52 protein-coding genes and 1 pseudogene (2 of these 53 running past the window's edge) are annotated in these 57,671 nt (G+C 39.9%); 28 read left to right on the top strand and 25 right to left on the bottom strand.

Going from position 1 to position 57,671, the window contains the following annotated elements; translation table 11 throughout:
• On the bottom strand, nt 1-1,044 hold the 5' portion of the coding sequence (locus SOI76_RS16520) for a long-chain-acyl-CoA synthetase (protein WP_104080614.1). 798 nt of this gene lie to the left of the window's left edge; the window shows 1,044 of its 1,842 coding nt (coding positions 1-1,044); it begins with the start codon at nt 1,042-1,044; its stop codon lies off the left edge, out of view.
• A 191-nt stretch (nt 1,045-1,235) separates the two neighbouring features.
• A complete protein-coding gene (rne, locus tag SOI76_RS16515; RefSeq protein WP_104080613.1) occupies nt 1,236-4,559 on the bottom strand; it encodes an Rne/Rng family ribonuclease in 3,324 nt (1,107 codons plus the stop codon).
• A gap of 721 nt (nt 4,560-5,280) precedes the next feature.
• Here rne and SOI76_RS16510 point away from each other — a divergent pair.
• The 4 genes from SOI76_RS16510 to SOI76_RS16495 all read left to right on the top strand — a co-directional run bounded on the left by SOI76_RS16510 (nt 5,281) and on the right by SOI76_RS16495 (nt 8,309).
• Nucleotides 5,281-6,213, top strand: coding sequence for an RluA family pseudouridine synthase (locus SOI76_RS16510; RefSeq protein WP_104080612.1), 933 nt, complete (start codon nt 5,281-5,283; stop codon nt 6,211-6,213).
• On the top strand, nt 6,210-6,884 hold the full coding sequence (ppaX, locus tag SOI76_RS16505; RefSeq protein WP_086393951.1) for an HAD-IA family hydrolase: 675 nt from the start codon (nt 6,210-6,212) through the stop codon (nt 6,882-6,884). The genes SOI76_RS16510 and ppaX overlap by 4 nt, the downstream gene beginning before the upstream one ends.
• Nucleotides 6,885-6,958: 74 nt before the next feature.
• On the top strand, nt 6,959-7,654 hold the full coding sequence (locus SOI76_RS16500; protein WP_104080611.1) for a helix-turn-helix transcriptional regulator: 696 nt from the start codon (nt 6,959-6,961) through the stop codon (nt 7,652-7,654).
• Between the two features lie 49 nt (nt 7,655-7,703).
• Nucleotides 7,704-8,309, top strand: coding sequence for a glutathione S-transferase family protein (locus SOI76_RS16495; protein ID WP_104080610.1), 606 nt, complete (start codon nt 7,704-7,706; stop codon nt 8,307-8,309).
• A 59-nt stretch (nt 8,310-8,368) separates the two neighbouring features.
• On the opposite strand, the gene SOI76_RS16490 is transcribed toward SOI76_RS16495, so the two are convergent.
• On the bottom strand, nt 8,369-9,046 hold the full coding sequence (locus tag SOI76_RS16490) for a DUF1345 domain-containing protein (RefSeq protein ID WP_104080609.1): 678 nt from the start codon (nt 9,044-9,046) through the stop codon (nt 8,369-8,371).
• Nucleotides 9,047-9,303: 257 nt separating this feature from the next.
• Nucleotides 9,304-10,209, bottom strand: a complete 906-nt coding sequence (hcaR, locus tag SOI76_RS16485; protein WP_104080608.1) for a DNA-binding transcriptional regulator HcaR — start codon at nt 10,207-10,209, stop codon at nt 9,304-9,306.
• Nucleotides 10,210-10,863: 654 nt separating this feature from the next.
• Here hcaR and SOI76_RS16480 point away from each other — a divergent pair.
• A complete protein-coding gene (locus SOI76_RS16480) occupies nt 10,864-11,916 on the top strand; it encodes an MBL fold metallo-hydrolase (protein ID WP_104080607.1) in 1,053 nt (350 codons plus the stop codon).
• Between the two features lie 65 nt (nt 11,917-11,981).
• On the opposite strand, the gene katG is transcribed toward SOI76_RS16480, so the two are convergent.
• From katG to nudH, 3 genes are all read right to left on the bottom strand, one after another.
• On the bottom strand, nt 11,982-14,138 hold the full coding sequence (gene katG, locus SOI76_RS16475) for a catalase/peroxidase HPI (RefSeq protein WP_104080606.1): 2,157 nt from the start codon (nt 14,136-14,138) through the stop codon (nt 11,982-11,984).
• A gap of 525 nt (nt 14,139-14,663) precedes the next feature.
• Complete coding sequence (gene ptsP / locus SOI76_RS16470) at nt 14,664-16,958, bottom strand: phosphoenolpyruvate--protein phosphotransferase (RefSeq protein ID WP_005066019.1); 2,295 nt, start codon at nt 16,956-16,958, stop codon at nt 14,664-14,666.
• 85 nt (nt 16,959-17,043) lie between these two features.
• A complete protein-coding gene (gene nudH, locus SOI76_RS16465) occupies nt 17,044-17,529 on the bottom strand; it encodes an RNA pyrophosphohydrolase (RefSeq protein ID WP_000567255.1) in 486 nt (161 codons plus the stop codon).
• Between the two features lie 182 nt (nt 17,530-17,711).
• Here nudH and SOI76_RS16460 point away from each other — a divergent pair, with 182 nt between their 5' ends.
• Nucleotides 17,712-18,362: an HAD family hydrolase gene (locus tag SOI76_RS16460; RefSeq protein WP_104080605.1), complete on the top strand. Its 651-nt coding sequence runs from the start codon at nt 17,712-17,714 to the stop codon at nt 18,360-18,362.
• Nucleotides 18,363-18,366: 4 nt separating this feature from the next.
• Here the strand turns inward: SOI76_RS16460 and SOI76_RS16455 are convergent, their stop codons facing one another.
• Together SOI76_RS16455 and SOI76_RS16450 are read right to left on the bottom strand one after the other, a co-directional pair.
• The gene (locus tag SOI76_RS16455; protein ID WP_104080604.1) at nt 18,367-19,227 is read right to left on the bottom strand and encodes a LysR family transcriptional regulator; all 861 of its coding nucleotides are present in this window, start codon (nt 19,225-19,227) and stop codon (nt 18,367-18,369) included.
• A 115-nt stretch (nt 19,228-19,342) separates the two neighbouring features.
• The gene (locus tag SOI76_RS16450; protein WP_171293238.1) at nt 19,343-19,597 is read right to left on the bottom strand and encodes a DUF2061 domain-containing protein; all 255 of its coding nucleotides are present in this window, start codon (nt 19,595-19,597) and stop codon (nt 19,343-19,345) included.
• A 237-nt stretch (nt 19,598-19,834) separates the two neighbouring features.
• Here SOI76_RS16450 and leuC point away from each other — a divergent pair, with 237 nt between their 5' ends.
• The 4 genes from leuC (at nt 19,835) to leuB (ending at nt 23,734) form a co-directional block, all read left to right on the top strand.
• Nucleotides 19,835-21,253 (top strand): 3-isopropylmalate dehydratase large subunit, encoded by a 1,419-nt coding sequence (leuC, locus tag SOI76_RS16445; RefSeq protein ID WP_205668474.1) that lies wholly within the window; start codon nt 19,835-19,837, stop codon nt 21,251-21,253.
• Between the two features lie 18 nt (nt 21,254-21,271).
• Nucleotides 21,272-21,919 (top strand): 3-isopropylmalate dehydratase small subunit, encoded by a 648-nt coding sequence (gene leuD / locus SOI76_RS16440; RefSeq protein WP_104080315.1) that lies wholly within the window; start codon nt 21,272-21,274, stop codon nt 21,917-21,919.
• Nucleotides 21,920-22,031: 112 nt separating this feature from the next.
• On the top strand, nt 22,032-22,616 hold the full coding sequence (locus SOI76_RS16435; protein ID WP_104080316.1) for a hypothetical protein: 585 nt from the start codon (nt 22,032-22,034) through the stop codon (nt 22,614-22,616).
• A gap of 38 nt (nt 22,617-22,654) precedes the next feature.
• On the top strand, nt 22,655-23,734 hold the full coding sequence (gene leuB / locus SOI76_RS16430) for a 3-isopropylmalate dehydrogenase (protein ID WP_002114882.1): 1,080 nt from the start codon (nt 22,655-22,657) through the stop codon (nt 23,732-23,734).
• 52 nt (nt 23,735-23,786) lie between these two features.
• On the opposite strand, the gene SOI76_RS16425 is transcribed toward leuB, so the two are convergent.
• Nucleotides 23,787-24,194, bottom strand: coding sequence for a hypothetical protein (locus SOI76_RS16425; protein ID WP_104080317.1), 408 nt, complete (start codon nt 24,192-24,194; stop codon nt 23,787-23,789).
• Between the two features lie 175 nt (nt 24,195-24,369).
• Between SOI76_RS16425 and SOI76_RS16420 the strand changes: the two genes are divergently transcribed.
• On the top strand, nt 24,370-24,741 hold the full coding sequence (locus SOI76_RS16420) for a lysozyme inhibitor LprI family protein (RefSeq protein ID WP_032054336.1): 372 nt from the start codon (nt 24,370-24,372) through the stop codon (nt 24,739-24,741).
• 51 nt (nt 24,742-24,792) lie between these two features.
• Here SOI76_RS16420 and infA read toward each other — a convergent pair whose 3' ends face one another.
• Nucleotides 24,793-25,014, bottom strand: a complete 222-nt coding sequence (gene infA / locus SOI76_RS16415; protein ID WP_001284370.1) for a translation initiation factor IF-1 — start codon at nt 25,012-25,014, stop codon at nt 24,793-24,795.
• A 263-nt stretch (nt 25,015-25,277) separates the two neighbouring features.
• On the opposite strand from infA, the gene SOI76_RS16410 reads away from it, so the two are divergent.
• Nucleotides 25,278-26,288, top strand: coding sequence for an AraC family transcriptional regulator (locus SOI76_RS16410; protein WP_016142299.1), 1,011 nt, complete (start codon nt 25,278-25,280; stop codon nt 26,286-26,288).
• A 242-nt stretch (nt 26,289-26,530) separates the two neighbouring features.
• Here the strand turns inward: SOI76_RS16410 and truA are convergent, their stop codons facing one another.
• The 5 genes from truA to asd all read right to left on the bottom strand — a co-directional run bounded on the left by truA (nt 26,531) and on the right by asd (nt 32,326).
• Nucleotides 26,531-27,328, bottom strand: coding sequence for a tRNA pseudouridine(38-40) synthase TruA (gene truA, locus SOI76_RS16405; protein ID WP_104080318.1), 798 nt, complete (start codon nt 27,326-27,328; stop codon nt 26,531-26,533).
• 20 nt (nt 27,329-27,348) lie between these two features.
• Nucleotides 27,349-28,314, bottom strand: a complete 966-nt coding sequence (gene ansA / locus SOI76_RS16400; protein WP_104080319.1) for an asparaginase — start codon at nt 28,312-28,314, stop codon at nt 27,349-27,351.
• Nucleotides 28,315-28,372: 58 nt separating this feature from the next.
• Entirely contained in the window at nt 28,373-29,638 is a 1,266-nt protein-coding gene (locus tag SOI76_RS16395) for a hypothetical protein (protein ID WP_205668461.1), read from the bottom strand.
• 59 nt (nt 29,639-29,697) lie between these two features.
• The gene (locus SOI76_RS16390) at nt 29,698-31,059 is read right to left on the bottom strand and encodes a FimV family protein (RefSeq protein ID WP_104080320.1); all 1,362 of its coding nucleotides are present in this window, start codon (nt 31,057-31,059) and stop codon (nt 29,698-29,700) included.
• A gap of 148 nt (nt 31,060-31,207) precedes the next feature.
• A complete protein-coding gene (asd, locus tag SOI76_RS16385; RefSeq protein WP_032054342.1) occupies nt 31,208-32,326 on the bottom strand; it encodes an aspartate-semialdehyde dehydrogenase in 1,119 nt (372 codons plus the stop codon).
• Nucleotides 32,327-32,513: 187 nt separating this feature from the next.
• On the opposite strand from asd, the gene SOI76_RS16380 reads away from it, so the two are divergent.
• The gene (locus SOI76_RS16380; protein WP_104080321.1) at nt 32,514-33,623 is read left to right on the top strand and encodes an endonuclease/exonuclease/phosphatase family protein; all 1,110 of its coding nucleotides are present in this window, start codon (nt 32,514-32,516) and stop codon (nt 33,621-33,623) included.
• Nucleotides 33,624-34,320: 697 nt separating this feature from the next.
• The gene (gltP, locus tag SOI76_RS16375) at nt 34,321-35,607 is read left to right on the top strand and encodes a glutamate/aspartate:proton symporter GltP (RefSeq protein ID WP_032054344.1); all 1,287 of its coding nucleotides are present in this window, start codon (nt 34,321-34,323) and stop codon (nt 35,605-35,607) included.
• 58 nt (nt 35,608-35,665) lie between these two features.
• Here gltP and lpsB read toward each other — a convergent pair whose 3' ends face one another.
• From lpsB to uup, 4 genes are all read right to left on the bottom strand, one after another.
• Nucleotides 35,666-36,766, bottom strand: coding sequence for a glycosyltransferase family 4 protein (lpsB, locus tag SOI76_RS16370; protein WP_104080322.1), 1,101 nt, complete (start codon nt 36,764-36,766; stop codon nt 35,666-35,668).
• Between the two features lie 265 nt (nt 36,767-37,031).
• Entirely contained in the window at nt 37,032-37,967 is a 936-nt protein-coding gene (gene lpxL / locus SOI76_RS16365) for an LpxL/LpxP family Kdo(2)-lipid IV(A) lauroyl/palmitoleoyl acyltransferase (RefSeq protein ID WP_104080323.1), read from the bottom strand.
• 110 nt (nt 37,968-38,077) lie between these two features.
• Nucleotides 38,078-38,710: a LysE family translocator gene (yahN, locus tag SOI76_RS16360; protein WP_032054347.1), complete on the bottom strand. Its 633-nt coding sequence runs from the start codon at nt 38,708-38,710 to the stop codon at nt 38,078-38,080.
• A gap of 222 nt (nt 38,711-38,932) precedes the next feature.
• A complete protein-coding gene (gene uup, locus SOI76_RS16355; protein WP_002114959.1) occupies nt 38,933-40,843 on the bottom strand; it encodes an ATP-binding cassette domain-containing protein in 1,911 nt (636 codons plus the stop codon).
• A 32-nt stretch (nt 40,844-40,875) separates the two neighbouring features.
• Here uup and SOI76_RS16350 point away from each other — a divergent pair, with 32 nt between their 5' ends.
• Nucleotides 40,876-41,121 (top strand): SlyX family protein, encoded by a 246-nt coding sequence (locus SOI76_RS16350; RefSeq protein WP_002115104.1) that lies wholly within the window; start codon nt 40,876-40,878, stop codon nt 41,119-41,121.
• A 54-nt stretch (nt 41,122-41,175) separates the two neighbouring features.
• Here the strand turns inward: SOI76_RS16350 and SOI76_RS16345 are convergent, their stop codons facing one another.
• The gene (locus SOI76_RS16345) at nt 41,176-42,186 is read right to left on the bottom strand and encodes a zinc-binding alcohol dehydrogenase family protein (RefSeq protein ID WP_104080324.1); all 1,011 of its coding nucleotides are present in this window, start codon (nt 42,184-42,186) and stop codon (nt 41,176-41,178) included.
• 99 nt (nt 42,187-42,285) lie between these two features.
• Here SOI76_RS16345 and SOI76_RS16340 point away from each other — a divergent pair, with 99 nt between their 5' ends.
• The 10 genes and pseudogenes from SOI76_RS16340 (at nt 42,286) to SOI76_RS16295 (ending at nt 51,245) form a co-directional block, all read left to right on the top strand.
• On the top strand, nt 42,286-42,663 hold the full coding sequence (locus SOI76_RS16340; RefSeq protein ID WP_032035382.1) for a winged helix-turn-helix transcriptional regulator: 378 nt from the start codon (nt 42,286-42,288) through the stop codon (nt 42,661-42,663).
• 150 nt (nt 42,664-42,813) lie between these two features.
• Nucleotides 42,814-43,263, top strand: coding sequence for a hypothetical protein (locus SOI76_RS16335; protein WP_002114763.1), 450 nt, complete (start codon nt 42,814-42,816; stop codon nt 43,261-43,263).
• A 35-nt stretch (nt 43,264-43,298) separates the two neighbouring features.
• Nucleotides 43,299-45,935, top strand: a complete 2,637-nt coding sequence (gene topA / locus SOI76_RS16330; protein ID WP_078224414.1) for a type I DNA topoisomerase — start codon at nt 43,299-43,301, stop codon at nt 45,933-45,935.
• A gap of 88 nt (nt 45,936-46,023) precedes the next feature.
• On the top strand, nt 46,024-46,782 hold the full coding sequence (locus SOI76_RS16325) for a hypothetical protein (RefSeq protein WP_104080325.1): 759 nt from the start codon (nt 46,024-46,026) through the stop codon (nt 46,780-46,782).
• Nucleotides 46,783-46,908: 126 nt separating this feature from the next.
• Nucleotides 46,909-47,490: an HdeD family acid-resistance protein gene (locus SOI76_RS16320; RefSeq protein ID WP_104080326.1), complete on the top strand. Its 582-nt coding sequence runs from the start codon at nt 46,909-46,911 to the stop codon at nt 47,488-47,490.
• 115 nt (nt 47,491-47,605) lie between these two features.
• Nucleotides 47,606-49,585 (top strand): ATP-dependent helicase, encoded by a 1,980-nt coding sequence (gene pcrA / locus SOI76_RS16315; RefSeq protein ID WP_104080327.1) that lies wholly within the window; start codon nt 47,606-47,608, stop codon nt 49,583-49,585.
• Between the two features lie 73 nt (nt 49,586-49,658).
• A complete protein-coding gene (gene rbpD / locus SOI76_RS16310; protein ID WP_002115113.1) occupies nt 49,659-49,898 on the top strand; it encodes an RNA recognition motif domain-containing protein in 240 nt (79 codons plus the stop codon).
• Nucleotides 49,899-49,907: 9 nt separating this feature from the next.
• Nucleotides 49,908-50,270, top strand: a pseudogene (locus SOI76_RS16305) (ASCH domain-containing protein).
• Nucleotides 50,271-50,350: 80 nt separating this feature from the next.
• Complete coding sequence (locus SOI76_RS16300; protein ID WP_016142283.1) at nt 50,351-50,854, top strand: DUF6586 family protein; 504 nt, start codon at nt 50,351-50,353, stop codon at nt 50,852-50,854.
• A gap of 112 nt (nt 50,855-50,966) precedes the next feature.
• Nucleotides 50,967-51,245, top strand: a complete 279-nt coding sequence (locus SOI76_RS16295) for a hypothetical protein (protein WP_002114792.1) — start codon at nt 50,967-50,969, stop codon at nt 51,243-51,245.
• 35 nt (nt 51,246-51,280) lie between these two features.
• Here the strand turns inward: SOI76_RS16295 and ybaL are convergent, their stop codons facing one another.
• The 4 genes from ybaL to calB form a co-directional block, all read right to left on the bottom strand.
• Complete coding sequence (gene ybaL, locus SOI76_RS16290; protein ID WP_032054356.1) at nt 51,281-52,990, bottom strand: cation:proton antiporter; 1,710 nt, start codon at nt 52,988-52,990, stop codon at nt 51,281-51,283.
• 147 nt (nt 52,991-53,137) lie between these two features.
• Nucleotides 53,138-53,293, bottom strand: a complete 156-nt coding sequence (gene rpmG / locus SOI76_RS16285) for a 50S ribosomal protein L33 (protein ID WP_001205031.1) — start codon at nt 53,291-53,293, stop codon at nt 53,138-53,140.
• A 12-nt stretch (nt 53,294-53,305) separates the two neighbouring features.
• Nucleotides 53,306-53,542, bottom strand: coding sequence for a 50S ribosomal protein L28 (gene rpmB, locus SOI76_RS16280; protein ID WP_000048256.1), 237 nt, complete (start codon nt 53,540-53,542; stop codon nt 53,306-53,308).
• Nucleotides 53,543-53,709: 167 nt separating this feature from the next.
• The gene (gene calB / locus SOI76_RS16275) at nt 53,710-55,158 is read right to left on the bottom strand and encodes a coniferyl aldehyde dehydrogenase (RefSeq protein WP_032054357.1); all 1,449 of its coding nucleotides are present in this window, start codon (nt 55,156-55,158) and stop codon (nt 53,710-53,712) included.
• 112 nt (nt 55,159-55,270) lie between these two features.
• Here calB and SOI76_RS16270 point away from each other — a divergent pair, with 112 nt between their 5' ends.
• The 3 genes from SOI76_RS16270 to SOI76_RS16260 all read left to right on the top strand — a co-directional run.
• Nucleotides 55,271-55,963 carry a TetR/AcrR family transcriptional regulator gene (locus SOI76_RS16270; protein WP_032054358.1) on the top strand — a complete coding sequence of 231 codons (693 nt, stop codon included), beginning with the start codon at nt 55,271-55,273 and terminating at the stop codon, nt 55,961-55,963.
• A gap of 74 nt (nt 55,964-56,037) precedes the next feature.
• Nucleotides 56,038-56,901: a formyltetrahydrofolate deformylase gene (purU, locus tag SOI76_RS16265; protein ID WP_016144263.1), complete on the top strand. Its 864-nt coding sequence runs from the start codon at nt 56,038-56,040 to the stop codon at nt 56,899-56,901.
• A gap of 379 nt (nt 56,902-57,280) precedes the next feature.
• Nucleotides 57,281-57,671, top strand: partial view of an energy transducer TonB gene (locus tag SOI76_RS16260; protein WP_032054359.1) — the 5' portion only. It continues 365 nt past the right edge of the window; only the first 391 of its 756 coding nucleotides appear in the window; its start codon is at nt 57,281-57,283; its stop codon lies beyond the right edge, outside the window.

Here is a 57,671-nt window from a genome sequence, read left to right as displayed (position 1 = left end):
CTGTTTGAATTTATCCCAGATGTTTGGACGCATGCCGTTACCAATCATTTTGGTTACGCGGTGGGCACGGTCGAGTTCTGTAGTTGGGGCATCCATTAAGTAACGGCAAAGTTCACCTACGTAGCCGATTGCAGACGCATTAAACTTCTGTACATCTTTCCAGAATGCACTGGTTGAATATTTACGTCGGATGGCAAGGGTAGCGCTTCCTGCAATCACACCACACCAGCAAACAACTACGCCTGTTGCATGATAGAGCGGCAAAGTGACATACATCACATCATCTGGGCCAAGGTTTAAAATGTGGCCGTAAGTACCATAGGCCAGTGTCCAGCGACTATGTTTAAAAATAACTGCTTTTGGTAAGCCTGTTGTTCCCGAAGTATAAATATAAAACAGACCATCATTTCCATGAACAGAATGTGTGGTTGATGGATTGAATTTCGGGAATTGATCAATTTCTATTGCAAGATTGGCATAACCTTGAGGTGCTGTTCCTGCATCTTGACGAGTAGCCTGATCTGCAAACCAGTGGAAACGGTCTTTAGGAACGTTTAAGTCTTGACGAATTTCATCGATTGCAGCACGGACCTCTTCGCCCGCAATGACTGCAATTGGTTTTACAAGATTGATACTATGAGCGAGAACTTTACCGACTTGAGATGTATTTACAAGCGCAATAGTTACCCCAATTTTAGCTAAGCCCACAATAGTGGCAATAAGCTCAGAACGGTTCTCAACCATTACGGCAATCACATCGCCTTTACGTGCGCCGAGAGATAAATAATAGTGAGAAATCTGGTTAGCCCATTCATTTAAAGCTTCGTATGAGTAACTTTGATCTTCAAATAATAAAGCAGTACCTTTTGGATTTCGCTTAACAGCTTTCTCAAAAGCTACCCCTAATCCAGTTGGTGTATTTGCTGTTCTTAAATAAGCCTGTTTAAGACCATTCAGGATATGGGGTACTTTGGGAATAAAGCTAGGAAGTCTAGTGGCAACATCCCCAAGCGTAATGATATCGGTCTGTGTTGTCTGGCTCATATCAATCCTATTTATTTTTCGATCAATCCAAAAAAGGTTGCGTTGGCAAAAGTACAGTATTTTTCATGGTTCACCATGCTTTTAAAACTTTTCTTCTAGTGCAATCAACCTAATTGGTTAAAAATAACAAAAAAAACCTAGTCATCGAAATGACTAGGTTTATTTAAATTAGCTGCAATTGAGCAAATGATTTACTCAGCTACAGGATTTGCTTTCTTTGGTGGACGGCCACGAGGGCGACGAGGACGACTTGGTTTGTCCTTATCAGCTTTAGAATCTTCTGATTCACTCTCGGCAGGAGCTTCAGTTGGCTCTACAGCCTGTTCTGTAGCTGCTTTTGCTTTTGCAGCTGCCTTTGGCTGTTTCGCAACCGGAGCTTCAACTACAGTTGTCGCTGGTGTCTCTTCTACATTAGCTACTACTTCAACTTGCTGATCAAGCTCAAGCGGTTGTTGTTTTGATTCAACAGGTGCTTGTGTTTCAGCAGTAGGAGCAACAACGGTATCTTCTACAGTCGTCGCTACAGGAGCAGCTTCTTCTGGTGCAGAATGTTGTTGTTTAACTTGCTCAAAAGCTTGTTCAGCTGCAAGTTTCGCTAAACGACGGCGTTCACGCGGATCATTAGCAACACGTGGTGTCGCTTCTTTTGGTGGCGTCAACGGAAGTACTGGCGCAGGTTCTGCTTCTTGTGAAGGCTTGTTGCTTGGAAGCTCAGCATCACGAGTAACAGGTTTTTTGTCTTCAGCTTCAGCTGCGACTTCAGTTACTAGAGTACTTGCGTATTGCTCTGCAAATTTCTGCAATGCACGATTGAATGTTGGAACTAAACCAAACTGTTCAATCAGTACTGTGCAGTCTTCACCATAAACATGACGGATCAAGCTACCAATTGTATATTGCGCCAACGTTGGAATTTGCGATGGGGCAATTGATGGTGCAGCAGCTTTAGCACGTTTTGCATTGCGTTGTTCACGGCGACGCATACGAGGATCATTACTTGCACGTTGAACTTGCGGTTGAGTTTTCTCAGCCTTTGGTTGAGGAGCTTCTGCTTCAGCAGTTACCGTCTCTTCGACCGCCACAACTGGTGCTGGAGCTGGTTCTTGAGTAGCTTCAACAACAGGTGCTTTTTCAGTACGTTCAACATGTTGCTCAGGCGTTAAAGCAATAATTTCGCTTTGTGCTTGATCAACATTGATGACTAAGGCTGTATTCATGACTTCATGCTGTGGAGCATCAATCAAATCAACCTTAATTTGTTTTTCATCAACAACTGCTGGTGCCGGCGTATTTTGATTTTCATTTAATACGCTTGGATCGCGGTGGCGATTCGGGCGGTTTGGACGTTGTTGATTATTACGGTCACGACGTGGTACAGCATGTTCAGCTTGTTGCCCATCATTTTGATGTTGCGCATGCGGCTGATCTTGTTGTTGACGTTTTTGTTGACGTTTTAATTCACGTTGCTCTTGGCGTGATAACTGTACAACCTCTTCATGAACCTGTTGTTGCTGTGGTTCTTGATTGTGGTGATGTTGATGTTGTTCACGTTGCTCTTTGTGCTTACGTTTTTTGTTGTTTGGACGCTGCTGTTGTACTTTATCGTCTTTCTCAACATTCTCACGTGTTTCCTGCTTAACAGGAGATTGAGAAATATAAGCATTGTTAGATGGAGCCGAAGTAACTTCAGCAACAGCTGGTGCTACAACTTGGCCAAACTGTCCACGGCTAACAGCGCCTGTATTCACCATTTGTTCAATTGCGGCAGCAGCATTTTGTGCTGAGCGAGATTGATCAACTGTTTGAGCTTGTTTTTGAACAAAAAGATTTTCTAACCATGCACATGGGCTTGCTGCTTTTTGAGCGCTTGCCTGAGCAGCAGGTTGAGCTGCTTGATTTACTTTCTTTTGGTTAGCTGCGGTGTTGGCAGCAGGGGCTGCATGAGTATGGCCATGATCAGCTTCTTCTAAATGCCATTCAGAAGATTCATAACCTAACTCTTTTTCACTTGAACGAGTTGCTTCAGTACGTTCGTAGCTAGATGGTGCAAATCCATCTGGATTGTACTGAATTTCGTAGTGAGGTGTTTCTAAGTGCGGGTGAGGTAAAACAGTCACACGAACACTAGAAGTTTGTTCTAAATAAACAAGACTATGACGTTTTTCATTGAGCAAGAAAGCTGCAATTTCAACAGGTACTTCTACTTGTACTTCACCATGACGTTCACGAAGCGCGATCTCTTCTACTTTACGCATAATAGAAAGCGAAAGTGAGCGTAAGTCACGAACCATGCCTGTACCATGACAGCGTGGGCACACATAACCTGTTGCTTCTTCAAGAGATGGACGTAAGCGTTGACGGCTCATTTCCATTAAGCCAAAACGAGAAAGTTGGCCAAACTGAATACGTGCGCGATCGCTTTGAGTTGCTTCACGAAGTTTTGCTTCAACCATGCGTTGGTTGCGCTCTTTAGTCATATCGATGAAGTCGATTACAACTAAACCACCAATGTCACGAAGACGAAGTTGGCGAGCAATTTCTTCTGCTGCTTCTAAATTAGTATTCAGCGCAGTTTCTTCAACGTCATGTCCACGAGTCGATTTCGCAGAGTTAATATCGATTGAAACTAAAGCTTCAGTCTGGTCAATCACAATTGAACCGCCAGAAGGAAGTTTTACTTCACGTTCATAAGCAGTTTGAATTTGGCTTTCAATACCAAAATGAGCAAACAATGGCTCGTTTAAAGTATAAGTTTTGAGTTTGTCTAATTGACGAGGCATCACTGCTTTAACAAAGTTATAAGCTTCGTTATAAGCCTGTTCGCTATCAATTAAAATTTCTGCAACATCATCACGTAAATAATCGCGGATAGCACGAGTAACAACACCAGCTTCTTGATGAACCAGCATTGGAGAAGGACCAGAGCTCGCTGTACCTTGGATTTGAGCCCAAAGGTCAAGCAAATGCTGTAAGTCTAACTGTAATTCTTCTTGGGTACGGCCAATACCAGCGGTACGTACAATAACGCTCATACCACGTGGTAAATTTAAAGAAGCTAAAATTTCTTTTAATTCTTCACGTACAGAACCTGAAATTTGACGACTAATACCGCCACCTTTCGGGTTGTTTGGCATAAGAACCAAATAACGTCCTGCAAGTGAAATAAAGGTAGAAAGGGCTGCACCTTTATTGCCACGTTCTTCTTTTTCGACTTGAACAAGTAATTCAGTACCTTCAGTGATAAGTTCACGAATGTTTGAAGTTTGTCGTGGGTCTGCTTGGAAATAACTGTTAGCAATTTCGCGCATAGACAAGAAGCCTTGACGGCCTGCGCCGTATTCAACAAAAACAGCTTCTAAAGATGGTTCTACGCGGGTTACATGGCCTTTATAGATATTGGATTTTTTCTGTTCTCGGGTACGATTCTCTAAATCAAAATCGTAAAGACGATTACCAGTGATAAGTGCAACGCGGACTTCTTCTGCGTGAGTTGCATTAATCAACATACGTTTCATGGGTGTGACACCTAATAGTGACCCACACAAACATATCGCACAAACTTAAAGGTTCTGAACGAACATCGAACATGACGGATCATTTCCCAGATCTCAAAATATTTGTGGTCTGAGTCATCTGTTACCGGCTACATTTAGCCTTAGCTTCGATTCTCGTCTGTGATGTAGGCAATACTGCTTCAACCTTTAAATCGGACTTCCTTAGTGCTTCACTGGCGGGTGAGCGGTGCATTGGTTAATGACTTTCACTGTCATTGGGCGCGAAGTGACTTCTTTTTGGAAGTTTGATACGGAATGCTCATCGTATCGGTGCTTTCGGCAGTTCCAATGCATCAACGCTTTAGCCTGAAGGCAACATTAAGGAGCGATTTGTCTGATGTGTATCAGTTTACGTTCCATAACCAACTAGAGTTGGTAACATATTTTTTTGAACAAACTGAATTAAACGCAACAGTTTGTCATTTTGCCGATATAATAAGCCTTCGGCGTCGGCATAATTCTTTAGGACCAATCCGAGCTGGTGATGAAAGCATCATTTTGATTGAGGTTTCAATCAGGGAAATTCCCTATTAGATGTTCACTTACGGCGGTATCCGTGCGCTGACTATATCAAACCTTGCAGCATCTGCCTATGGGCTAAGCTTAGATTTCTTGTGAAAAAACTAAGCTAATCGGTCATTTATTAATCAAATTTAGCAAAATTTCAGGTTTAAATATTAGTATGAATTCTACACAGCAATGGCAAAGTGTCACTTGGTTTGAGGTGGATGAACATCAAGCAGGACAGCGAATTGATAATTTCCTGTTTTCGCGTTTAAAGGGTGTACCTAAGAGTCGTATTTATCGTTTGATTCGTGAAGGTCAGGTTCGAGTAAACAAAAAACGTATTAAAGCTGAGACCAAATTAGAGATTGGAGATCAGATTCGTGTTGCGCCTATTCGCTATGAACAAAAGGATGAATCCGCTGCTCCTGTGAGTGATGGTGTAGCACAGAGTCTACTTAGCCGTGTGGTCTATGAAGATGAAGGCCTGTTGGTCATCAATAAACCATCAGGTATTGCCGTACATGGTGGTAGTGGTGTGGCGTATGGTTTGATTGAGGCTTTACGCGCCGCGACAGGTAAAAAATATTTAGAACTGATTCACCGCATCGACCGTGACACCTCTGGTCTGGTCATGATTAGCAAGAAACGTAGTACTTTAAAGCTGCTACAAGATATGTTGCGTGAGCACAAAATTCGTAAGACTTATGCAGCGATTGTAAAAGGTCAGGTAAGTCTCGATAAACAACTCATTGATGCTCCTTTATTTCGTTACGAGTTAGCCAATGGCGAGCGTCGTGTACGTGTGTCTAAAGAAGGTAAACCGAGTAAAACGGAATGGGTGGTTGTAGAGCGTTTTAAAAATGCGACTTTGGTTCATGCCTCACCTTTGTCAGGCCGTACTCATCAGATCCGTGTACATGGTTTAAGTATTGGACATCCGTTGTTGGGTGATGATAAATATGGACACACCACTGAGTACACAGGTCCGCAGGCACGACGTTTATGTTTACACGCGATGCGTTTAGATATTCCTGGTTATCCACCGATTGAAGCGCCGTTGCCAGAAGACATGACCCAGTTATTAAAGGCTTTGAGAGTAGCAAAATGAGTCTGAAAACCGAATTAGTAATTTTTGACTGGGATGGAACTTTATATAACTCTGTTGGCCAGATTGTTGCTAGCTTACAACATGCAGCAGAGCAACATGAATTGTCTCTAAGCGATGAAGCCGCAAAAAGTATTATTGGGTTAGGTTTGCCTGAGGTGATGCAAACCTTATTTCCAGAAGCGCCAGAATTGCATGACTCGATCTTAAAGGCATATGGCGATCACTATATTGCGAACTCGACTAGTGATGCATGGTTTGAGGGTATTTCTGAACTACTCCATGATTTAAAAGCGCAAGGTTTAAAACTTGCAGTTGCAACGGGTAAAAACCGTCGTGGTTTAGACCGGGTGATTGCAAAAACACAGAGTACTCATCTTTTTGATGTGACTCGAGCAGCCAATGAAACCCGTTCGAAACCAGATCCACTGATGTTGCAAGAAATTTTGACTGTAACAGGAGTGAGTGTTGAACAGGCGGTCATGATTGGTGACAGTAGTTATGACCTTGAGATGGCACAGCGTTTGGGTATGCCGCGTATCGGGGTAGGCTATGGCGTACATTCGGTTGAAGTTCTGCAAAAGTTTCAACCTTTAACGATTGCTAAAGATGTACAAGAGCTTCACAGCTTTTTGAGAGGATATGCTCAGTTACCTACTGTGGATGTCGCTTAAATTGAAATAGTATTAAAGAGGGAATATGTTCCCTCTTACTTTAAGCTGAATAACAAAACAATAAGAAGAGAATAATGAGCCGTTCAATTCGTCTATTAAATCTTTTACAACAGCTCCGTGAAGCCCGTTACCCCATCACAGCGCAAGTCTTGGCTGAACGCCTAAACATTAGTGTTCGAAGTGTCTATCGAGATATTGATAGCTTACGTGAGCAAGGTGTAAAAATTGAGGCATCAGTAGGCCTTGGATTTCAGCTTAAAGAAGACATTTTATTGCCGCCCATAACATTTAATGAAGATGAGGCAGAAGCTTTATTTTTAGCTTTAGAATGGTTGAAAAAAGTTCCTGATCAATCATTAAAATCTGCTGCCGTTTCAATTTATTCAAAACTTTATGCAATCTTACCTAAACATCGAAAATATTTGCTTGATGATATGACCTTAGGGGTTGCCCATTATTGGTATCCTGTTGATGAAACTCTGGTAGCGCAAGTGCGTATAGCCATTCGTAATCAAGTAAAAATAAAAGTAGATTATTGTGATGAGCAAAATCGCTTGAGTGAACGTTCGCTTTGGCCTTTTGCTTTGGGATATTTAAACGGTAAAGTCGTACTCGCTGCTTGGTGTGAATTACGTCAGGCATTCCGCCACTTTCGAATCGATCGAATTCATCAGCTTCATATTAGCCAAGATAGTTATCCCGAATTTAAAAAGCTTCTGTTCCAAAAATGGTGGAAACAGGAAATGCAAAACGCTACTGACAAAAATTGACAAAGACCACTTGTAAACTAGGAACTACGATAAACAAGGAGTAATAAGAATGAGCCTTAAACTTTATACTAATAAAGAGTCACGTGGTGTCGTTATTGACTGGCTTTTAGTCGAGCTCGGTGTTGAATGTGAACGAATTGAAGTTGCATATAAGACCGAAATGAAATCCCCTGAATATCTAAAACTTAATCCTTTTGGAAAAGTGCCGGTATTGGTAGATGGCGATGTGGTTATTTATGAGTTAGGCGCAATCTGTGCATATCTAGCCGACAAGTTTAGTGATAAAGATTTGGCACCAGCCTTGAATGATCCGAAACGTGGTTTGTACTATCGTTGGTTATTTGTGATGGCGGGCCCTTGGGAAGCTGCGGGTGTTGATAAAGCTTTAGGAATAGAAGTATCACCTGAGCAAAAAATGTTTGTTGGCTATGGCGATTACAACGATGCCTACCAAGCTTTAGTACAAGGATTGAGTGAAGCGAATCCGTATGTATGTGGTGAGCAATTTACCGCAGCAGATGTAAGTGTGGGAGCAATGCTTTTATGGCAGTTAAAAATGAATGCGATTGAATCTCATCCTGCCATTACGCGTTATGTTGAAACCATCAAACAACGTGAAGGCTTAAAACAAAGCACTATGGGCCAACTGTTGTAAACGTACTATTCTTAAAAGTCACCCAAAAGGGTGGCTTTTTTGTTGTTCGAACAAAGATTTTAGTTAGTAAGAAAACCCGCAGCAACGTTAATACAGATCGCTAAAATGGTGGTATTAAATCCAAAAGACAACACTGCGTGAAATAAGTTTAAAAGGCGCATATGTTTAGTGGTAATTGACACATCGGCAGTTTGTGCAGAAGTACCAATAATATAACTAAAATATAGAAAATCAGGATAAGTAGGGTGTTGGGTTCCCGGGAAATCTAACCCTCCATTTTCTTCATTTCTAGACAAAGCCATATAAAAATCATGGGCATAATGTAGGGCAAAAACGGTATGCATAAAAAGCCATGCAGAAACAATGGTGAGTAAAGCTAAAGCCACATGACCTAACTTTGCAGAACTGTCAGAAGGGAGTTGTGATAGTTGAATTAGGATCGCAACCAGACACATAGTTAAGGCCAATAAAACTATCAGCATAATGACCCATTTGCTTTCATCTTGTTTTTTGGCTTGCTGTTGCATTTGTGAATGATCGGCACTTTTCATGAGTTGCCAAACATGGAGTAAATAAATGCTAACCGAAGCATTCCAACTGACTAACAAAATAGTTGACCATTTCCATGAAGTTAACCATGTCAAAATACTGGCTGTGATCACTCCCAACAATAAAGCAATAAAGAAATGAGGGCGGTTTTGTACACTACGTCCAAGATGTTGAAATATACCAACCATTTTTCCTTATCTCCTTTTATTACGTATTACATATATTGTTTTTTATTGAATGGTGAAAATAATATCTAGTTTTATATAGATTTTATTCCTATTTCTTTCACTTATATATTATGAGATGTGTGCTTTTACCCGAAAAGTAAAATAGAACAATAATCAAGATTAGACTGTTTATAAAAAGTATAAAATAAATAGAAAGAATATTTATTTATACTTTTTTATAAAGATGATCTTATTAATAATAAAATTATTTTTAATAATTAAGGGTGATTTAAGTTTTTATCGAGATGAAATACTTTAGTGAGTTGATCAATAAACTTTTGCACGCCTACAGATTGTGAGTTTTTACGGTAGTTGACAAATAAATCAAGTGTCGGCAACTCAACGTCAAGTGGACGAACGACCGTATTTTTGATTCCTAAAGGTGCCACGTAAGCGGGTAAAATTGTACAACCTAATCCAGAGCCAATAGAGTTAATATTGAATAGTATGCTGTCTGCTTTTTGAACAATATTGAGATCGATATTGTGTGTTTTAGCAAAGCCTAAAATCGTGTTATGTAATGTTTGTGATTGTTCGGCAGCGGGAATAATAAAATCAATGCCTTGTAAAGCGTGTACGGGAATTCTTTCGTATTGAGCAAGCGGATGATTTTTAGGAAGCAAGAAAATTAAGGGTTCAGTTAAAACAAATTGGCTTTGGATTTCATCACTATCTGTGTTTTCACGGGTAAATGTAATGTCTAATTCACCTTTTTTTAAAGCTTTAAGCTGTTCGGTATTGTTTAAGTTAGATAATTCAATAGTAAGGTCAGGGTGTTGTAGTCGCAGGTTGGGAAGAACATAAGGGAAAATTTTCATTTCTGCGATGGGGACGAAACCGATACGTAAGAGTTGTTGTTTCGCCTTAGAAACCTGCCGTGCCATAGCAACCGCTTTTTCGGCTTGAGCGAGGGTGAGCCGAGCATGCTCTAAAAATACTTCACCTTCTTCGGTTAACTCAACTTTGCGTTTCGTGCGGTTTAAAAGTCGTACACCAACATCTTCTTCTAAATCTTTAATTTGTTGGCTAAGGGAGGGTTGTGCGGTAAAAAGTTTAAGAGCGGCTTTACTAAAATTTAATTCTTCAGCAACGGTAATGAAATATCGGAGATGGCGTAGTTCCATAAGACTAATCCAAAAAATGTCTTACTATGATTTAAGTGAAGTATAAAGCATAAATAGATATAGCGTGAAGGTGCTTTAGGTATTTATAAAATAAATGGAATTTTAATTTTCATTAAAGATTTAATATAGGGGAGTAGGCTTTAATAATTCATAAAATATATTATTGATTAGTCAACAAATACATTATCTTTACTTAATCAAAGAATTTTTTAAATGTTTTGAATATTCATTTAAGAAATTCTCATAATATGCAAAAACGAGAATAATATAATAATTTTATAACTTGTAGGCCGCCTAAATCTACTGAACTGTAATTGTTACTAAATATATTATTTTTTGTTGAGCAAACTAATTCAAAGTTAAAAATTGGAAGCGATAAAGAGGAAACAGTACGGTTTTATGGTGGCTTTAGGTTTTCTCTAATTGTTATGTTATACAATAGGTCTTAATAAGAATGGTAATTACTGACGCATAAACCCAACACATCTATGTGTTTTTTATGGCACTCTAATTCGACTTAGGTTGGCTGTGTCCACGGTAAAAAGGATATTTATATGATAAATAAGTGTAAGTGCCATAGCTTAATTTCTTTTAATCGTTAAGATAGAAACCTGAACACATCCATTCTGCTGATGCTAAAACATAGAAAAGCCCATGAAAGACAAGCCGACATTAACATATCAATTGCCGACTCAGTCCTGTTGGACGCATACATGGATAAAACCTCCTTTTTGTCATCCCGAGTCTGGGCATGAAACGGATACACGTTTTTATAATCAACAGCCTAAATCACCTGCACGTGGTTCAAAAGAGTTATTGCGTTGGTTAGTTACGCGTGAGTCTTTTACATGGAAAGTGGATATTCAAAATGAATATGAAACCCGCATAAATACGGCTGTAGCATTGCCACAAAATCGACCTCAAGCAGATCTAGATGATTGGCAAGTCTGGTTTGTTGGGCATGCAACTGTACTGATTCAGATCGGACCTTATAACTTTATTACTGACCCAGTGTGGTGTGATTATGCCAGTCCTTCCCATGGACGTGGACCACGCCGTGTATGTCCTGCCGGTTTTGCACTAGAGCAATTACCGACAATTCATGGAGTTCTACTCAGCCATAACCATTATGATCATATGGATTTGGCTACGCTTGAATGGCTACACAAAAAATTCGCAATGCCAATTTACACTGGACTCGGGAATGGGTTTTATCTACCTAAAGAGTTCCATGTGATTGAAATGGATTGGTGGCAAGAAATTCCCTATCACGAATTACGAATAATCTATACACCTGCACAGCATGGTTCAGGCCGTGGTTTACGCGACCAGAATAAGGCACTCTGGGGTGGCTTTTCGGTTGTGGCTAAAACAGGCCATTGTTTCTTTGCGGGTGATACTGGTTATGCAGGGCACTTTAAGCAAATTCATGCTCGTTACGGTGCGCCGCGAGTAGCCTTACTTCCAATAGGTGCGTATGAGCCACGTGAACTGATGAGCTATGTACATATGAATCCACAAGATGCACTACATGCACATTTCGATTTACAAGCTCATCGTTCTCTTGCGATTCATTATCGGACTTTCCAGTTGACTGATGAGGACAGAGAAGATCCAGAGCATGCACTAGGTCAAGCAATTAAAGCCTCGTCAAAGCTTGCTAATCCTTTTTATTGCATTCGGGAAGGGCATAAACTGACTGTCTAAAACTAAATACTTGATATTAAAAAAGCCAGTTCAATTCGAACTGGCTTTTTATTATTTTGACAAAATTATGCTAAGTCAAAACGGTCAAGATTCATAACTTTGGTCCATGCAGCAACAAAGTCTTGAACAAATTTTTCTTTACCGTCTGCTTGAGCATAAACTTCGGCCAATGCACGTAAGATTGAGTTTGAACCGAAGACTAAATCATTACGTGTTGCAGTAAATTTTACTGCGCCTGTTTTACGGTCTTTGCCTTCAAATACTTCGTTTGTTGAATCAACAGGTGCCCATACAGTAGACATGTCGAGTAAGTTCGTAAAGAAGTCTGTGCTGAGTACACCAACTTGCTGGGTGAATACACCGTGTTGTGAACCATCCCAGTTAGTGCCCAGTACACGTAACCCACCAACCAATGCAGTTAATTCTGGTGCAGTCAAAGTCAGTTTTTGTGCTTTATCAATTAATAATGCCTCAGTTGATGCGCCGACGCCGTCTTTTTTCCAGTTTCTAAAACCATCGGCAAGGCCGAGAAGTAATTGGAAAGATTCGACATCAGTTTGACTTTGTAATGCATCAACACGACCTGCTGCAAATGGAACGGTAATATTGAAACCTGCCGCTTGAGCAGCTTGCTCTACGCCAACGTTACCTGCAAGCACAATTAAGTCAGCCAGTGACAATTGAGTAGATGCTTTGAGTTCTTCAATTTTAGTTAAAGTCTCAACAGCTTTTTTGTTTACTTGCCATTCGCGTTGTGGCGATAACGCAATACGTGCACCGTTTGCACCGCCACGCTTGTCTCCACCACGGAAAGTTGACGCTGAGGCCCAGCCAAGAGAAACCAACTCACCAGCAGATAGCCCTAGTGCAACGATTTTTGCTTTTGCCTCATCAATACTAGCAGAAGATGGAATAACACTAGCAGCAGGTAATGGATCTTGCCAAATTAAATCTTCAGCCGGAACTTCAGGACCTAAATAACGTGCTTTTGGTCCCATATCACGGTGAGTTAATTTGAACCATGCACGGGCAAAAGCATTAGCAAAGGCTTGTGGATCGTTAAGGAAACGACGAGAGATCTTTTCAAACTCAGGATCAAAACGTAAGGTCAAATCTGTAGTAAGCATTGTTGGCTTACGTTTAACTGATGGGTCGAATGGATCTGGAATGATCGCCTCAGCATCTGCTGCTACCCATTGAATTGCACCAGCAGGTGAGCGCTCTTGTACCCACTCGTATTTGAATAGGTTTTCAAAGAAGTAGTTGCTCCATTGAGTTGGCGTTTGTGACCAAATTACTTCTAAACCTGATGTGATTGCATCTTTACCAACACCAGTACCAAAACTGTTTGACCAGCCAAAGCCCATTTGTTCAATTGAAGCACCTTCAGGATCAGCTTGAACGTGGTCAGCAGAGCCAGCACCATGGGTTTTACCTAAGGTATGACCGCCTGCGATTAAGGCAACAATTTCTTCATCGTCCATTGCCATATTGCCGAAAGTCGCGCGAATAAATGGTGCAGCCGATTTTGGATCACCGCTGGCTTGCGGACCTTCAGGGTTTACATAAATTAGACCCATTTCGGTTGCAGCTAGATTGCTGCCTTCTAAAGCTTCTGAATTACGATGAGCTAACCATTCTTTTTCATCGCCCCAGTTTACGTCGTTGTCTGGTTCCCAAACATCTTCACGGCCTGCACCAAAACCGAAGGTACGGAAGCCTGAAGACTCAAGTGCGATGTTTCCGGCAAGAATAAATAAATCTGCCCACGATATTTTTTGACCGTATTTTTGTTTAACAGGCCAAAGTAAGCGGCGTGCTTTATCTAGGCTTGCATTGTCAGGCCAACTATTTAAAGGTGCAAAACGTTGTTGACCACGGCCAGCACCACCACGACCATCACCCATACGATAGGTGCCAGCAGCATGCCATGCTAAACGGATAAATAAGCCTGTATAATTTCCCCAATCGGCTGGCCACCAATCTTGAGAATCGGTTAACACATTTTTGATATCAGCTTTGAGTGCATAATAGTCGATTTTTTTAAATTCTTTACGATAATCAAAATCTTTATCGAGTGGATTAGAGCGTTCTGAATGTTGGTTGAGTAGGTCGACGCGTAGTTGTTTTGGCCACCAGTGTAAACTAGGCGTGCCACCACCGACCGTTACCTCTGGTTTTGATTTATGGCCTGAAAAAGGGCATTTTGATTCGTCTGACATGGTTATATTCTCTCTGGGTAATAATTATTGAGCTCTTCGTAAAAATATTAGGGCTCATTTTCCTGGACTTCTGGTTTAAAAACTCATGTTTACTAAATAAAGAAATGAGAGAACAAATGGTGAGAGAAACCGTTTAAAAGTCTTTTCACTGAGATGTCAGCCCATTATTTTTTATTTAATAATGCATCAGATTCGTTTAGTTGTTATTCCTCCAATTTACTGCATGAAGGTTAAAAAACAAGAGGAAAAATAAGATGAAACTTGTAAATAACGATGCATAGAATTACCTCTTCAATTGTTGGAACAACGTAAGATCTTTTAATAACGCTCTGTAAATATACTAGGAGTAGGAGTCTTATTTTTCAAATGGATTAAACTGTCAATATTGATTTAAAAAACCGATTATATATTTATTTAAAAGATTAAGATGAGCGCAATAGTGAGATGAAATTTTTGTATTTAATTGTGGTAGAAGCGATCTCAAAGGATTAAAGGAGAGCATTGCTCTCCTTTATTGTTTATATATTAAACATTTACGATTCGATTCGATTTCACCATATCAGCTAAACCGTGGGTTTTAAAATAGTACTCAAGCCAACTTTTCACGATGAGTGGATTATTCATTTTCATGACATCATCCAGCAATTTTTGTGCATCTGTCATAGGGACATGACAAATTGCTTTTCTTACTCGCAAAATGTTACTCGAACTCATCGAAAGGGTATTAAAGCCCATTGCCATGAGCAAAATTGCCGATAACGGATCACCTGCCATTTCACCACAAATACTGATAGGTTTTTTATATTCATGGCATTCTTTAACTAAGCGAGTTAGCGCACGTAGAATGGATGGATGGAAGTGCGAGTAAACGTTGGCCACATGTGGATTATTACGGTCAACTGCAAGTAAATACTGGGTTAAGTCATTTGAACCGACCGAGAAGAAATCGACGAGTTCAGCAAACTCATCAATTTGTAGCAGTACGCTCGGCACCTCAACCATAATGCCAATTTTCGGCTTGGTAATTTTAACTTGCTCTTCTTCTTGCACCGCAATCCAGTCACGTTCAAGCAAATAAAGTACTTCTTCGACTTCACTGACTGTAGTAACCATTGGCAATAAAATATGCAAATTATTTAAACCAATGCTGGCTTTGAGCATAGCGCGAATTTGTGAAGAAAAAATCTCGGGATGATCAAGTGTGAAACGAATACCACGCCAGCCTAAAGCCGAGTTTTCTTCTTCAATACTGAAATACGGTAGATCTTTATCTGCACCAATATCGAGAGTTCGCATCACCACAGGTTTGTTGGCAAAGTGGCTCAACTGTTGACGGTAGATTGCACGTTGTTCTTCTTCACCCGGGAAACGTTCCCGTAACATGAAGGGAATTTCACTTCGGTATAGACCTACACCTTGAGCACCACGTTGTACACCACGTACGACGTCAATCATGAGGCCCGTGTTTACATAAAGCTGAACAGATACACCATCTGGAGTAATCGCTTCTTTAGTCTCGTATTGTTTGAGATCTTTTGCGATTTGCTCATCTTCTTTTTGAATTTCCTTATAACGTTGGCGTAAACGACGTGGAGGATTAACAAAAACACGGCCCTGATAGGCGTCTACAATCATTTCTGCATCATCAAGTGTGTTCACTGGCAGTTCAGTTACACCAACTACGGTTGGAATACCTAATGCACGAGCCACAATCACCATATGTGAGTTGGCTGCACCTTCGGATGTCACAATCGCTGCAATATTGTCTACTGGCAACTCAACGAGAGCAGCAGTACTAATTTCTTCACCAATTAAAATACTGTCTGGACTCAGGTCACGATGGCTAGAGTCTTCTTCTTGCAAAGAGGCTAAAATACGTCGCCCTAAATCTTTAAGGTCGGAAACTCGTTCACGAAGATAGTCATCTTCCATCTGTGCAAAAAGGGCAGTGTGTTTTTCAATGACACGACGTACTGCACCTTGTGCCCAATGTCCATCACGAATGAGTTCTTTAATTTCTGCTGGCAATGCATTTTCATCTAGCATTCTTAAGAAAACACTAAATAAAGCGCGCTCTTCGGCCATGAGAGAATCATGCATTTTTTCATCCAGAGAACGAATCTCTGAACGAACTGATGAAATGGCTTGATCTAAAATTCGAAGTTCATCGCTAATATCTTCTGCTTCACGATCAGGCACAGAACCCAAATCGGCAGGCGGATATAAAATAATAGCGCGACCTAAAGCAACACCGCCTGCACCTGAAGCACCTTGGAAGGTTTTATAAGCAGGGCCATTACTTGGTTTGCGAAATACATCAATATTTCCAACTGCATGAGCGTGGGCAATTACGCCAGAAAGCTGGGCACACAGCGTAACTAAAAAAGACTCGGCAGCTTCACTAAAATCTTGAGGAAGTTTGTTTTGTACAACCAAAACACCCATAACCTTACGACGGTACATGACAGGTACGCCGAGGAAAGAGTTATAAATTTCTTCGCCTGTTTCTGGTAGATACAAGAAACGCTCATGTTTTGGTGCATTGTCAAGGTTAACAATTTCTTCACGCTGCCCAACCAGACCGACCAAGCCTTCACCGAGTTGCAAAGAAACATGGCCTACAGATTCTGGATTTAAGCCTTTAGAGGCCATTAATACATAGCGCTGATTGCGTTCATCGAGTAAATAAATAGAGCAAACATCCACTTTCATGGCTTCAGCGACCTGATTGACCATGATGTCTAACGATTCATGCAAACTGACGGACGCATTAACCTCTTGGACAATGCGCCGTAGAGTGTCGAGTTGCATGTTTGACATGGATGTATACTCCAGTATTTTTTTAGACTATGAATGTATTTATAACAGCACTTTTAATAAAAATCATTTGCTAGATAAATGATTTTTAGGGTAATTGTTGCATCGGCAACTGTGTACACAACTCCACCATGGCTTTACGATAAACATCACGCTTGAAGTTCACCACTTGGCCAAGAGGATACCAATAGCTAACCCACTGCCATTCATCGAATTCGGGCGGGTCGGAGAGGTTTAACTGAATATTTTTTGCAGGCGCAGTTAACTTCAGTAAAAACCATTTTTGTTTCTGTCCGATACATACGGGGTCAGAGTCTGACCGAATGTACCGATGTGGCAAACGATAACGCAGCCATCCTTTGGTTTGCGCAATAATCTGGACATGTTCGGGCAATAAGCCGATTTCTTCTCTCAGTTCTCGAAAAAGTGCCTGTTCAGGGGTTTCTCCAAACTGGATGCCTCCTTGTGGAAATTGCCAAGCATTGTGACCAATGCGCTTTGCCCATAAAACCTGTCCATCATCGTTTGCCAAAATGATCCCGACATTCGGTCGGAAACCTTCTGAGTCGATCATTTGGCTACCTAAATATTGTATATATCGTTGACTTTAATCGCGGGGACAAACACTTTTTTATGTCCAGCTCGAAAAGATCAAAGTAAAATGTTTAAATTGCTACGATCTTAACGAATTTCTATCGACTAGCGGAGATAGATTTACATTTTTTTTCTTAAATTTCAGTTTAAACGAGAATTTTCATGAAACTGGCGTTGTTTGATTTAGACCATACCTTGTTAAATACCGATTCAGACCATTCTTGGGGTGAATTTTTAGTCAATGAAGGTTTGGTTGATCCGGTTCATCATCGTCAGATGAATGATAAATTTTATGAAGATTACAAAGCAGGCCAACTTGACCCATATGCTTATAATGAATTTGTTTTTGGATTTTTAACGCAGCATGACAATGACTACTTAACTGAGCTTCACCAATTGTTCATGCAAAAAGTGATTCGTCCGCAAATGCGCCCAAAAGGTTTTGATGCAATCAAAAAACATCAAGATTTAGGCCATACTATTGTGGGTATTACGGCAACAAGTGATTTTATTACTGCGCCGATTTTCCGTGAATTTGGGATTACTGAAATTTTAGCCACCAATGCTGAAGTGGCTGACGGAAAATATACAGGTAAAGTTGCTGGTTTAGCGTGTTATCAAAAGGGCAAACTTGCACGTCTAGATGCATGGTTGGAAGGTCGTAACGTGTTTGAATCTTGGGCGTATTCCGATTCAATTAATGACCGTTTTTTACTTGAATATGCAACGCATGCAATTGCAGTAAATCCTGATGATCGCCTTGAAAAACTGGCTCAAGAAAATAAATGGGAAATTCAGGACTGGTCAATTTAATTGACTACTCCTGCATCATTTTAATTAGTTCCTGCATGGCTCTAGATTGAGTACGTGCAGGATGCCATACCATTCCTAATTGACGATTCATCTCAACATTTAAATCAAGCTGCTGCATATCTTGATTCAGCAAAGTTTTTGGTAAAACTGACCAACCTAAACCAATCGACACCAACATGCGAATAGACTCAAGAGGGTTATTGCTCATGGTAATTTTTGGTTTGAGCCCTTGTTTTTCAAACTCAGCCAAAGTGATTTGAGCAGTATAAGTTTGTGCAGCGGGTAATAAGCTTGGATATTCAATGAGATCTTGTAAGGTGAGATTCTTTTTTTGTGCTATTGGATGAAAAGGGGCAGCAACAAAAACTAAAGGATCATTCCAGATTGTAATGTAGTTAAGACGCTCATCACCTGAAGGTGGAAGCGTTAAAAATGCTAGCTCTAAATCACCAGCTAATACTTGTTCATGCGCTTGCTCTGAATCAACAAAATGCACATCTAAGGTGACTTGAGGAAATTGCTGAACAAAGTGTTTAAGTGGTGCAGGTAAATGATGCAAACCAATATGATGACTCGTACCGACTTTTAAGCGGCCTTGCACCTGAGTTTGTTCATGGCTAAGCGTATGGTGAATATCACCCAGCTCATTTAGCCAGTTTTTAACTTTAGGTAATAATGAATGTGCAGCATGGGTTGCTTGAACACCTCGGCCTGCGGACTCAAAGAGTTTTACACCAAAATATTCTTCTAAGCTATGAATCCGTTTGGTAACAGCAGGTTGAGTAATAAATAGCTGATCTGCTGCCACAGAGATAGACCCTGTTTCCATAACTTTTACAAAAGCTTCAAAGGCTGCAAGATTCATAATACAACTCAACTTGGAATAGAAAAATCGAGAGGCTAAAGTTGCCAAGCCAAAATCGTATCATGCTTGCAGCGAATCGAGTGAGAAAGTTGTGAATTACCGCACTAATCTTAGCCTAAGCCGCTGTTTCTTTTTCAGCTAAGGCCGATACGCGGCGATCTTTAGCAGCCCATACTTTTTCATGGAAGAAAAAAGCAAAAGCTTGTACGGTTGGTTCAAGCATACTTAATGTTAAAGCCATCCAGATATTGCCTGTTACAAAGTATGCGACTAGCATTGCGACAGTAATATGCATAATGTAATAGCTTAAGGTTTTCTTTAAGGTACGTTGATTATTTATAACGAATTTTTGAATATTAGCCATGATCATTCTCTTTAGCCACTTTAGATATTTTTAGTATAGAGATTAGAGTATAAGATTAAAAATTGATTATGCAAATGATAATCATTAACAAAAACGATTTATTAAATATGATGTATCTCAAAAGGATTATGATTAATTCCAAAAAGTTTTCTAATTTATAAAAATGATAAATTAGATTTATGTAAAACTCTGGCTATAATCGAAGAAAGATTAGAATTACCCAGTCCAATGGAGCAAGACGACATGGCAGGCAAAACTTTATATGACAAATTGTGGGATGACCACGTTGTTTCACAGCGTGATGATGGCTCATGTTTACTTTATATTGACCGTCATTTATTGCATGAAGTGACTAGTCCACAAGCATTTGAAGGTTTGCAACTTGCGGGTCGTCAACCATGGCGTTTAAGTGCAAATGTCGCGACACCGGACCACAACGTTCCAACGTCTAAAAAAGAACGTGACCAAGGTATCGCCGGTATTGAAGATGATACGTCTCGTATTCAAGTTCAAACCTTAGATGACAACTGTAAAGCCTTTAATATTGTTGAATTCAGCATCAATGATATTCGTCAAGGTATTGTGCATGTAGTTGGGCCTGAACAGGGCTTAACTTTGCCGGGCATGACAGTTGTATGTGGTGATTCACATACAGCGACTCACGGTGCTTTCGGTTGCTTGGCGCATGGTATTGGAACATCTGAAGTTGAACATGTGTTAGCAACACAATGTTTGATTCAGAAAAAATCTAAAAATATGTTGGTTCGCGTAGATGGTGTATTGGGTAAAGGCGTAACACCAAAAGATGTGGTGTTGGCGATTATCGGTAAAATTGGTACTGCTGGCGGTACGGGCTATGCAATCGAATTCGGTGGCCAGGTTTTCCGTGATATGTCGATTGAAGGGCGTATGACAGTATGTAACATGGCGATTGAAGCAGGTGCTCGTGTCGGTATGGTTGCAGTTGATGACAAAACTATTGAATACGTGAAAGGCCGTAGCTACGCACCAAAAGGCGAGCAATGGGAACAAGCAGTTGCTTACTGGAACACCTTGCATTCAGACGAAGATGCAGTATTTGATGCAGTCGTTGAGTTAAATGGCGCAGAGATCGAACCACAAGTATCTTGGGGTACTTCACCTGAGATGGTTATTCCGGTCACAGAAGCTGTACCAACTTTAGAACAAGCGAAAGATGATGTTCAGCGTAATGACTGGACGCGTGCTTATCAATATATGGGCTTAAATGCAGGTCAAGCATTAGCTGATATTCAACTTGATCGTGTCTTCATTGGTTCTTGCACGAATTCTCGTATCGAAGATATTCGTGCTGCGGCTGAGGTGGTTAAGGGGCGTAAAGTAGCCTCTAGCATTAAGCAAGCTATGATTGTTCCGGGGTCTGGTTTAGTTAAACAACAGGCGGAAAAAGAAGGCTTGGATAAAATCTTCTTGGAAGCTGGTTTTGAATGGCGTGAGCCGGGTTGTTCAATGTGTTTAGCAATGAACGCAGATAAGTTACAACCGGGTGAACACTGTGCATCGACGTCTAACCGTAACTTTGAAGGCCGTCAAGGCAATGGCGGTCGCACTCACTTGGTGAGCCCAGCAATGGCGGCAGCGGCTGCAATCGCTGGTCACTTTGTTGATGTTCGTTCATTTTAATTCGGTCTGGAGCAAACCATGAAAGCTTATACAGTTGAACAAGGTATCGTTGCACCATTAGATCGTGCCAATGTTGATACAGATTTAATTATTCCAAAACAGTTTTTAAAGTCGATTAAACGCACTGGTTTTGGCGACAATTTATTTGATGAACTTCGTTATTTAGATGAAGGTTATCCAGGGCAAGACAATTCAGTACGTCCAAAAAATCCGGATTTCGTTTTAAACCAGCCTCGTTATCAAGGAGCAACTGTTTTAATTGCTCGTACTAACTTTGGTTGTGGTTCAAGCCGTGAGCATGCACCTTGGGCATTAAATGAATATGGATTCCGTACTGTTATTGCACCAAGCTTTGCTGATATTTTCTTTAATAACTGTTTCAAAAATGGCATGTTGCCTGTCATTTTGTCAGAAGAAATTGTTGATCAGTTATTTAAAGAATGTGCTGCCAATGACGGATATCAATTAACAATTGATTTAGCAGCTCAAGAAGTACGTACGCCAACGGGTGAAGCTTTTAAATTTGAAGTTGATCCATTTCGTAAGCATTGCTTGTTAAATGGTTTGGATGATATTGGTTTGACTCTTCAAAATGCGGACGCAATTCGCGCATATGAAGAAAAAACTAAACAAGTTCGTCCTTGGGTATTCCAAGAGTTAAATTAACCTTTTGGTACATTTTAAACATAGCCATGGCGTAGCGTTCAAACTCTTGCTAACATGCTAAAGCATAAAAACACCTTAGAATTATGCACTAGATGAGGATTGGGCTTGAACAATGAAGAGGAACGTTACTCATAGCTTTTTGTTGAGCCTGTGCGCAATAACACTCAGTGCTTGTCAAAGCACTTACAATGTAGTGGATACTGTCCGTATTAAGCAGGCTGAACAAGAAAGTTTGGGGCAGAATGCAGCAATATATTGTTCGGGCGCGAAGAGTTGTGAATTTGAACGACTAAATGATATTACTGTTGTTGACGCACAGACACGTCGTATTAGTAATCAGGCAATTCATCAAGGAATTGTGAGATTAAATGGTTCGGTGTTAAGTCAAAGCAATAGTTTGTATCTATCTGTGCCTGCCAAACAATATGAAGTGGTGATTCGTTACTATCCGATTTCTCCAGATCGGGCTGAAACAATTCATGTTATTCACCAATTTAATGCCAACCATCGCTATACATTTAAAATGTACCGAGACAAAACTAACCGTTCGGGTAGTTTGCTGAATGTTTCTGTACCAGATCCATTATGTGTTGACTTAGAACAAGATGGGCATGTAGTTCGCCGTTTTTGTCGACCATTTGATGTTACAACAGGGCTAGGTGAATTCCTCGAACAGAAAAAACTAACACCACGGTAGTTGTAACGCTGCTTGTTTTTGGAAAATGGAAAAAGTTCATGTCTAAACAGATTTTAATTTTAGCTGGTGATGGTATTGGTCCTGAAATTGTTGGGGCAGCAGAAAAAGTATTAAATACAGTAAATGAAAAATTTAATTTATCGTTAACTTGGGAGCATGGCTTATTAGGCGGCGCTGCAATTGATGCGCATGGTGAACCGTACCCAGCAGTAACAAGTGAACAAGCAAAAAAAGCTGATGCAATTTTATTAGGTGCGGTAGGCGGACCAAAATGGGACACCATTGAGCGCTCTATTCGTCCTGAACGTGGTCTGTTAAAAATTCGTAGTGAACTTAACTTGTTTGCTAACTTACGCCCAGCCATTCTTTACCCACAATTAGCAGATGCTTCTAGCTTAAAACCTGAAATTGTTGCGGGCTTAGATATTTTAATTGTTCGTGAATTGACTGGTGGGATCTATTTCGGTCAGCCACGTGGTATCCGTGAACTCGAAAACGGTGAAAAGCAAGGCTATAACACCGATGTTTACTCTGAAAGCGAAATTAAGCGTATTGCAAAAGTAGCTTTTGAACTTGCAGGTCTACGTGGTGGAAAGGTTTGTTCTGTAGATAAAGCTAACGTTTTAGAAGTTACAGAGCTTTGGAAGCAAACGGTCACAGATTTACAGCAAGCAAATTATTCAAACATTCAGCTTTCACATATGTATGTTGATAATGCTGCAATGCAACTTGTACGCGCGCCTAAACAGTTTGATGTAATCGTAACGGGTAACTTATTTGGCGATATCTTATCTGATGAAGCAGCAATGCTTACGGGTTCAATCGGCATGTTGCCATCTGCATCATTAGATGAAAATGGCAAAGGTATGTATGAGCCTTGCCACGGTTCTGCACCTGATATTGCGGGTCAAAATGTGGCGAACCCATTGGCAACTATTCTTTCTGTTGCAATGATGCTTCGTTATACCTTCCGTGAAGAAGCTGCTGCAAAAGCAATTGAAGATGCAGTAGGTCAAGTACTTGATCAAGGCTTGCGTACAGCAGATATTATGTCTGAAGGCATGACAAAAGTTGGTACAGCTGAGATGGGTGAGGCAGTTGTCGCTGCTCTTGCTTAAAAGCTTCTTATAAAAAACGCAGCTCAACGCTGCGTTTTTTTGTGCCTATGTTTTAGCAGGCTTTACCTTCATATTGAATTGACTCGGCAATATCATTCTTAAGCTGAAAAATAACTTTGCAGTTGAAATTCAAATCATATGAATTACCACTCAAATTACCTGTTTGTATGGGAACAGAACCACCTCTCATATCGACATTACTCACCATCGGGATTGGGATGCTTAACGGACGCAAAATCGTATAGATGAGCTGGTTGGATGTTTTTTGTGGAGTGTTGGCGACTTGAAAACCAAGACTACGTAAATTGATATCTTGTTGAATGCTAGCCGATGATTTGCCTAGAAAGCCCTTTAAATATTCCTGTAAATCTACGGATTGACGTGGGTGGTTAGCACAACCGTTAAGAAAAATAATGATGAAAGATAATAAGCTAATTTGGCAGCGGGTATATATGTTCATTTTTCTCACTATATAAAATTATATTTATTATTAAAGAACAATAGGTTGTATTTGCAAGCTTGTAAAGTAAAAAAGGAGGATTATGATAAATGGAAGGTAAATTTGTCTTTCAATTTATCAATTACATTCGAATCACTTCAATAATAATTTCATAGAAAACTTAAGGAAGAAAAGTATGGGAAAAATAGTTTTTGCTTTTTTATGCAGCTTTGGAATGACTGCGGTCTATGCAGATAACTGTGATAGTGCCCGCAATACTTACGATGATATTTACTGTACAAATAAAATTTATGCGAGTGCTGATGCTGATCTGAATAAGAATTATCAAGCACTGCGAGTAAAGTTAAACACCACGCAGAAAAATATTCTTAAGAAGTCTCAGCTCGCGTGGATACGTCAACGTGACGCCGAGTGTACAGATTCAAATAGAAATAGTGTAGACGTGCAATGTCGTTTACAGACAACGCAAGAAAGAAACCATTGGCTGCAAGAAAGATTGCGTGAATGCCAAACGGTGGGATGTAAAACCAGTCGCTTAAATGAATAAATGACGCAATAAAAAAGCCACATCATGAAGTGGCTTTTTTGCATTCACTAATTAGCGAGCACGGTACGTAATACGACCTTTAGTTAAGTCATATGGAGTCATTTCGACTTTTACACTGTCGCCAGTAAGAATACGAATATAGTGTTTACGCATTTTACCAGAAATGTGTGCAATAACTTCGTGACCGTTTTCAAGACGTACACGGAACATCGTATTAGGAAGCGTTTCGGTGACAACGCCTTCGAACTCAATGAGTTCCTCTTTATTGGCCATAGCCTACCTGATGATCAAATTGGAAAGGCGCAAATTATAGTCAATTTTTTTAAAAAAAACAAGATAGACACACTTCTGCTAAAGCATCTGGTTAAAGTATGACTAATAAAAAAAGATGTAATTTTTTTCACAAAAGAAGTGTAATTCTGTTGTCAGTTTGGTCAATCAACGCTAATCTAAAATCATAGTTATTAGGGACTGTTAATTGCATAAAGGTCAACAGCCCTAAATATCAATGAAGTATCTACATGGAAGGGCACTGCGTGGGTCAGCTAACAGATGCATCAGTTGTATTACGCTTTGGCTACCAAGCGATTCGTCGTGCGGGTTTGCCAACAGAAGAAATATTAACCAAAGCGGGAGTTGCTTTAAATCAGGTCGATACCAATGCACGTACACCTTTAAGTGCACAGTACGCCTTTTGGACTGCCGCTCAGGAAGTCAGTAAAGATCCAGACATCGGTCTGCATTTAGGTGAGCATTTGCCTTTGTATCGAGGGCAAGTGATTGAACATCTATTTATTAGTAGTGAAACCTTTGGTGAAGGTTTAAAACGAGCCTTAGCTTATCAACGACTCATTAGTGATGCTTTTGATGCAAAACTGGTGGTTGAAGAAGGACGTTGTTATTTAACCAATGGCGAACAGATTGGCGCTGACAATCTAGTCAACCGTCATTTTTCTGAATGTGCAATTTCAGGCATACTTAGATTCTTTAAGTTCATTACCGAAGGGCAATTTCATCCTATCTTCATCGATTTTAATTTTAGTGAAGGTGCTTCTGAGGATGAATATTTTCGTGTATTCGGCTGCCCAGTTAGCTTGGGTCAGAAAGAGACACGTTTATATTTTGACCCTGCTATTTTAGATTTCCAGCTTTGGCAAGCAGAGCCTGAGTTATTGCAATTGCATGAGCAGCTCGCAATTGAAAAATTGCAGGAACTGGCCCGTTATGATTTGGTGGGTGAAGTTCGTCGTGCGATTGGTTCAACACTAGAAAGCGGAGAAACCACCTTGGAAACGGTGGCTGCTCAGTTGAATATTACCCCTCGTCGCTTACGTACTCAGCTCAGTGAGGCAAATACCAGTTTTCAACAAATACTTTCTGATTATCGTTGCCGTTTGGCTAAAAAGCTTTTGGCAAATACCAACGAGAGTGTTGAGCGTATTGTATATTTAACCGGTTTCTCTGAACCAAGTACGTTCTATCGTGCATTTAAGCGTTGGACGAATGAAACACCTGTGGAATACCGTAAGCGTAAACAACACCGTTAATTTATTCTATGTCATGACGGAGTCGTGCCATTGAGGCTTTAATAATTGGATTGGCTTTCAGCTAGAGTTACTTTTCTTTCGGGAAAAGTAACCAAAACCATTGTCATACGCAAAACCTGTTAGATAATTATCAATATCTAATGCATCGCAAAAACATATAATTATATATTTAGGGCAGGTTGCGTATGACTTTGTCGCGTATCTTATTTAATGCTTAATTTTGATACTGAGTTTTAAATATTTTAATCTGGTAAGTTTAGCCAATGTGGCCCAAGTGGTGGCTGTGGCAAATCAAACTGCTCAGGATAATTACACTGAATAAAATAAAGGCCATCGGGTGGGGCGGTTACCCCAGCTGCCTTACGATCCTGCGCCGCAAACATTGCATCGATATGATCAATCTCATACATACCTTGACCAATTTCGAGTAAGCAACCGACAATATTACGCACCATATGATGTAAAAAACCATCTGCTTGAATATCTAAAACTAAATAGCGTCCATGTTCAAATAAACGACAATGTTTTACATGTCGAACAGGTTGGTTTGACTGGCAGGCTGCTGCACGGAAGGTTTCAAAGTTATGCGTTCCTTCAAACCTACTGGCAGCTTCAATCATCTTTTGCACATCTAGTTTTTGGTAAATGTGCGTAACTTGCTTGTGTAACAGTGCTGGGCGATGAGTTGCGTTATAGATGATATAGCGGTAACGTCGTGCAGTCGCTTTAAAGCGTGCATGAAAACTTTCATCCATCAGTTTAATCCACTGAATGGAAATATCTTTAGGCAGTTGGCTGTTTGCCCCTCTTAACCATCCTGTTTCTGGACGAATAGCGTTCGTATCAAAGTGTGCCACCATATTTGTTGCATGTACTCCCGCATCAGTACGACCTGCGCCGTGAAGTGCAATGGGCTCATCTGCAATTTTACTCAATACACGCTCAATCGTTTCCTGAACGCTGGCAACGCCTGGCTGTTGTGTTTGCCACCCTCGGTACTGAACTCCGCTAAATTCAATACCGACTGCATAACGTTGCATAGCTTCACCTCTATTTAATGCTAATTTTCATTCCAATGGCTGAGCCATTGTTCTGGGGTTGGGTATTTTAAATAGATTTGAAGTGCTTTTGCATAGAGATCTGCATGACTATTAGCATCGCTAATGACAATTTTTGCAGTTTTGGCCCATGCACTAATCGCATAACGTTGATCAATACCACCAAAAGTTACTTGTGTTGTCAAAATTGGAACACAACCACGTGTATAAAGCTCATCTAATGTTGCGAGTAATTCTTGGTTTACCGCAATATTACCCGTACCAAAACCTTGTAACACTAAAAAGTGTGGAGGGGCTTGAAGCAAGTGACGTAATTGCTGAACTAAGTACTCTGTTGCAATGGGCTGCATCATCCAGTTTAAAATCTGGAAGGAAGCAGCTCGTTCAATTTGGGTATCTTGTACGATCAATTCATTTTGCTGAGGCGTAAACTCAACTTCACTACTTAACCCTGAAAATGCATCGAGTTCAGTCGTATGCGTTTTTAATGCAGTTTGCGCGTGGAATACTTGATGGTGGAATGCGAGATAAGCACCTACAGGTAAAGCAATCACTTGTTCTAATGCAAGGTATAAGTTCTCAATTGCATCAGTAAATTCACGGGTGTTATCGCCTTGAATATTGAGTAACGGGTATTGGCTACCAGTAATTACAATATGACAGCTTTGGCCTAAAAAGCGGGCTAGGGTCGCGGCCGCATAACTGAGCGTGTCTGTACCATGAACAACAACGAAATGCTGATAACCTTCAAGTTGTAGTTGTTGTATACGTTGAATCAGGCGCAACCAGTCAGGCGCCGTACATGCACTGCTATCGACAATATTGGGCGCAGCGAAGCAGTCAACTGTTAAGTGTGGGGGAATCACTTTTTCAAGTTGAGGCAAGAATTGCTCATAAGGCATAGGAGCTAGAGGTTCACCAATGCAACCAAAAGTACCACCCATATAAAATAAAGCTATTTTTTTCATATTTTTGCAGGCATAAAAAAGCAGTCATCTCTGACTGCTTATGGTAAATCGAACAGTTCTAAGAAGCTATGCGATTAAGTAGGTTTTTCGCGCGTTGTTGTTGTTCTGTGTTTAATTTTTGCTCATTACTTGCTAATAACGCTTGAGCTGCTGGGTACGCTCCTAACTTGATGTATTGCTCAGCTAATTTTAGATCAAGTTCATTTTCATCTAACTGTTTTAATTCTGGAAAAGCTTCTAGAAGCGGGTCTTGAGTTTGATCTGGAGTAGTCTCTTCATCTACTAAATCTATATGATTTTGAGTTTCAATCTCTGGTGCTGTAACTAACGCAGACTCATCTAACGAAAACTCAAGAGGTGCGATTGAAGTTGCTTCTAATGGAGCTTGTTCTACCAATTTAAGTTCATCTAATGATGAGATCTGTTCATTAGTTTTTACTTCTGGATTTTCATGGGTTAATTCAAGATTAAAATCCAAAACATTCGTATTGTTCTCTTGAGCTGCTGGTACTGCTACTGTCTGGTTTTTTTCCTCAGATTCATGCAAGGGCGCTAAATCAAGAGAAAATTCTAAGTCAGCCAAGTCATTTATTTGTTGAGATGAGGATAACTTTGATTCTTGTGTTGGTTGGCTGCCACTTTCTGTAGTCGTGGTTTGTTCGAATGAAAAGTTAAACTCTAAAGGTTCAACTTCAACAGCGGGTTCTTGCTTTACAGGGGTATAGTCTTGCTGCAAGTCATCAAAAGAAGATTCAGATGAACTTGCTGTTAACTGGTCAAACTGAGCTGTTGTCTCAGCTTTATTTTTTGGCTCCTGGTATGTTTGAGCTTGAGGAAAATCGATGGCATCGGGTTGTCTTGAAGACTCATATTCTTTTTGTCTAGCTTCTGCTTGAATGGCTATTTCATTGAGTGACAAGCTGCGAATATGGCCAATCAGTTGAGTTATTGCAAACTCATCCTTTTGTGCAATATGAATTTCAAGTAGCAATAAATAAAGTTCATGTTGCGTATTATCTTTTTTTAGCGCCTGATTGACTTGAGCTTCAGCTGCTGAGAATTGTCTTTCTTGAATAAGTAACTGAATCTTTTGACGAACAGCGTCTGGAACAGGAGTGCTTTGTGGAGTAGAGGGAATAGATTCTTCAACCACATTGACTTTATTTTTTTCACGCGAGTTTTTACTTGATTTAGCGTTCGCTTTTTTATTGGTTTTTCTATTTATTGTTTTAGGGGAATTCGCCTCTTGCTTCTGACTATTTTCGCGTTTTTTTAAAATGACAGCGACCACGAGCAATATGATGAATGGAATCACATATAACATTATTTTCCCCTTAAAAAATAAATACTTGCAATATAAAGCGAGCTGACTCTGGTTTTAACTTAATGCTTTTGCTTATGAGTCTGTTGCTGTGCTTGTAACTGCTGTTGTAACTCTGCCAAACGTGCATTCAGAAGTTGAATACGTTGGTCTTTTAAACGTAAAGTTTGATTTAATTTAGTTACACTCCTTTGTAATGTAACGGTTTTTTCTCGTGTTGTCATAACTTTTACTGCTAACTCAGTATTGTTTTGACTTTGTTGTGTGCTCTTTTTAGCACTTCCATGTGTAGAATTTTGATTGTTTTCCGCCACAATACTCATTTCGGCTTGTTGTAAACGGTATTTTGCTTTGCCAGAAGTTGATTTTGCAGTGTGTGCTATGTCTGTTTTTGGCTTGTTTTGCTGAAGTTTAATAGTAGGAGAGTGGGCTAGGTTAAGCGCAATTCCTTGACGTAAACGATTTACATCACCCTGAATAAAAGCATGTCGGTTTTGAGCTTGAATATCATGCATGACTTTCGCAACAGGTTGTTTAGTTTTTGCTGCGATACGATTAGCAATGCTCCATAAAGACTCGTTGCGCTGTACTACATATTTACCTGATGTTGCTGATCCTTTGTAGGAACTTAAGGATTGTTTCTTCGCAGGATTTTGGTTGAGCGTTTTCTGAGGTACAGATTTCTTTTGCGCTGTTAGTTTGTTGACCGTGTTTTTTGGTGAACTGTTTGTGGCTGTTTTGATACTGCTTGGTTTACTTTGATTTTTTGCTGCTACCTGATCAGAAGTAGCAGTAGCTGCAACTTGTTGAGCAACCTGACTAGAAGAGCTTTCGCTAGAAGTATTGGATGAGTTTGTGTTTATAGCAGGAGCATTTCCAGAGCTAATATTAAGGCTATGTTCACCATTCGAATTATTTGTAGTTGAGGCCGAAGTTGGTGATGCATATCGAGTACTTTCTGGCAGATTTAGAGCAATGTCTTTTTCATTGACAATAAACTGAGGTGACAAAGTACTTTCGTTATTTTCAGTCTTTTTTATAGAAGAAGGCTTAATTACGGTTTTGATATGCTGCAAACGGGTGGCAGAACCTTCATTAATTTTGACTACAATATTTAATTCAGGATCAATCACAGGGCGAGATGAGGTAATCACAATAACCCCAGAACCTTGGCCATTTTGGCGTGTGTAAAAATTAAGATTTCCCGGTGGCTGATGAGTTACACCCAAAGCACTTAAATCCTCAGGAGTTGCCAAACTGACTTGTAAAGTAGCATTAGGGTCAGCTTGTTGGAAATTCATTTCTGCATATAACAAATCTCCGGGAGCAGACTGAATTTGTATAGGGTCTAATGTAATCGCATAAATAGAAGGCGAAGACATAATGGTGAAAATGGCAATTTTTAATTTGTTATAAACAGTCATCTCAATCCATGACCTAATAAGTCGTAAAGTCATTCAAAATTATACAATAATGAAATGTAAATAAATTGTAAAATTTTCACAAACCAGTTACGAAAAAGCCGATCTAATGTGATCGGCTTTTTATTTTGACTGAATAATTCAGATCAAATTATGAGTTTTTGTATTCAACTAAGATGCGTAACATACGACGTAAAGGCTCAGCAGCACCCCAGAGTAACTGGTCACCCACTGTAAATGCACCTAGATATTCTTTACCCATGTTGAGTTTACGTAGACGACCTACAGGCACAGTTAAAGTACCAGTTACAGCAACAGGTGTAAGATCAGTCATAGATGCTTCACGAGTGTTTGGTACAACTTTCGCCCATTGGTTTGAAGTACGAATCATGTCTTCAATTTCATCAAGCGGTACATCTTTTTTCAACTTGATTGTAAGTGCTTGAGAGTGGCAACGCATTGCACCAATACGGACACAGTGACCGTCAATAGGAACAATTTGTGAGTTACCCAAGATCTTGTTGGTTTCAACTTGACCTTTCCACTCTTCTTTTGATTGACCGTTTTCAAGTTGCTTATCAATGTAAGGAATTAATGAACCCGCTAATGGCACACCAAAGTTAGCAGATGGGAAACCTTCACCACGTTGTAACTCAGCAACTTGACGATCAATATCCAAAATTGCAGATTTAGGATCATCTAACAATGTTTTGGTATTGTTATATAAGTAGCCCATACCAGTAATTAGCTCACGCATGTTTTGTGCGCCAGCGCCTGATGCTGCTTGATAAGTCATAGCAGTCATCCACTCCACCAAATTATTTTGGAAAAGTGAACCTACACCCATCAACATAAGCGATACTGTACAGTTACCGCCTACGAAAGTTTTGGTGCCGTTAACCAAGCCGTCTTTGATAACGTTAAGGTTTACTGGGTCAAGAACGATGATTGCATCATCTGACATACGTAAAGTAGAGGCTGCATCAATCCAGTAGCCATCCCAACCAGTTGCTTTTAACTGTGGGAAAACTTCAGACGTATAGTCACCACCTTGACAGGTAATAATGACATCCATTTGCTTCAGACTATTAATGTCTGTAGCTTCCATAAGTGCTGGGGCAGTCTTACCACCAAATGAAGGAGCTTCACCACCTGCATTACTGGTAGAGAAATAAAATGGCTCAATATGAGCAAAATCATTCTCTTCAACCATACGTTGCATAAGGACGGAACCGACCATCCCGCGCCAACCGACCAGACCTACTTTCATGTCATTTTGCCTCGGTGCGTTAAAATTGTTAGGGGGAGTTGAGTGTATCAAAAGTGTCCACAACTGCAAGCGTTACAGAAACAAAACACCATGTTTATTGAGTAGAATATCTTGTTTATGTTACATACAAAATTGATAAAGATGACAAAAACTTTAAAAAACAAATCATCTTAAAAGAGAAAATTCAATGATTTATATCGAAGTTCTAGCTGGTCTGGTGATTTGGTTAAGTTTCTGGTCACTTATTCCTCGTGATGAGTGGTGGTTTCGTGGTGCCGATTTTCCTCGTTTGCAGATTCTATTTGTTGGTTTGTTAGCCTTTATTGGAATGCTGTTTTGGCCGGTCGAATGGAACCTATGGCGTGAAATAGTTCTGGCTGTGCTCATTGCCGCCCTTGCTTACCAGCTTAAAATGGTTTTGCCCTATACCTTGTGTTGGAAAAAACAGGTTAAACAGGTGAGGCCATCTCAATTAGATCCACAAAAGCAGATTTCATTAATCGTATCGAATGTACTCACACCGAATGATAAATATCATTTATTGCTTGAGCATATCCAGACATTAAAACCTGATTTATTACTTACACTAGAAAGTGATAAGACATGGGAGAATGCTTTAAAAGAGATTGAAGGCGACTATCCTTATCGTGTTCCTGTGCCCTTAGATAACCTCTACGGCATGCATTTATATAGCCGTCTACCTTTATCAAATACTGAAGTTAAATTTATTCTCAGTGATGAAATTCCCTCTATTCATACTACTGTGACTTTACGGTCTGGTATGCCAGTTCAACTCTACTGTTTACATCCGAAGCCACCTAGTCCGACTGAGGCGAAAGATTCAACTTTACGCGATGCAGAACTTTTAATTGTGGGTGATCAAATTAAAGATCTCGATGAAAGCTGTATTGTGATGGGGGATTTAAACGATGTAGCATGGTCGCGTACAACGCGTTTATTTCAGCGAATTAGTGGATTACTTGATCCGCGAGTTGGCCGACATTTCATTAATACTTTTCATGCAGACTATCCGTTGCTACGTTGGTCTTTAGACCATATTTTCCATAGTACCGATTTTGGTTTGGTTAAAATGCAGCGTTTGCCTCATATCGGCTCTGATCATTTCCCTGTCTATGTGGTTTTGCAGACTGGTCGAATATTTGAACATATTCAAGAAGAGTTAGAGCAAACTCAAAATGATGAAGAGGAGGCGCAAAGAGCCATCCAAGAAGGAATTGCCAAAGCAGAAGCAGAAGAGAAAATAGTGACTGATAAAATAGCACAGCCTTATAAATAAAAAGAATATAAAGATTGATGTAAGCAATATCGTACAAAGATTTGAGTCTAGGGCGAATAGGCAGAGAGTTATAAAAACCTTATTCTACATTCATCGGCACACGGAACCGGGAATGGATAGTCCCACGTAAGGATACACAAAGCTGATATGGAATAGCATCACGGATCAGATGTTGGAACGGAAACGATAAAAATAATTATTAACCTGAAAGCACAACCTCATTTACCCGAGTTTTGCAGGACGCAGAACTCGGGTTGATATTTTTATATACCTTATTTAATTCTGTGTAAATAAAACAAATATTTTTAAGCTCATCTTAATTTTTAAATCTATTTAACAATGGGTAAATACCTATGTGTTTTTATATAAATCTGAGCAATTTTTAATGAAAAAAGATACAAAAATTTTTTTTATTAAGTTTTTGTTTTTATAGATTATTGGTGAATAAATATAGGCTTTGATCTATTTAAAGATAAATTGGGGTTGTTTAATTAATAAATCTCAATAGAATGTGCCGATCGTTGACATGTTGGATCGTCAACAGGCATTGTTGTTTTCTCGTCGGATCGGCGAGTTGTGATTTGTTTGTGCATTTAAATTTCTGTTTGGAAATTACTGTACATATTGAGGTTTCACTCTTAGTTAGTGGTCTTCTCCCTCTCATATTTGATACTTTGCGGTGCATAAGGATTGTCTTATGAAGAATTTTAAATTTAGCCTTGCATGGCAAATTTTAATTGCTTTAATCCTAGGGATAGTTGTCGGGGCTGTTTTACATAACCAGCCTGAAATCAAAGACAGTATTGTGAATAATGTTCTTACACCACTTGGTAAGATCTTTATTAGCCTGATTAAAATGATTGTTATTCCAATCGTTTTCTCTACCTTGATTTTAGGTATTGCAGGTGTTGGCAGTACGAAAAGTTTAGGGCGACTTGGTTTTAAAACCATTCTCTATTTTGAAATTATTACGACTATCGCTATTTTGGTTGGCTTGGTTGCAGCAAATATCTTCCATCCGGGCTCAGGCATTGATATGTCTCAGTTGGTACAGTCGGATATTTCTCAGTACAAGCATACAACTGAAGAAGTTCAGTCTCAGTCACATGGTTTAATTCAAACAATATTATCGCTTATCCCAACGAACATTATTAGTTCAATGGCGCATGGCGAAATGTTACCTGTGATTTTCTTTGCTGTGCTATTTGGTATTGGTTTATCTTCTTTACCAGCAACCACTAAAGACCCATTATTGAACGTGTTTCATGCAGTTTCAGAAACGATGTTCCGCGTAACGCACATCATCATGAAATATGCACCAGTGGGTGTGTTTGGTTTAATCGCTGTAACTGTTGCAAACTTCGGTTTTGCTTCACTTATCCCTTTAGGCAAATTAGTCGTGTTGGTATACGGTGCGATTTTATTCTTTGCCTTAGTGGTACTTGGTTTAACTGCAAAATTTTTCGGTATCAATATCTTTATCTTGTTTAAGATTTTGAAAGATGAATTGATTTTGGCTTATTCAACAGCAAGTTCGGAAACAGTTTTACCGCGTATTATGCAAAAGATGGAAGCTTACGGTGCGCCAAAAGCGATTTCCAGTTTTGTGATTCCAACAGGTTATTCATTTAACCTTGATGGTTCTACGCTGTACCAAAGTATCGCAGCAATCTTTATTGCACAGCTTTACGGTATTGAAATGTCAATCAGCCAACAAGTTATTTTGGTTGTAACATTAATGATTACTTCTAAGGGTATTGCGGGTGTTCCTGGCGTATCATTTGTTGTTTTATTAGCGACATTAGGTAGCGTTGGTATTCCTGTTGAAGGCTTAGCATTTATTGCTGGTGTTGACCGTATTATGGATATGGCTCGTACTGCATTGAACGTTGTCGGTAATGCGCTTGCTGTACTTGTAATCAGTAAATGGGAAAAACAATACGACTCTGAAAAGGCTGCTGCTTATGAAGCATCGCTTAAATAAAGCTGACTTTTTATTGTTGTAATAAAAACCCGCGTTGATCGCGGGTTTTTTTATGAGGTTATTTCAGTACAGATTCATATAACGCCAGTGTCTGATCACACATGTCTTTCAAGCTAAACATAGTAACAGGGGCAACGACTTGAGGCTGTTCAATATGCTGTCTAACTGTTTCTAGTAAAGCCTTTTCATTTCCTACTTCAACAAGACCTTGTGGATAGATATTCGATAAAATCTCGGCCACGCCTCCACGATTCCAGCCAATGACTGGCGTACCGACTGAGAGCGCTTCTAATGCTGTTCTACCGAATGTTTCTGCCTGATTGGATAGAGAGAGCACAATATCGCTAAAAGCGAGCCATTCGCGAATATCTGAGCGATGGCCTACGAAGGTAATTTTATCTGCGAGTCCTTTGCTTTGAATGCTACCCTGCAACTCGCTTAAATAGGCCTGTTTTTTTGCATCGGCACCACCAACAACCACAGCATGTAGCTGAGGATATTGTTTACCTAGTTTTTGCATCAGTTCAATTAAACTTTCATGTCCTTTTAAACGTGTAATACGGCCAGGTAAGCAAAGTAAGAACTTATTTTCGAGTTCAGGAAAGTCATTAAAAACTTGATTAAACCATTGTGCTGAGGGTTGATAGTTATGCGGAAACGCGGCTGGGTCAATTCCTCGATAAATTCGAACAATATCTTGGGGAGGGCAGTTTTTATAATGGTCAGTGATGTATTTAACTACACTGTCTGAAACAGCAATCACTTTTTCGGCCTGCGTCATAATCGCACTATAACGATTGACTGAATAAAAGCCATGTACCGTACTAATGAGGTGAGGGCGTTTGTTCGCAGGTATTTTTCTTAAAGCAAAGTGAGTTAGCCAAGCAGGTACACGTGAACGTACATGAACAATATCGGGTTGATGCTGTTCAATCAGCTGACGTAATGGACGGATTTGCCACAAGCTTGAAAGCGACTTTTTATGAATTGGTAGCGTTAAATGAGTAGAACTTTCAGCTTCGAGCTGTGAGACCAAGCGGCCACCGTTTGAAACAACCAATGATTGATGGCCCTGTGCAACAAGTGCGCGTGCAATTTCTAGCGTGCCGCGTTCTACGCCACCGCTATTAAGTTCTGGGAGAAGTTGCATCACTTTCATTGTTTTTTGCCTTATACGTTCATAAAAGATGGATCATCTACAGATACATCATCTCAAACTAAATCATTATCCAGAGTTTACTATCGTGATAGCGACATGGATGTCGCCGTTTCGCTGTGTTACAAGGATGTAACATCAGCGGAACAAAGGATTTTTGCTTACTTTTTATCCCTGAAAAGTAAGGTCTGCCTATTGGATAGTATTTGAATTTCACTTTAAATCGAGGCTGTGCCTATTACTAATCTAAAATTATTACAGCCTTATCTTAATAAATCTCTTCATATCCCTCTGGACGTGTTTTAAAGCGACGATGGAACCACATATATTGAGTTGGTGCGATACGAAGCTGATTTTCAATAATCTTATTAACACGTGTTGCATCATCAACTTCATCTTCACTTGGCATATTGTCGACGGCCGGTTCAATCAAGATATGATATTTCGGGTCTTGTACATCGCCTTGACGATAAAAATATAAAGGAACTGCGACTGCCTTCGAGATTTTTAATAAACGGCGATGTGCAGTTACTGTGGCCGCTGGCACACCAAAGAAGGGTGCCATAACCCCTTGTTTAAGTCCGAAGTCTTGATCAGGGCTATACCAAATTGCATCACCATCTTTAAGATGACGAATTAAACTACGCATATCATCATGATCGATTTGCGCTTTATAAATGGTGCCACGGCAACGATATATCAGCATATCGAGCAATGGGTTGTTTTGAGGTCGGTAGACGACATCTGGCTCGAAATATTGAGCGCACACATAACCCCCTGCATCAAGAAGCGTACTATGAGTACCCAATAATAAAACGCCTTTGCCCTGAGCTTGAGCGTTGGTAATGTGTTCTAAGCCTTCAATAGTGACACGGTTTTTAAACCAGTAAGGCTTATACCATGCGTTTAATGTCTCAAAAATACCAAGCATCATATCTACAAAAACTTGCTTAGCTTGTTGCTGTACTTTTTCGGCTGACCATTCGGGAAAGCAGACTTCTAAATTACGAATAGTCGTTTTTCGGCGAGATTTTAAATATTTCCAAGCAAGATTTGCTAAGCCATGAGCCAGACGCCATTGAATTGCCCACGGCAAAATAGCCAAAAGCATTAAAAAAACGATGGCAATCCAAATACCCCAATATTTAGGCAATAAAAAGGACCATTGAAATTCACCGGGCGTATAAGTCTGCTTTTGGCTCATAGCGATATAAAGAATTCGAAATTAAAACTGGCAAAAGTGTATCATGAACTGAATTTATCGTCGTAATACACTGTTGAATTGAGCGTTTAAGATGAAGAAGTAAAGCGCGGTTATCGACGATTTTCTAAAAGAATACGAACAGCAAGTCCAGCTAGCACCGTTCCCATAAGCCAACGTTGTATATTTGCCCAAAGAGGCTTTTGTTGAAGAAAAAGGGCAATGCTACCCGCAGAAAGCACAATCAGCGCATTTACCGAAACGCTGACAAAAATTTGTATAGTACCGAGCTGAATGGATTGCCATAAAATACTGCCTTGTTGTGGGTGAATAAACTGTGGCAATAATGATAAATACATAATCGCAATTTTAGGATTAAGTAGATTTGTAGCGAAACCCATTAAAAATAGTTTAGCTGGAGAGTCTACTGATAATTGCTTTACATCAAAAATTGGGGATGCATTGGGACGTAGTGCTTTCCATGCTAGCCAGAGTAAATAAATTGCCCCTGCAATACGGATGGTGTCATAAGCATAAGGAACTGCAACAATAAGCGCTGTAATCCCGAAAGAAGCACAAAGCATATAAAATACGAAGCCAACGCCGACACCAGCGAGTGAAATAAATCCCGCCGTTTTTCCTTGGCAAATTGAACGAGAAATAAGGTAAATCATGTTTGGGCCAGGGGTAAGCACCATCGCCAAGCAGATTAATCCGAATGCTAAAATTTGAGAAAGATCTAGCATGAAAAATACTCGAATATTATTATATGGGTAGATATAACATAATTATTTTTATAAGTCTTATATTCAAACAGGGCGATATTTTGAACTATTAAGGCTGACTAAACTTAATCACTCATCATGTATTTTTCATAGATTTTTAGCTTTCAAATTTATAGATATTTTATAAAAAGCCCCCTTAATTTAAGGAGGCTTTTTTATTTACTCTAGGCGAAAGCAAATAAATTAATTTCCTTTGCTCATTTGTTCAAGCTCATCCCAACGTTCTAATTTTTCAAGTAATACCTCTTCAATTTCTGCGAGACGTTGACTTGCTTTGGTTGCTTCATCGGCATTACTGACAAACCATGAACCATCTGCAAGTTTGTCAGAAAGCTCTGCTTGTTCAACTTCCAGTTTCTCGATTTCGGCAGGAAGTTGCTCAAGTTCACGTTGGTCTTTATAACTCAGTTTGACTTTTTTAACGTTACTTTGTGCTGCGGCTTTTTCAGCTTCGGCTTTTGCTTGAGCTTTTTTAACGTCAGACTTTTGGTCTACGACTTTATCATCTGGACGTTGCTGCAAATAGTCTTGGTAGCCACCAATGTACTCTGCAATATTGCCTTTACCATCAAATACCCAAGTTGATGTTACGACGTTGTCCATAAATGCACGGTCATGGGAAATGAGTAACAAGGTTCCTTTATATTCAGAAAGCATCTCTTCAAGAAGCTCAAGAGTCACCATATCCAAGTCATTGGTTGGTTCGTCCATCACAATCAGGTTCGATGGTTTAAGCAGTAATTTAGCAAGCAAGATACGGTTACGCTCACCACCAGAAAGGGCTTTTACAGGTGTGCGTGCGCGTTCAGGTGAAAACAAGAAATCTTGTAAATAGCTGTAGATATGACGGCGGTTGCCATTTACATCAACGAAGTCAGAGCCTTCTGAAACGTTTGCCATTACTGTTTTTTCAAGGTCTAAGGCATTACGTAATTGATCAAAATAAGCAACTTCTAACTGTGTACCTGTCTTAACAGAACCACCGTGCTCGATTTCACCTAAAATAGCTTTAATTAAGGTTGTTTTACCGACGCCGTTATCACCGACTAGGCCAATACGGTCACCACGCATGACTAGTGTAGAGAAATCTTTAATCAGTGGTTTGTCGTCATAAGATACGCTTAAGTGCTCAATATCAAATACTAATTTACCAGAGCGATTTGCTTCTTGAGTCGCCATGCTCACTTTGCCCTGTTGTGAACGGCGAGCTTTCGATTCTTCACGTAAAGCTTTTAAGGCGCGCACACGACCTTCATTACGCGTACGGCGAGCTTTAATCCCTTGGCGAATCCAAGCTTCTTCTTCAGCTAACTTTTTATCAAATAAAGCATTTTGTTTCTCTTCTGCTTCCATTTGCTGAGCTTTAAGCTCTAAATAACGTGAATAGTTGCCTTCGTAGCCACGTAAAATGCCACGATCAAGTTCAACAATTCGAGTTGCAATACTGTCTACAAAAGAACGGTCATGCGAGATAAATAGTAGCGTTAAATTATTTTGATCGAGTAGGAATTTTTCTAGCCACTCAATACTTTCAACATCTAAATGGTTCGTTGGTTCGTCTAGAAGTAATACGTCTGGCTGCGTTAAAAGAGCACGAGCGAGTAAAACACGGCGTTTACGTCCACCTGAAAGATCTGCCAAATCTGCATTTGGATCGAGTCCCATTTTACTTAATAGAGCATTGACCTTGTTTTCGAGTGCCCAACCGTCGAGTTGGTCGAGCTTATGCTGTAGGTTACCCATACGGTCACAAGCTTCCATATCTCCCAGCATACAAGCATCAGTTGCTTCATGATAAGCTCTGAGTACTTCGGCAGCTTCGCCTGCGCCATCAGCCACAATGTCAGCAACCTTACCTGAATCCATTGGAACGTCTTGGGCTAACATTGAAACAGTTAAACCATTTTGAATAGAAACTTCACCAGAATCTGGTAATAGGCTTCCCTCGATCAGTTTAAGTAAAGTAGACTTACCTTCACCATTACGACCAATTAAACAGACTCGTTCGCCACGTTCTAGATTAAAGTTCGCGCCATCGAGCAGGGCAGGTCCGCCAAAAGCAAGTTGGACATCCCTTAGGGTAATATAGGCCATAATGTTTTCCAGAATCTCAAATGAGGATTTAAATGACTAAACCACCATATCATGATGATCAAGCGTCATTTTCCGCACCCATTGAAGATTTGCAAGTGCGAATTACATTTTTGGATGATTTAGTTGAACAATTAAATCAACAACTCGCTATTCAAACTCAAGAAATAGCTGATTTGAAAAAACAAATGCAATTTCTTTATCAACGTGTGGAATCTTCGGATTTGTCAGAAGGCATTGCACCTTTTGATCCATTAACGAATAAACCTCCTCACTATTAATAAAAAGGCAAGTTCGATACTTGCCTTTTTATTTGGGAATATTTTCAATTTTGCTTAAAAACCTTGTAAGACAATCTTACCCTTTGTTGTCCCACTTTCAATTTGCTGGTGAACTCGTTTTAAATTTTCAGCATTAATTGGACTTATAACTTCTGTCACAGTCGTCTTAATTTTCCCTTCGTCCACCAGCTTGCTGACTTCATTTAATAGTTCACTTTGTTTTGCCATATCTTCGGTTTGGAACATTGAACGTGTAAACATAAACTCCCAATGCACAGATACAGACTTTGACTTAAACGGTTTGATATCTAACTGTTCAGGATCATCAATAAGTCCGAAACGGCCTTGCGGTGCAATCAACTCTACAATATCTGCTAAATGCTGATCTGTTTGAGTAGTCGAGAACACATATAAAGGTGCAGTTAAACCTAATTGCTTGATTTGGGCTGCTAAAGGTTGACGATGATCTAACACATAATCTGCTCCAAGTTGCTTAACCCAGTCTTGAGTTTCTGCTCGTGAAGCTGTTGCAATAATTGTTAGGTTAGTCAGCTGTTTAAGAAGTTGAATGGTGATTGAACCTACACCGCCAGCTCCACCAATCACTAATATTGTTGTGTTTTCTGGCGCGTTCTTTGGAACTTGCAGGCGATCAAATAACATCTCCCAAGCCGTGATTGCAGTTAAAGGGAGAGCTGCAGCCTCAGTTGCTTCTAAAGTTTTTGGTTTATGGCCAACGATGCGTTCATCAACGAGTTGTAATTCGCTATTACTACCTTGACGATTAAGAGCACCTGCATACCAAACAATATCGCCAATCTTAAATTGAGTAACTTTATCTCCAATCGCTTCAACGATACCTACTGCGTCCCAGCCAAGCGTTTTCCACTGATTATTCTCAGGGCTTACATTCTTTCGAATTTTAGTATCTACCGGATTTACTGAGACAGCTTGTACACGAACAAGTAAATCATGTCCTTCAGCAATAGGAGCATCGAGTTCAATATCAACGAGTGCTTCTGGCGATGCAATGGGACCAGCTTTTTGATATGCCACAGCTTTCATAATTATCATTCCTCTTGTTGAGAGTTTGATCATAACGTAAGCTTAAAATAAGTGACTACAGACAAATAACGCTCATAGTGTCAAAAAGGATACTGTAAAATGGCAAAAGCAAGACACTCAAGTTTTGATTGCTCTCCGGGTTGTTCAGTGGAGGCAGCGATTAGCTTGATTGATGGAAAGTGGAAATGCGTCATTCTTTGGCATTTATTTAATGAAGGTACCTTGAGGTTTAACGAAATTCGAAAGCGTGTTCCGAGTATTACCCAAAGAATGCTGACAAATCAGCTACGCGAATTGGAACAAGATGGAATTATTCATCGGGAAGTCTATCCTCAGGTACCACCTAAAGTAGAATACTGCCTGACTGATTTGGGACAAAGTCTTGAGAAAATTCTGTTTGCTTTAAAACAGTGGGGGGATGCTCATATTGACCAGTTTGGAAAGCTGACACTTGTTGATGGCCATCCGAATCCTTAATGATCTTTATGTCAGCTCATCGCAATTTGCGCTATGAAATCTGATTATTTTGAAGCGTGCCCCCTTGTATCGGGCATTATTTTTATGATGAAACTTGCGTTTTCTGGTCAGCTTATGCAACTCTAATAAAAGAGATTAATAGGTTTTGCTATGGACAATATGGGAATTTGGGTTACCGTTATCATTGTTCTTTTCGTACTAGGCTCCATTTTTGGTTTAAGAGTGAGCCCACGTGAAAAGGCACTTGGTATTATGCGTGATAAAGCTCGTAAAATGGGTTTACACCCACGTGTAATCGTTGCACCTGAATGGACACATGTCCCAATGGCGACTGAAAAGCGTGCCAGCATGGTTGCTTATTATAGTGTATTGATTCCCGATGCTCGTTTATCTTTAATGCGCGCTCGCGTTGTAGATGGCAAATTAAAAGTGGTTCAGGGTGATGAGAAATTTAATGATTCTCCCATTGCATTAAAAGGGATTTATGCTATTGATATGCAGGCAAACTGTGTAGGGCTTTATTGGGATGAGGAATCAGACCTGAGAGCAACACAATTAGATGAGATGAAGGCTTATCTGTTGAACTTGGCTAAAGCCTGATTTTTAAATTTATTGGTATAGGAATAACATTTTATATGGCGAATACCTCGCGCTCTGCATCTCAAAGCACAGCATCTACTGCACCTGCTGCACATAAACGTGCCTTAGTGATTGTGGAGTCGCCTGCCAAAGCGAAAACCATCAATAAATATCTGGGTTCGCAATACATTGTAAAGTCTTCTGTAGGTCACGTACGTGATTTGCCAACAGGTGGCAGCAAATCAACTGAGAAAAAGCCGGCTGCCCGGACGAAACTCACTGAAGCAGAAAAAGAACAAAAAGCCAGTCAGGCTTTAGTTAATCGTATGGGGGTTGATCCTGAACATGGTTGGGAAGCTCATTACGAAGTTCTGCCAGGTAAGGAAAATGTTGTTGCTGAACTAAAGAAACTTGCCAAAGATGCTGATGCAATCTATCTCGCAACGGACTTGGATAGAGAAGGGGAAGCCATTGCTTGGCACCTAAGAGAAGTTATTGGTGGTGACGACAGCCGTTATCACCGTGTGGTATTTAACGAAATTACTAAAAATGCCATTCAAGAAGCATTTAAACAACCTACGCGCCTAGATTTAAACCGAGTTAATGCTCAGCAAGCACGCCGTTTCTTAGACCGTGTTGTTGGCTTTATGGTTTCGCCATTACTTTGGGAAAAGATTGCCCGTGGTTTGTCAGCAGGTCGTGTACAGTCTGTAGCGGTGAAACTGGTTGTAGAGCGTGAAAGAGAAATTCGTGCTTTTATTCCGGAAGAATACTGGCAAGTTTTTGCAGACACGCAAGCCAAGAAAGATGACATTCGTCTTGAAGCAGTTAAGCAAGCTGGTAAAACCCTTAAACTGAAAAATAAAGCTGAAACTGATGCTTTATTGGAAGTTTTAAAAGGTGCTGAATATAAAGTTGCACAGCGTGAAGATAAACCGACTAAGGTAAATCCAAGCGCACCGTATATCACTTCAACGCTGCAACAAGCTGCAAGTACACGTTTAGGTTTTTCTGTAAAGAAAACCATGATGCTAGCACAGCGTCTATATGAAGCAGGTTTTATTACCTATATGCGTACTGACTCAACGTTCTTGAGTGATGATGCAGTAAGCATGGTACGTGCCCATATTGAAAGCCAATTTGGTGAGAAATATTTACCGGCGAAGCCAAACCGCTATGGTAACAAAGCAGGTGCTCAAGAAGCCCATGAAGCGATTCGTCCTTCAAATGTTGCACTTACAGGTGATCAACTTGCGGGTGTAGAGCGTGATGCTCAGCGTTTATATGATTTGATTTGGCGTCAGTTTGTTGCATGTCAAATGACTCCAGCAGAATATTTATCTTCAACTTTAACGGTTGAAGCTGCAAATGTTGAATTGAAGGCAAAAGGCCGTACGCTTGTATTTGATGGTTTTACACGAGTGCGTGGTGCTAATAAGTCTGATGACGATATTATTTTGCCTGCAATTAAAGTAGGTGAAATTTTAAAATTAGAGAAGTTAGACCCAAGTCAGCACTTTACTAAACCACCTGCACGTTTTACTGAAGCTTCTTTGGTTAAAGAACTTGAAAAACGTAGTATTGGTCGTCCTTCGACTTATGCAGCGATTATTTCTACGATTCAAGAACGTGGCTACGTTAAGTTAGAAAACCGTCGTCTTTTCGCCGAAAAAATGGGTGAAATTGTCACGGATCGACTTGATGAAAGTTTCAATAACTTGATGAACTATGCCTTTACAGCAGACCTTGAAGGGCAGCTCGATAAAGTTGCAACAGGCGAGCGTAACTGGAAAGAGTTACTTGATACTTTCTATGGTGACTTCAAGAAACGTCTTACCAATGCTCAAGGCGAGCACGGCATGCGCCGTAACCAACCGGTTGAAGTGCCAGCAGTACATTGTCCTGAATGTTCACGTCCAATGCAGATTCGTACAGGTACAACAGGCGTATTCTTAGGTTGTTCTGGGTATAACTTACCACCTAAAGAGCGTTGTAAAGGTACTTTGAACTTAACACCTGTTGAGTCCTTAGCTGCTCTTTCTGATGATGATGGTGCTGAAACCGCAGATTTGATGTCAAAACATCGTTGTGCAAAATGTGGCACAGCCATGGACAGCTATGTGATTGATGGTGGTCGTAAACTGCACGTATGTGGTAACAACCCTGACTGTGACGGTTTTGAGCTTGAAGAAGGTGAGTTCAAGATTAAAGGCTACGATGGCCCAACCATTCCGTGTGATAAATGTGATGGTGAGATGCAGCTTAAAACTGGTCGTTTTGGTCCGTATTTCGCTTGTACAAGCTGTGACAATACTCGTAAGGTCTTGAAAAGCGGTCAGCCTGCGCCTCCACGTGTAGAACCGATCAAGATGGAACATTTACGCTCAACGAAACATGATGACTATTTTGTGTTACGTGATGGTGCTGCTGGCTTATTCTTGGCTGCAAGTAAATTCCCGAAAATTCGTGAAACTCGTGCACCAAAAGTTGCAGAATTACGTAGTGTTGCAGCCCAGCTTGATCCTAAATATCAATTTATTTTACAAGCACCAGACGTAGACCCTGAAGGTAATCCGACAGTTGTGAAATTCAGTCGTAAGAATCAATCACAATATGTAGGCTCGGAAACTCCAGAGGGTAAACAAACCAAATGGAGCCTAATTTATCAAAATGGTAAATGGGTTGAGGGCTAATTAAGTCCACAATAAAAAATGCTAGCTCAGCTAGCATTTTTTATATCTAAAACAATAAAAGAAAATTTTAAATGTATGGGGAAAAAGAATGTGGAAAAACATTCGAGTTTTATGTTTGTTAATTATTTTACTGATTGTTGCTGTTCAGGCATGGCGAGATCAAAACCAAGATTGGAATCAACCTATTGTTGTCGTTTTACATCCTATTAATGCAGATGGTTTGCAGACAACACAGAGCTATATTCATCAGTTGCGAAACTCTGATTTTGAGAAAATAAAAAAATATTTAGAGCAGTGGTCACAACATTATCGTGGTCAATCAGGGAACTTTATTATTCGTTTAGGGCAACCGTTACAGCAACGACCTCCTGAGGTTCCTCAGAATGCCAATATCTTTCATGTAATGTGGTGGAGTTTAAAGTTCCGTTTTTATGCATGGCGCCATCAACAACCTGAAGACAATGGGGCATCACTCAAACTTTACTTAAACTATTACGACCCAAATTATCAAAAAGTTTTGATCCATTCGACTGCTTTAGAAAAAGGTCGTATTGGTAGTGTGAATTTATTTGCGACCAAAACACAAGCCTCACAAAATCAGGTCGTGATTGTTCATGAGCTATTACATGGATTTGGGGCACAAGACAAATATGATTTACAAACAGGACAACCACTTTATCCTTTAGGTTATGCGCAACCTGAAAAAGTCTCTTTATATCCACAAACTGATGCTGAAATCATGGGTGGTCGAACACCGTTATCTGAGCAGAGCAGTAAAATGCCGAATGGTTTACATGAAACAATCATAGGTTTACCTACAGCTCAAGAAATTGGCTGGGTGAAATAAAACTGTGGATAAATACTGTTTTATCCACATTAATTGATAAGAAACGATGCAGATTTTATACAGACAAAAAATGTGAAGTACATCACTATTATTAGGTAGATGAAATTCTAATACCTGATAATAAGAGTGGCCATGATGAAAACTGTCGGTAATGATTTGGTGCGTAATCAGTTACATGCTGATCGTAAGTGGTATTTGATATTAGGCTTTGTGCTTATTGGCTTCGGTCTGATTTTGTTTAGTTCATTACCATTTGCGACCTTTTCTGTGGTTTTTTTATTTGGAATACTTATGATGGTGGGAGGTGTTTTACATCTTGTCGCGGCCATGAGTGTTTTTAAAGGTGCTAGCCGATGGTTATGGGCACTTTTTGGTGTGCTTTATCTAATGGCGGGCTACTATGCTTTTTCTACTCCCGTCACCACAGCAGTGGTTTTGACGAGTTTATTATCTATAGCACTGATTATTGCCGGGGCTATACGTACAGTAAACGCGATTTTACTTAAGCCAATTACTGGATGGGGCTGGACCTTATTTTCAGGATTATTAACACTCGCTACAGGTATTTTGATTTTGGTTTCTAAAGATTCACCTTTTTGGGTGTTAGGCATGTTTCTTGCCATAGATATCTTGTTCCAAGGAATTAATTTTCTAGGTTTAGCTTCTGCGATTAAGCATCTGCGATCTAGTTCAAAAACAGTATCTTAAATAAAAATACTGTATCAAAGAGCACTTGAGGTGCTCTTTTTTGTTTTTAGGAGGGCTGACGCATCTGTTGTCGGGGTCTGTTAAACTATGTCTTGGTGTTTTAGCGATATGTGTTATGAGTCTTGCAAAATTAATTAATGAACTAAATGCTCAGCAAAAAAAAGCAGCCACTACGACTGCTCAGAACTGTTTAGTTTTGGCGGGTGCTGGTTGTGGCAAGACTAAGACGATTGTTGCTCGTGCCGCTTATTTAATTGATCAAGGCTTGCCTGCGAACCAAATTCAGATTTTAACGTTTACTCGACGTGCTGCGAGTGAAATTGTTGCAAGAGTTGAGCAGCATGTAGGAGCACAGGCAAAGGGCCTAAGAGCTTCGACTTTTCATACTTTTTGCATGTATTTGCTGCGCCGTAATCCACAAGCTTTTGGTTTAAATCAATTTAGTATTATTGATCGTGATGATCAGTTGCTGATGTTTCGCTTATTAAGAGGTAAAGACAAAGATAATGTTTTACCTAAAGCGGCAGAGCTGTGCGATTTATATTCCTATGCAAGAAATACTCAAACTAAGCTTTCTGAAGCACTGCTTAAGCAACTTCCAGAAGCCTATGAGCACAAGGCACAAATTGCTGAGTTGATGAAAACTTATGAACAACGTAAGAAAGAGCGTAATTTTTTAGATTACGACGATATCTTGTCGATTGTGGCGGTGCATTTACAAAACTCAGAAGCGCTCACCAATTGGGTGGCAGGCTTCTGTCAGGCATTGCTAGTTGATGAAATGCAAGATACAAACCCTTTGCAATGGGCTTTGTTACAGCCCTTAATTGGTAAAGTGAAGTTATTTTGTGTGGGTGATGATGCGCAGTCCATTTATGGCTTTCGTGGTGCAGACTTTGAAAATATTCATTCTTTTAAAGAACGAATACCCGATGCAGAAGTACTTACACTAGCTTTAAATTATCGCTCGACCCAAGAAATTCTAGATTTATCAAATTGGCTATTGGCGCATAGCTCAATTGATTATCAAAAACAGCTACAAGCACATCGTGGCCAAGGACAAAAGCCACAGCTACATTTGTTTGGTAATGAGTTTGAAGAAGCAAACTGGATTGCACAAGATTTAATAACGCGCCATCAACAAGGTGTAAACTGGCATGATCATATGGTCTTGGTGCGTTCTGGCTATAGTGCGCGATATCTAGAAGGCGCTTTTATTGCTGCTGAAATACCTTATCGCTTTATTGGTGGCGTAAAACTTCTTGAGTCGGCCCATGTAAAAGATGTACTGAGCCTGCTACGTATTGTGAGCAACCCTCATGATGATTTGGCTTGGATGCGGTTTTTAACCTTATGGGATGGAATTGGTGATGTTGGAGCGAGTAAGTTAGCCCAAGAGCTAATGGGAATCGCTGATGTTGAAGAACGCTGTCAACGACTTGAACGCCATGGTAAGGTCCCTTTACAAGCAATTTTAATTTTAAAACAGCTAGACGTACTACAGCAGCATGTTGAAGCAAGTATTGGCTTGGCTCTTGATGCTTTAGGCGAGCAGCTAGAGCAAAATTATAAAACTAAAGACTGGTCACGCCGTTTAAAAGACTTTGATTTGGTTAAGCAACTTGCGCGTAAGCATGCATCGTTGGGTGAATTCCTTGAAGAATATGTGCTTGAACCTATTTCAGTTTCTGAAATTGAAAAAGCTGCTGATCAAGATTTGGTGACTCTAATTACGATTCATTCAGCTAAGGGTGCTGAACAGAAAGTTTGTTATGTACCTCATGTATCGCCAAATCAATATCCTTATGCAAGAGCACAGGGTGATTTTGATGATGTTGAGGAAGAACGCCGTGTGCTGTATGTGGCCTTAACACGTGCTGAAAATGAATTAATCTTGACGAAACAAAATCTTAATACGTGGTCGCAAGACACGTATGACGAGCAAGGTCGTAAAGTCGAGAGTTATTTCTTAAATGATTTACCTACACATTTAGTTCAAGCAAAGATACATAGACAAGTACCTCAGCAATTTACTAAAAAACAATGGAACAGATCTCCTGCAGTAAATTTAGGTTTTGGTATCGATCTGGACTAAACTACTGTATAAGACGCTGTGATTACTTAAATGTATATTGGCCCTCCCTTTTATTGCCAATTAAGGTTAGAAAATGAAAATATTAGTCCGTAATTTAGATCGTGCTGTAAGTGAAGCTGAAGTTTTAGAGCTGTTTAAGGCATATGGTAAAGTTGATACATGTGTTCTGGTGACTGATAAAGACACAGGTAAATCGAAAGGCTTTGGTTTTGTTGAAATGCCTAATCCACGTGAAGCGATTAAGGCAATTAAAGGCTTAAATACGCTTAAAGTTAAAGGCTATGGAATTCGAGTTAAAGCAGCCGAAGAATAAGTTTTTCTGATGAAAAGACAGTTTTTAGCTCTCTCAATTGTAACGCCCAATGGTACTCGTATTGCTGAAGGTATAAAAACACTTGAAGTACGTTCATGGGTGCCTACTCGGTTACCAGTGAAAGACCTATTAATTGTCGAAAACCGGAACTTTCTGAACAAAGATATTGATGAAGAAGAAGGAGTTGCTGTCGCTTTAGTTGATGTCGACTCTGTTCATAGTTGGTGAAATGATGAAATTGAGCCAGCATGTGCATCTGCTTGGAGTGAAGGGTATTTTGCTTGGGTTTTAAGTAATATTCGCCCTTTAAGGCAGCCAGTAAAAGTTTTAGCTAAACGTAAAATTTATGAAGTTGAGCTGGATTTACCATAAATAACGTTGATTTTATCAATGGAGTCGTTAAGCTAAGAATAGCTATTGCAATGGCGATTTTAGAACAGGAAAGTTTAGTTATGTCACGTGTTGCTCGTTATCATGCCGATCGTACCAATCAGAAGCTCTATTTTGCACGCTTAGCGTGTCAACAGGCAGAGCAGACCGATCATGTGCAGCAGGTACAAGCTTATCGTGAAACCGCTGTATTTCATTTACATGGCGCAATGTTAGCGTTCCTACAAGAATTGGTACGTTATTACCGTTTAAATGATTTGCAACCTACTTTAAAATCTATTGAGGAACATATGGCGGCAAAAGGACAGGTTTCTCCTGAAGTGTCCGTTTTGCAGCAATTGGCAAAAGATGGTTTTGTTGCAGAGTTAAAACGAGCTTATCGTATGTGCCAGTACGCCCCAGAACCAAAAGAACCGACTCCAGAAGAAGAAACTTCTTCTAATCTCATTATTAAAGTGACACAAGGTCCTCAGTCTTGGTTGCCGGATGTTAAAATCTTGCGTGAATGGCACCGAGAATTAAGCCATTTAATTGATGGTTTTCGTAATGAAATGGTCGAGTTCTAAAATTAAACTGCCTAGATGCTTGAAATTTAGACTAGGTGTGCCTATATAAATAAGACAAGAGAAGCAAAGTGCAAGGGTGCTTTGCCACCATGTTGAAACATGGAGGAAGTATATGTCTATACAGCAATTGAAAGAGTTATTTGGAAATCAAGAAGCAGTGTTGGAATTGGTTCAACTCGAAGGTGGTGAACTCGCCTTGCGTAATGCAGGTTCTGAAAATGAACCCTTGGTTAAAATTCAATTTAGCGATGAAGTCAAAGCAATCTTGGGTGAGCAGACTCCAGTTGTTGCTCAGCATATGATTCAGGCTGCATTGTTTGGACTGCTAGAGAAGCAGGTAAACGAGTGGCAGGCTGAGGTATTAGACGAACAGCCTAAATTTTTGAGTTAAAAAAAGCGTACTTTTAAGTACGCTTTTTATATGGGTTAATGAATTGTTGACTGATGGGCAAGCTCGATCTGATTTAATATGTGGTGACTCATATTCTTTGCCATTTCTTCTTTTGCATAGAACACTTCGCCAATATTTTCTTCACGGATAATTGCTGCTTCTTCTTTGCTTTCTGCGCAAATCAATACCTGAATCTGAGGATTTAATTGCTTGGCAATGCTCACAATACGGTGGATATCTAAAATATCCATAGGGGAGATCACCAAGAGTCGTGCATGCATGATATGTGCTTGAATTAAAACGCTCGGTTCGGTAGCAACACCGCTCACCGCAGCAATATTTGCCTGACGCAGTTTTTCTACGATTTCACGATTCTCTTCTGCAATAACGACCTTAATATTTTCATTAATTAGATTTTCAGTGATGCGTCGCCCCACGCCGCCATATCCAACAATCACGACCTGATCACGTAAGTAAGCTTGATCAACTTCATCGGGTAACATTGCCAATGGGTCACCACTACGTTCAAGCAGTCGAGCTAAGTGAGAGCGTTCACGAATCCAGCGTTGAACAGGCTCAATAGCTGAGAAGATGAACGAGTTGAGCGTAATTGAGAATAAAGCGCCTGCTAGAATCAGATTTTGAGCTTCTAAGCTTAATAGCCCTAAAGAAACACCCAAGGTCGCCAAAATAAATGAAAACTCACCAATTTGTGCAAGGCTTGCCCCGACTGTTAAAGCTGTATTGATTGGATAGCGGAAAAATAAAACCAATGCCATTGCAGCAAGTGTCTTCCCCACCATAATAATCGCAATAACAGCTAAAATATGGAGTGGGCTCTCAACAAGAATGTGGGGGTCAAACAGCATGCCCACAGAAACGAAAAATAAAATCGAGAAAATTTCACGTAGTGGGAGAGTCTCTTCCTCAGCACGATGACTAAAGTCTGATTCTTTAACGACCATGCCCGCAAAGAAAGCGCCTAATGCCATTGAAACCCCAAAGATGGCATATGAACCATAAGCAATTGAAACGGCAGCAGCGACGACAGTAAGTGTAAATAGCTCTCTTGAGCCTAAACGTGCAACGAACTGCATAATAATAGGTACTACACGTTTACCTACAATGAGCATAAAGGCAATAAAGCCAATCACCTTTAATAAGGTGATTCCAAGGGTTAACCAGATATTACCATCTGCACCTGCTGGCGCTTTGCCGCCAAGTAAAACTGCTGTAGCAGGAAGAAGTACTAAAACCAGTACCATTACTAAGTCTTCGACTAACAGCCAGCCCACAGCAATTTTGCCGTTAACTGAATCTAAAAGACCACGGTCTCCTAAAGCTTTTAATAGTACAACCGTACTCGCACATGACAGACTTAAACCAAAAACAAGTGCTGAACCAAAACTCCAGCCCCATAGCATTGAAACCCCAATACCAAGTAAGGTTGCAACAGCGATCTGTAAAATTGCGCCTGGTAAGGCAATACGTCGAACAAGTAATAAATCTTTTAATGAAAAGTGCATCCCTACACCAAACATCAGGAACATGACCCCGAGTTCTGCGAGCTGGTTAGCAAGATGAATATCTGCTTCTACACCTGGTGTATTTGGGCTAATAATAATGCCGGCAATTAAATAGCCGATAAGAGGAGGGAGTCGTAATCGGGCTGCAAGATAGCCAAAAATGAGGGCAACGCCGAAACCAACAGCAAGTAAAATAATTAAATCTACGTCATGCGGCACTAAAAACTCCTTTTACGTGAGTTAGGCTAAAGACAAGCATAAAAAATGCCAAGGCGGAATATAGATAAAGTTTAACAAAAAGGTAAGTATAAAAAAAATGCAAAAAAAAACGACTTCATAAAGAAGTCGCTTTTTTCGAGGCTAAAATTATTTGATTTTAGCTTCTTTGAAAATCACGTGTTGGCGGATTTTTGGATCAAATTTTTTGATTTCCATTTTTTCCGGCATAGTACGTTTGTTTTTAGTCGTGGTATAGAAGTAACCTGTACCAGCTGAAGAAACGAGGCGAATCTTATCACGCATTGCTCAGACTCCTTAGATCTTTTGACCTTGAGCACGAAGGTCTGCAACAACCTTTTCGATACCCAATTTGTCAATAATACGCATACCTTTAGTGGTTAAACGAAGACGTACAAAACGTTTTTCGCTTTCTAACCAGAAACGGTGGTGGTGCAGGTTCGGCTCGAACCGGCGCTTGGTTTTGTTGTTGGCGTGTGAGACGTTGTTACCAACGACTGGACGCTTGCCGGTAACTTGGCAAACCTTAGACATGGTGTAACTCCATTGATTCAGCCAACAGCAAATCTGTGGCCAGTCATACTAAATGTAAACGGATGAATTCATTCAAGGGGCGTTTTATACCAAAAATACGATTAAAAGACAAGCGAAATTGGTAAAAACGAGGCATGATTTAGTATAACAGATCATGCCTTGATCAGTTAGCGCAACAAGGTTTTCGAAATGAAACGATGAATAGGCTTATTGAATGGTGGAAGAATGTATTTAAGGCTATAAAGTTTTGGATTTGACATCACCGAACGCTCATGAGAAAGGCTAAAAAAGCCCTCTGGTCCGTGATATTTACCCATACCTGATGCGCCAATTCCGCCAAAAGGTAAATCATCTTGTGCCACATGGGTAATCACCATGTTAATTCCGAAATGCCCTGAATGGGTGTGCTGCGCAATATAGTCAGCTCGTGCTTGATCATAGTCAAAATAATACATTGCTAGAGGGCGCGGACGACTATTAATAAACTCGATGACTTCTTCTATTTGGTCATATTCTAAAATTGGCAGAATAGGCCCGAAGATTTCATTTTGCATAATATCCATTGCAGTTGTCACACCAGTGACTAAAGTCGGTGCAATTTTACGGACATCATCTAAAATTTCATTTTGCGGGTTAATTTCAACAATACGTGCACCTTGATCACGGGCATTTTCGAGATAGCCCTGAATACGGTTGTACTGTTTATCATTAATAATAGAAGTATAGTCATTGTTCTTGCGGAAATGAGGGTACATTCCAGCCACAATCAATTTAAAGTTTTCAATGAACTCGGCAGTTTTACCGCGTGGTAAGAAAATATGATCCGGTGCAACACAGGTTTGTCCCGCATTCCATAATTTACCTACAGCAATACGCTGAGCTACATCTTTCATGTCCATTGATGCATGCACAAGGGCTGGAGATTTTCCACCTAACTCAAGAATCACGGGAACAAGGTTTTGAGCTGCGGCTGCCATTACTGTTTTACCAACAGAAGTTGAGCCTGTGAAAATCATTTTGTCAAAAGGCAAATGGCTAAACGCATCAGAGATCACACCACCACCATTCACCACAGCCACTAATTCTTGTGGGAATGCTTCAGCTAATGCACTTTCAAGGACTCGTCCAAAGTTTGGAGAAGCGCTAGAGATTTTGATCATGGCATGATTGCCTGCAGCTAGTGCACAGATCAAAGGCCCCACTGAAAGCAATAATGGGTAATTCCAAGGTGTAATAATACCAATGACACCCATAGGTTGATATTGTACCCAACCTTTTGCAGGCTGATGTAATACACTAATATGGCGTTTTGATGGCTTCATCCACGCAGTTAGATGCTTACTGTAATATTTAATTTGTTCCAAACTGGTGAGTAGCTCACCAATTTTTGTTTCCATAACTGCACGATTGCCATAATCAAGGTTAATTGCTTCGGCAATCTGATCTTGATATTTTACCAAGACTCTTTTAAGACGAGCTAAACGATCAATACGCTCTTTAGCAGTGGGTACCGGATGGCGTAGGTAAGCCAGCTTTTGTTGTTCAAGCAAATCATGTAAATGCTTAACATCATATGGAAGCTGAGTCTCTGGATTTGTTTTTGTTTGACTGTTCATCGGTACTTACCAAATATATTGATATACTTATTTTTTAGAGTAAATACTCTAAATAGTCAAGTCAGTTTATGTGTTCAAGTCTTAACCATGTGAATTATTAAAGGTTATTAAAATGTCTCAACCTAAAGCTCTGAAGACAAAGGACCGGATTTTACAAATCAGTTTGCAGCTTTTTAACGAGCGAGGTGAACGGTCGGTTACAACCAATCATATTGCTGCGGAGTTAGGTATTAGTCCTGGAAATTTGTATTATCATTTTCGGAATAAGCATGAAATCATTAAGGAATTAATGTACCAATATCAGGTTGAGACTCTGGACATGCTTTCTTTACCTGAAGACAGACCACTAACGACCAATGATAAAATTAACTATTTTCAAGTGTTAAGTGGTCAACTCTGGAGTTACCGTTTTATTCATCGTGATGTGTATCATCTAGTTGAAAGTAACGAAGACTTTAAAAAGATTTATCCGCGTTTTGCGGGGCAGGTCATGCAGCAAGGACAAAAAATTTATCAAGCCTTTGTCGATGCCGGTCTTATGAAAATGACGCCATCTGAAATTGAAGCGCTCATTATTAACTTATGGATTGTATTAACGAATTGGACAAACTTTTTATATATGTCTGGCCATATTAGTGACAATAACCATTTAGAAGAAAAATGGGTTTGGCAAGCTTTACGCCAAATGGTTTTCCTTGAAGGTCCTTATCTTATGGGAGAAAGCCGAGCAACTTACGAGCAGTTGCTTGAGTCACTGGGGCCTTCTGATCTATTTGCCAGCTTGTCGTCCCTAAAAGATGAATAGTTGTGCTTGCCTATTTAGAGCGCTAGAATACTCGGCTTATTAAAAATTTGACTCAATTAAGTGATATTAACCAAATGAATATGACCACTGCCAATACAGCCCGTTTACTGATTACTTGTGAAGACAAGCCTGGGATCGTACAGGCTGTATCGAGCTTTTTGTACCATCAGGGTGCAAATATTACCGCGCTTGACCAGTATGCGACGGAAGCTCAGGGCGGACGTTATTTCATGCGTGTTGAATTTGAACTTGACCATTTACAGTCACGTAAAGATGCACTAATTCAAACATTTGCTGCGAACGTTGCTGAGCGTTATGGCATGCAATGGCGTCTTGCTTTCGTAAACGATATTAAAAAGGTTGGTATTTTAGTTTCTAAAGTCGACCATGCTTTACTTGAGTTATTGTGGCGCCATGCGCGTGGGTCGTTACCTTGTGAAATTACACACGTGATTTCTAACCACGAAGATTTACGTGAATCTGTTGAGAACTTCGGTATTCCATTTACAGTAATCAAAGTAACTAAAGACAATAAAGCTGAAGCTTATGCGCAAATTGATGAAATGATGCAGGGCAACGATTTATTGGTTCTTGCACGTTACATGCAAATTCTAAGTGAAGATTTTGTTGCAAAATGGGAAATGAAAATCATCAATATCCATCATTCTTTCTTGCCAGCTTTCGTGGGTGCTAACCCATATAAGCAAGCTTATGAAAAAGGTGTGAAGTTGATTGGTGCAACGGCTCACTATGTGACGGCTGATCTAGACCAAGGCCCAATTATTGAGCAAGACGTTGAGCGTGTAAGCCACGACTATAATGTTGAGCAATTACGTGAGCTAGGTGAAGATGTCGAGCGTAATGTGTTGGCTCGTGCAGTAAAATGGCATTTAGAAGACCGTATTATTGTAGATGGTAATAAGACAGTTGTTTTCTAAATAACGCTTATTTTAAAAAAGCACGCTTCTTGCGTGTTTTTTTATATCAAAAATATTGTTGAAATGATATAACGTAACAATATCGGGTAGTTGTACTTAGGATTCGGTCTATTCAACGTGAAATTAGTCTAACTATATAAGTGAGAATAAACACATTGTGAATAAGAGATTCCAATTCATGTAACTATGAGAAAACAAAAGCAAAGACACTCAACTAATACAAATGAGCAATCTTGAGTAAATGTTTTTCTCAAAAAATAGTTGCAAATGAAAACACTTCTCATTTATTATTGTGGCACTTTATTGTTCTATCCGATGTTTGAAATCGTTTCTGTAAATAGAAATCTGAAATCATCATCCATTAGGTAATTAGATTCTTATGAGTCAATCTTCCGCAGCCTTAAACTCTCCCAATCCGATGAAAAAGAAAGTCATCACGGCACTAATTGCGGTTGCAATTGGTCATATCGGGGTCTTATGGGCAGTTAGCCATATTAAGCCTGCTGAATTAAAGCCAATCGATAAGAAGCCTTTACAGGTACGTTTCGTAAAAATTCAAGAGCAACCAAAACCACTACCTCCTAAACCAAAGGAACCGCCTAAAAAGCCGGAACCTAAGAAAGAGGTAAAAGAAGTTAAAGTTGTTGAAAAGCCTGTGACACCACCGAAAAAAGTGGAAAAAATTCAACAGGTGAAAAAAGCTGAAACACCAAAAGAAACAGTAAAGACAGAACCTAAAGTTGAAACCAAAGTAGTGACTACAACGACAA

Source organism: Acinetobacter pittii, assembly GCF_034064985.1.
Taxonomy (GTDB): Bacteria; Pseudomonadota; Gammaproteobacteria; order Pseudomonadales; family Moraxellaceae; genus Acinetobacter; species Acinetobacter pittii_H.
This window is presented reverse-complemented; position numbering and strand designations above follow the sequence as displayed.

Bases quoted from the DNA above. Each gene is read 5' to 3' on its own strand.
- SOI76_RS16300 (WP_016142283.1), top strand. From the start codon at position 50,351: ATGTCACGTGTTGCTCGTTATCATGCCGATCGTACCAATCAGAAGCTC.
- leuB (WP_002114882.1), top strand. From the start codon at position 22,655: ATGTCTAAACAGATTTTAATTTTAGCTGGTGATGGTATTGGTCCTGAA.
- lpxL (WP_104080323.1), bottom strand. From the start codon at position 37,967: ATGAGCCAAAAGCAGACTTATACGCCCGGTGAATTTCAATGGTCCTTT.
- SOI76_RS16460 (WP_104080605.1), top strand. From the start codon at position 17,712: ATGAAACTGGCGTTGTTTGATTTAGACCATACCTTGTTAAATACCGAT.
- SOI76_RS16435 (WP_104080316.1), top strand. From the start codon at position 22,032: ATGAAGAGGAACGTTACTCATAGCTTTTTGTTGAGCCTGTGCGCAATA.
- SOI76_RS16450 (WP_171293238.1), bottom strand. From the start codon at position 19,597: ATGATCATGGCTAATATTCAAAAATTCGTTATAAATAATCAACGTACC.
- leuD (WP_104080315.1), top strand. From the start codon at position 21,272: ATGAAAGCTTATACAGTTGAACAAGGTATCGTTGCACCATTAGATCGT.
- SOI76_RS16350 (WP_002115104.1), top strand. From the start codon at position 40,876: ATGACTAAACCACCATATCATGATGATCAAGCGTCATTTTCCGCACCC.
- SOI76_RS16335 (WP_002114763.1), top strand. From the start codon at position 42,814: ATGGACAATATGGGAATTTGGGTTACCGTTATCATTGTTCTTTTCGTA.
- SOI76_RS16490 (WP_104080609.1), bottom strand. From the start codon at position 9,046: ATGGTTGGTATATTTCAACATCTTGGACGTAGTGTACAAAACCGCCCT.
- nudH (WP_000567255.1), bottom strand. From the start codon at position 17,529: ATGATCGACTCAGAAGGTTTCCGACCGAATGTCGGGATCATTTTGGCA.
- uup (WP_002114959.1), bottom strand. From the start codon at position 40,843: ATGGCCTATATTACCCTAAGGGATGTCCAACTTGCTTTTGGCGGACCT.
- SOI76_RS16325 (WP_104080325.1), top strand. From the start codon at position 46,024: ATGTGGAAAAACATTCGAGTTTTATGTTTGTTAATTATTTTACTGATT.
- ptsP (WP_005066019.1), bottom strand. From the start codon at position 16,958: ATGTCAAACATGCAACTCGACACTCTACGGCGCATTGTCCAAGAGGTT.
- SOI76_RS16295 (WP_002114792.1), top strand. From the start codon at position 50,967: ATGTCTATACAGCAATTGAAAGAGTTATTTGGAAATCAAGAAGCAGTG.
- SOI76_RS16495 (WP_104080610.1), top strand. From the start codon at position 7,704: ATGAGCCTTAAACTTTATACTAATAAAGAGTCACGTGGTGTCGTTATT.
- truA (WP_104080318.1), bottom strand. From the start codon at position 27,328: ATGCAACGTTATGCAGTCGGTATTGAATTTAGCGGAGTTCAGTACCGA.
- SOI76_RS16380 (WP_104080321.1), top strand. From the start codon at position 32,514: ATGATTTATATCGAAGTTCTAGCTGGTCTGGTGATTTGGTTAAGTTTC.
- SOI76_RS16340 (WP_032035382.1), top strand. From the start codon at position 42,286: ATGGCAAAAGCAAGACACTCAAGTTTTGATTGCTCTCCGGGTTGTTCA.
- SOI76_RS16390 (WP_104080320.1), bottom strand. From the start codon at position 31,059: ATGACTGTTTATAACAAATTAAAAATTGCCATTTTCACCATTATGTCT.
- infA (WP_001284370.1), bottom strand. From the start codon at position 25,014: ATGGCCAATAAAGAGGAACTCATTGAGTTCGAAGGCGTTGTCACCGAA.
- gltP (WP_032054344.1), top strand. From the start codon at position 34,321: ATGAAGAATTTTAAATTTAGCCTTGCATGGCAAATTTTAATTGCTTTA.
- SOI76_RS16345 (WP_104080324.1), bottom strand. From the start codon at position 42,186: ATGAAAGCTGTGGCATATCAAAAAGCTGGTCCCATTGCATCGCCAGAA.
- rne (WP_104080613.1), bottom strand. From the start codon at position 4,559: ATGAAACGTATGTTGATTAATGCAACTCACGCAGAAGAAGTCCGCGTT.
- SOI76_RS16270 (WP_032054358.1), top strand. From the start codon at position 55,271: ATGTCTCAACCTAAAGCTCTGAAGACAAAGGACCGGATTTTACAAATC.
- SOI76_RS16500 (WP_104080611.1), top strand. From the start codon at position 6,959: ATGAGCCGTTCAATTCGTCTATTAAATCTTTTACAACAGCTCCGTGAA.
- calB (WP_032054357.1), bottom strand. From the start codon at position 55,158: ATGAACAGTCAAACAAAAACAAATCCAGAGACTCAGCTTCCATATGAT.
- hcaR (WP_104080608.1), bottom strand. From the start codon at position 10,209: ATGGAACTACGCCATCTCCGATATTTCATTACCGTTGCTGAAGAATTA.
- katG (WP_104080606.1), bottom strand. From the start codon at position 14,138: ATGTCAGACGAATCAAAATGCCCTTTTTCAGGCCATAAATCAAAACCA.
- purU (WP_016144263.1), top strand. From the start codon at position 56,038: ATGAATATGACCACTGCCAATACAGCCCGTTTACTGATTACTTGTGAA.
- SOI76_RS16420 (WP_032054336.1), top strand. From the start codon at position 24,370: ATGGGAAAAATAGTTTTTGCTTTTTTATGCAGCTTTGGAATGACTGCG.
- rpmG (WP_001205031.1), bottom strand. From the start codon at position 53,293: ATGCGTGATAAGATTCGCCTCGTTTCTTCAGCTGGTACAGGTTACTTC.
- SOI76_RS16395 (WP_205668461.1), bottom strand. From the start codon at position 29,638: ATGTTATATGTGATTCCATTCATCATATTGCTCGTGGTCGCTGTCATT.
- SOI76_RS16425 (WP_104080317.1), bottom strand. From the start codon at position 24,194: ATGAACATATATACCCGCTGCCAAATTAGCTTATTATCTTTCATCATT.
- asd (WP_032054342.1), bottom strand. From the start codon at position 32,326: ATGAAAGTAGGTCTGGTCGGTTGGCGCGGGATGGTCGGTTCCGTCCTT.
- rpmB (WP_000048256.1), bottom strand. From the start codon at position 53,542: ATGTCTAAGGTTTGCCAAGTTACCGGCAAGCGTCCAGTCGTTGGTAAC.
- lpsB (WP_104080322.1), bottom strand. From the start codon at position 36,766: ATGAAAGTGATGCAACTTCTCCCAGAACTTAATAGCGGTGGCGTAGAA.
- ansA (WP_104080319.1), bottom strand. From the start codon at position 28,314: ATGAAAAAAATAGCTTTATTTTATATGGGTGGTACTTTTGGTTGCATT.
- topA (WP_078224414.1), top strand. From the start codon at position 43,299: ATGGCGAATACCTCGCGCTCTGCATCTCAAAGCACAGCATCTACTGCA.
- leuC (WP_205668474.1), top strand. From the start codon at position 19,835: ATGGCAGGCAAAACTTTATATGACAAATTGTGGGATGACCACGTTGTT.
- pcrA (WP_104080327.1), top strand. From the start codon at position 47,606: ATGAGTCTTGCAAAATTAATTAATGAACTAAATGCTCAGCAAAAAAAA.
- yahN (WP_032054347.1), bottom strand. From the start codon at position 38,710: ATGCTAGATCTTTCTCAAATTTTAGCATTCGGATTAATCTGCTTGGCG.
- SOI76_RS16455 (WP_104080604.1), bottom strand. From the start codon at position 19,227: ATGAATCTTGCAGCCTTTGAAGCTTTTGTAAAAGTTATGGAAACAGGG.
- ppaX (WP_086393951.1), top strand. From the start codon at position 6,210: ATGAGTCTGAAAACCGAATTAGTAATTTTTGACTGGGATGGAACTTTA.
- SOI76_RS16480 (WP_104080607.1), top strand. From the start codon at position 10,864: ATGAAAGACAAGCCGACATTAACATATCAATTGCCGACTCAGTCCTGT.
- rbpD (WP_002115113.1), top strand. From the start codon at position 49,659: ATGAAAATATTAGTCCGTAATTTAGATCGTGCTGTAAGTGAAGCTGAA.
- SOI76_RS16510 (WP_104080612.1), top strand. From the start codon at position 5,281: ATGAATTCTACACAGCAATGGCAAAGTGTCACTTGGTTTGAGGTGGAT.